Here is a 56,286-nt window from a genome sequence, read left to right on the forward strand (position 1 = left end):
CCTCCCCGCCGGATACCCGGGAACCGGGGGCTCTGTCGGTGGCCGGTCGTAGAGTGGGCGTGATCACCTGCGGGCGGTCCGGTACCGGGCGCCGGACAGGGCCTGGTCGGCCGACGCCGGCCGTCTCGGCGGCGCCCTGCGCCGCCTGCCGTATCGGACGACGGCCGCCCAGCGATTCAACGCCTGTACCTGGGGAGACGAGGGAAGCTTCGGCACGGTCTTCCTGCCCGACTCGGGTTAGGACCGAGAGACTGCGGCGGATATCACCCGAGCGGTACGGGAGGCGGTCCTGCACAAGGGGACCGCCCCGGACTCCGTCTGAGCCTGTCGGACACGGACCTCGGACATGGGCGTCCGGTACCCGACTTGATCAGCACGCTGTCTTATGACGGAGGCAGCATCAAAACAAGGCTGCGCCTGGCGCAGCAACCCCTATGGCCGCCTTGCAGGAATCCGGGGCGGCCGTAGTTGTTTCTTCATCCTGCCTACGCGGCCGGGGGGTGGGTGAGCTCCGGGACCGGTACCGGACGACCACGGGGAAGCTCACGCGGACCGTGCCGCCACCCTCGCCAGGTGCGTCATGAACACCTCCCTGGTGTCCGGGGTCAGGGTGCGCAGGGCGATCAGGGCCGTGATCACGACGTCGCACAGTTCGGACTCCACGTCCTGCCAGGTGTGGGTGACGCCCTTGCGGGGGTTCTGGCCGGTCGCGCCGATCACCGCCTGGGCGACTTCGCCGACCTCCTCGGAGAGCTTCAGCATGCGCAGGAGCAGGGCTTCTGCCGGGCCCCGGCTGTCGGGGCCGCGGTGGGTCTCCAGCCACTGCCACAGCCCGTCCACGGTGGTCCAGAGGTCGGCCGGTGCGGCCGTGGCCGCGGCGGTGCCGTCGACGTCGTCGGTGTCGCTCGGATCGGTCATGGCGGCAGCCTGCCACGGGCGGACCCGCGCCAGGCCGCGGACCGGTCAGCGGACCTCCTCGAACAAGGCCTCCTGCCTGCCCTCCCGCTCCCGTGCCAGCCGCCGGTTGCGCGTGCCCACGACGACCGCCGTCGCCGCGCCCGTCACCGCCAGCGCCGCCGGAACCATCCAGCCGCGGTCGACGACATGGCCCAGCGCGTGGTCGAGGGAGAGCCGGCCGGGGCCCGCCACGGCGAGACCGGTGGCCGCCAGGCCCAGGCTCGCCGCGTACTCGTAGCCGCCCTCCTGGGCGAAGAAGCCCCTCGGCGCGTGCACCGCCGCCGCGCCCGCCATGGCCCCCGCCGCGGCCGCACCCGCCGCCGGGGTCGCCAGGCCCAGCAGGAGCAGGGCGCCGCCGCCCGCCTCCGCCAGCCCCGCCGTCCCCGCGCTCACCCGGCCGGGCCGGTAGCCCATGGACTCCATCGCCTTGCCGGTCCCCTCGATACCGCCCCCGCCGAACCAGCCGAACAGCTTCTGCGCCCCGTGCGCCACCAGCACGCCGCCCGTCCCCAGCCGGAGCAGCAGCAGACCCAGGTCTCGTCGGTCGTGATCGGTCACCTTGACTCCCTGAGCGGACAGCGAACAGCGGACAGTGGACGGCGGCCGGCGCGGCAGCAGACTCGTCCTCAACCGTCCCACCCCGCGCCTCACCCCGCACCCCGGCCCGCCCCGCCGAGGCCGACGCCGACGCCGGTGCGGCGTATGCGCGAAAGGGCCGCTCACCGCCGGGCAACCGGCCGAGGCCGGCCGGGTACGCGAGCGGTGAGCGGCCCAGGGTGCCGCCGGGGTGCGGTCAGTAGCCCTGCGGTGCGCCGAACTGCTGGGGTACGAAGCCCTGTTGCCCGGTCGCGTAGGGCTGCTGCGGAGCGGAGTACGCCGCACCCGCGCCCACGCCCGCAGCCGCCCCCGTGCTCGCGGCCGTGCCCTGCTCGCTCAGCGTGATCCGGCCGGCCTTGATGGTGGCCAGGCGCGGGGCGCGGCGGGCGATGGACGAGTCGTGGGTGACGATGACGAAGGTCAGGCCGTACTCGTGCCACAGGCCCTCCAGCAGGCCCATGATGTCGTCGCGGGTGCCCTCGTCGAGGTTGCCCGTGGGCTCGTCGGCCAGCAGCACCTTGGGCTTCTTGACCAGGGCCCGCGCGATCGCGACGCGCTGCTGCTGGCCGCCGGACATCTCCGACGGCACATGCTTCAGCCGCTCCCCGAGGCCCACCGAACGCAGTGCCTCCGCCGCACGTTCGCGGCGCTCGGCGGGCTTGACGCCCAGCGGGACCAGGGCCGTCTCGACGTTCTCCTGCGCGGTGAGCGTCGGGATCAGGTTGAACGCCTGGAAGATGATCCCGATCTTCTCGGCACGCATCCTGGTCAGCTTGGCCTCGCTGATCGCGGCCAGGTTCACGCCGTCCAGTTCGACACTGCCCTCGGTCGGGCGGTCGAGGCCGCCGATCATCTGCAGCAGGGTCGACTTGCCGCCGCCGGTCGGGCCCTGGATGACGAGCTGGTCACCGTCCTCGATGGCCAGGTCGACGCCGCGCAGCGCCTCGATGGTCTCCTTGCCCCGCGTGTAGCGCTTGGTGACGCCGGTCAGTCTGTACATGGGTGCTCCAGAGGATGAAGGAAGAGGGGAAGCGGAGGGGAGACGGGGAGAAGCAGGGAGTGGGGCGCCGCGTCCCGGGGGGAGTGGAGGCGGCGCCCCCGATCGAGGGCCCCCGCACAAGGGATGTGCCGGACCGGGGATGTGCCGGACGGGGGACCGGGTCGTACCGGACCGGGGACCGGGTCGTTACGACACGCTGCGCAGCGCGTCCGCCGGGCGCATCCGCGACGCGCGCCAGCCGCCCATCGCCCCGGCGATCAGGCCGCCGGTGACCGCGAGGCCCACCGCCAGGGCGATCGTGGTCGCCGAGACCGGCGCGGTCAGCGCGATCTGCAGGGTGTTGGCCGCGGACTGCTGCCCGGGGCCGCCGCCGGGGCCGCCGCCCATGCCGCCACCGCCGGAGTTGCCGAGCTGCGCGGTCAGGGTCGGGCTGATCATGGTGACCGTGTAGGCGGCCGCCAGGCCCAGGGCGATGCCGAGGACGCCGCCGAGCAGACCGTTCACGATGGACTCGCCGACGACCTGACGGGTCACCTTGCGGCTCGGCCAGCCCAGCGCCTTCAGCGTGCCGAACTCACGGACCCGGCGCGACACCGCCGACGACGTCAGCAGCGCGGCCACCAGGAACGCCGCGGCCAGCACCGCGATGGACAGCCACTTGCCCACGCTGCTCGCGAGGTTGGAGGCCGTGGACAGCGAACCCGACACGGTGGACGCCAGATCGGCGGACGTGGTGACCGTCGTACCGGAGATGTTGGCCTGGATCTGCTTCTTCACGGCCGAGATCTGCTGGGAGTCGGACGCCTTGACGTAGATCGTGGTGACCTCGTTCTTCGCGTCGCCCAGCGACTGCGCCTGCTTCAGCGGCAGGTAGACGTCGGTGGTGGACTCGCTGCTGCTGGGAGTGGCGATGCCGATGACCGTGAACTTGGTGCCGGAGACCTTGAAGGTCGAACCGACCTTGTACTTCTTGGTCTTGGCGTACGACTTGCCGACCACCGCGACCTTGCTGTTCGTCTGGGACGAGGTGAAGGTCTTGCCGGAGGTGACCTCCATGGTGGACAGCGGGCCGAGGGCGAGGTTGGTGACGTCGACGCCGGCGACCGAGTAGCTGTTCACGTTGAAGTTGGCGCCGCCGCCCTGCACCTGGGGCTGGCCGGTGCTGCTGCCGCCGCCGGGAGCCTGGCCCTGGCCCTGCTGCCCGCCGGTGCCGCTGCTGCTCCCGCTTCCGCTGGAACTCTGTGCCTTGCCCTGGGTGAACGAGCCGTCGACCTTCGTGACGTTCAGCGACAGGGCGCCGACCGCGTTCGCCACGCCCTTCTGCGCGGAGACCTTCGCGACCAGCGAGGACTTCAGGACCTGACCGCCCTGCGTCATCACCCGGTCCGAGCTCTGCGACGTCTTGCTGCTCGACTTGGCGTCGAACTTGAAGTTCGGGCCCTGCGAGCTGTTGGACGTCGGGGCGGACCGGGCCTTGGTGACCGTCATGTCGGTGCCGAGGCCGTAGAGCGATTTCAGGACCTTGCCCTGAGCCTGAGTCATGCCGGCCGACACCGAGTTGACGGTGATGACCAGCGCGATACCGAGCGCCAGACCCAGTGCGATGACCAGGGCCGCCTTCTTGCGGCGGCCCAGCTCGCGCTTGAGATAGATGCCAAACATCCCGTTCCTCGAAGGTTCTTGGCGCCCGCTGTGGGCGCGGCCACAAACTATGGAGAAACCTTTGAGTCGGCCTGAGTAAAGGATGTGTCAGAGCTGAGAAAACGGGGTAGGAGATGACCTTTTCGTAAGACAGTCGATTCTTACCCTGTTGACGGCCTCCTGCCAGGAAACCCCTGTTGGATGCGGTGTACGGTCCCGGGATGCGTGATTCCTCTCCGCTCTCCCGGCGCGCCGTCCTGGGCCTCACGGCCGCCGCTCTCCCCGTCGCCTCGGCGACGGCCGTGACGGCCGTGACAGCCGTCGCCGTTCCCGCCGAGGCCGCCACCGCCTCCGTGATCGGCGGCGCCCGGCTCGCCCGCGGCGGGATCCAGGCGAGCGACACCGCCTCACTGCCCAAAAAACTCACCGCCCGCGCCTGGTTGGTCGCCGACCACGAGACCGGAGAGGTGCTCGCCGCCAGCAACGCGCACCGGCGCCTGGCCCCGGCGTCCACCCTGAAGATGCTGTTCGCCGACACGGTGCTGGGCAAGTTCGCGCGCACCGAGCGGCACACCGTCACCGACGCCGACCTCGCCGGGATCCCGGCCGGCTCCAGCCTCGTCGGCGTCAAGCCCGGCATCACCTACACCGTCGAGCAGCTGTGGCAGGGCGTGTTCCTTCGCTCCGGCAACGACGCCGTGCACGTCCTCGCGCATATGAACGGCGGCGTCGCCCACACCGTCGCCGAGATGCAGACCAAGGCCGCCGACCTCCAGGCCCTGGACACCCATGTGGTCAGTCCCGACGGCTTCGACCACGCCGGCCAGCTGTCGTCGGCGTACGACCTCACCCTCTTCGCCCGGCACGGGCTGCGCGACGACGACTTCAGGGCCTACTGCGCCACCAGGACCGCCGACTTCCCGGCCGGGAAGAAGAAGACCTTCCAGATCCAGAACACCGACCGGCTGCTGACCGGCTCCTGGGGACTGGACGTCTACGACGGGCTGATCGGCGTGAAGAACGGTTACACCAGCCACGCCGGCAACACCTTCACCGGCGCCGCCACCCGCGGCGGGCGCACCCTGCTGGTCACCGTGATGCACCCCGCCAGCGGCAGCAACGCCGTCTACGAGGAGACCGCCGCGCTGCTCGACTGGGGCTTCGGCAAGGGGAGTTCGGCACGGGCGGTGGGGACGCTGGTCACGCCGGTCAGCGAGGGCGGGGGCGCGGCGAGCCCGTCGGCCACGATGCGGGCTCCGCAGGGGGCGGCGGGAGCGGGCGCGTCCGGTGCGTCAGGCGGCGGTTCGTCCCCGGTACGGCTGCTGGCGGGGGCCGCGGGAACGGCGGCCCTGGTGGCGGGCGGCGCGTGGGCGCTGCGGAGGCGGAGGGGCGCGGGGGCGACGGGGACTGCGCGGGGCACGGCCACGGCCGACGTCGGTGAGGTGCGGGACGCGGCCGCCGGTGGCGCCGCACCGGCCCGGCAGTCCGAGTCCGGCGACGGGCGCCCGGGCCGGGGGCGGTCCACGGAGTGATGCGGGGAGTGGTGTGGCAGCCGTTCCACGTGCCGGTGCGTATCCCGCGGTCCCACGCGAGATCCACCCCCACCCGGCGCCGTGGAACGGCTGCCTCCTCCCCCCTCGGTGAGGTCTGCGGAAGCCCCGTGCTCCACCTGTGAAGCTCTGGTGCAGGAGAGTTGAGCATAAGCCCCCTATCGGGGGCAATAGCCCGGATGTTCACATTCCGTTTGTGCAGGTTGATTATTTGACGATTTCCGGCCGCGCTTCGTCCGGATACCGCACCCCGATACGCTCCCGGAGGCTGTCCAGCGTCCGCAGCACGGCCAGAGTGCCGTCGAGGGGGACGAGGGAGGACTCGGTCTCACCTGCCCGCAGCGCGCGCATGACCTCCCTCGCCTCGTGCCGGAAACTGGTGCGCGGGCCGTCGGCCGGGTCGGCGGTGAACTCCTCCGGGTCGCTGCCCGCGCGGTGCAGGACGAAGCGCTCGGGGTGGAAGAAGCCGCCCGGCAGGTCGATACGGCCGCGCGAACCGGTGACCGACGCCGTGGTCCCCGTACCGCCGGTTATGGAGCAGTGCAGGGTGGCGAGCGCGCCGCTCTCCCAGGACAGCAGCGCCCCGGTCTGGAGGTCGACGCCCTCCTCCGAGAGCACCGCCCGCGCCGTCACGTCCGCCGGTTCCCCCAGCAGCAGCTGGGCGAACGACACCGGATACACCCCCAGATCGAGCAGCGCGCCCCCGCCCTGCGCCGGGTCCCGCAGCCGGTGCGCGGGCGGGAACGGCCCCTCCAGGCCGAAGTCCGCCTGCACGGTGCGTACGTCGCCGATCGCCCCGTCCGCGACCAGCGCGGCGAGCCGCCGCACCATCGGGTTGCAGTACATCCACATCGCTTCCATCAGGAAGCTCCCGCGCTCCCGCGCCAGCGCGACCAGCTCCTCCGCCTGGCGCACGTTCAGCGTCAGCGGCTTCTCGCACAGCACGTTCCGCCCGGCCGCCAGACAGATCCCGGCCGCCGCCCGGTGCGCCGCGTGCGGCGTGGCGACGTACACGACATCGATGTCCTCGTCCGCCGCGAGGTCGTTCCAGTCGCCGTACGCCCGCCCGACCCCGAACCGGTCCGCGAACGCCCGCGCCGACGCCTCCGAACGCGACCCCACCGCCACGATCTCCGCGTCCGGCAGATCCACCAGATCCGCCGCGAACGCCGCCGCGATCCCGCCGGTCGCCAGGATCCCCCAGCGGACCTTCCGGTCGCCGGCCGGCTCAGTCAGACCCGTTCGCTCCGTCATAGCGGACCCCACCCCTTGCATCAGACCCTCGCCACTCTGTTCGAGCTGAGAGCATAGGTCCCGTGGCCGTCCGGGGCGGAACAGGAGCGGGACAGGAGAGGAGGAGGACAGCTGAGCACGCCGAGACTGCGCAACGACACGCCGGAGCGGGCCGGACTCGACCCCAAGGAGATCAGCGCACTGGTCACCGACTTCCGCGCCCTCACCGCCGGGGACCGCCCCTGGGCGGCGGGCGCCGTGGTGGTCGCCGGACGCGGACCGGTCATCGCCGTCGAGGAGGCGTCCGGGTACGCCGTCCGGTACGCGGCCTACGACGCCGAACACGACCGGGGCGTCGAACTGCCCGACGCCGAACGGGTCCCCGCGACCGTCACCACGCCCTTCGACCTCGCGTCCCTCACCAAGCTGTTCACCGCCGTCGCCGCCGTGCAGCAGATCGAACGCGGCACCCTCGGCATCGACACCCGCGTCGGCGACTGCCTGCCCGGCTTCCGCGCCGCCGCCCGGCACGGCATCACCGTACGGCAGCTGCTCACCCACACCTCCGGGCTGCGGCCCGAACTCCCGCTCCACGACTGCCCGGACGACACCGCCCGCCTCCAACTCCTGCGCACCGAACCGCCGACCGCGCCGCGCGGACGCTACCGCTACTCCGACCTCAACATGCTGCTGCTCCAGCACGTCCTGGAACGCGTCACCGGCCGCGGGCTCGACGACCTGATCCGCGACGGCATCACCCGGCCGCTCGGGATGACCGCCACCGGCTTCGGGCCGTGCGACGGGGCCGCCGCCACCGAGGACCAGCGACGGCCGTGGGCCAAGGCGGACCGCGGGATGCTGCGAGGCACCGTCCACGACGAGAACGCCTGGGCGCTGGGCGGGGTCGCCGGACACGCGGGACTGTTCGGCACCGGCCGCGACCTCGCCGTCTTCTGCCGCGCGCTGCTCGCCGGAGGCACGTACGGTCCCGCGCGCATCCTCGGCACGGACTTCGTGGGCCTGCTGCTCGCCGCGCCGGGGCTGGGGTTCGCGGTGGACCAGCCGTGGTTCATGGGGGAGCTGGCGGGGCCGCTGGCCGCGGGGCACACGGGGTTCACCGGCACGTCGGTCGTCCTCGACCGGGCCACGGACACGTTCCTGGTGCTGCTGGCCAACGTCGTGCATCCCCGGCGGCGACGACCCGACAGCGCTCCACGCGCCGCCCTGGCGACCCGGCTGGCACACGCCGTACGCGGCGCCTAGCGGCGCTTCGGCGCGTGTGACGCTGCGCGCGGTGCGTCGGCGGGCGCGGGTGCGCCGCCCGGCCGGCGGGGCTGAGAGAATCGGCGGGTGAACGTGTCCCGGGCTGCCGACGAGATGACCACCGCCACCCTGCGTGCCGCCCTGGACGGTGCGGTGGCCGGGCTGCCGGCCAGGCAGGTCGCGCAGGCGGTGGAACGGCTGATCGCCGCGTACCGGGGGGACACCCCCACCACCGCCCCCATCCTCCGCGACCGCGCCGACGTCGCCGCCTACGCCGCCTACCGGATGCCGGCCACGTTCGAGGCCGTCCGGGCCGCCCTCGCCGCGTTCGCCGCGACCGTACCCGGATGGGCACCCGCCGGCCATGTGGACGTCGGCGGCGGCACCGGCGCCGCCACCTGGGCGGTCAGCGCCACCTGGTCCGGGACCCGCCCGGTGACCGTGCTCGACTGGGCCGAGCCCGCCCTCGCCCTGGGCCGGGAACTAGCCGCCGCCCACCCCGCCCTCCGGGACGTCCGCTGGCAGCGCTCCCGCATCGGAGCCGCGCTCACCCTCGAGGACACCGACCTCGTCACGGTCTCCTACGTGCTCAACGAGCTCACCGGGCCCGACCGCGCCGCCCTCGTCGACGCCGCCGCGTCCGCCGCGCGGGCCGTCGTGATCGTCGAGGCGGGCACCCCCGCCGGATACGCCCGCGTCATCGAGGCCCGCGACCGCCTCGTCGCCGCGGGCTTCCGCGTCGCCGCGCCCTGCCCGCACAGCGCCGCCTGCCCCATCGAGCCCGGCCGGGACTGGTGCCACTTCTCGGCCCGCGTCAGCCGTTCCTCCCTGCACCGCCAGGTCAAGGGCGGCTCCCTCGGCCACGAGGACGAGAAGTTCAGCTACGTCGCCGCCACCCGCCTCCCGGCCGCCCTGACGGCTCCGGCCGCCGCCCGCGTCGTACGGCGCCCGCAGATCCGCAAGGGCCAGGTGCTGCTCGACCTGTGCGAGAGCGACGGACGGCTGGAGCGCCGCACGGTCACCAGACGCCACGGGGACCTCTACCGCACGGCACGCGACGCGGACTGGGGAGACCCCTGGGAGTGACGGGAGGCCGGGGGTTGACGGGAGGCCCGGGAACGACGGGACCGGCGTGACCGGCGGCCGACCCTGACGGCGAGACCTTCTGCCCCGTTATAAGCCGACATGACCCCTGATCCCGGCCCCCGGCCCGTCTCGCCCCACCTGCCCCGGATGTGGGCTCCGGTCACCGGGCGGGCGGGAAGGTGGGAGCATGGGGGGTGCTGTCCGTGAATCGGCGGGCGGCCACCGTGGCGATCGACGAGGCGAGGGGATAGATGAGCGCGACGTTCGGCGACCGAGGCGGCCGGCAGGGCAAGCTCTCCCAGTGGCTGCGTGGACGCCGGCCCAAAGTCGCCGCCGCCGACGACGGCGGACGGGAGGCGCTGCTGCTCGCCGTGGCCGCGGCCGGACTGCCGCTCGCCCCCGCCGCCCACCCCGAAGGCCCCCTCTGTTCCTGCGAGCGCGTCGGCTGTCCCACCCCCGCCCGGCACCCGGAGTCCTTCGCCTGGCAGACGCAGTCCACCACCGACCGCGCCCAGATCGAACGCTGGGCCCGCCACCAGCCGCAGGCCAACTTCATCACCGCGACCGGCATGACGCACGACGTCCTCGACGTACCCCTGGCCGCCGGGCACGAGGCGCTGGAGCGTCTCGAGTCCGCCGGGGTGGAGGTCGGTCCCGTCGCCGAGAGCGACGACGGACGCATGCTGTTCTTCACCCTCACCCGCGGCACCCCCGAGGACGAGGACGAGTGGTGGCCGTGCGAACTGGACTGCCATCCCGAGACCATGGAGGACCATCCCGGCCTGCGCTGGCACTGCCGGGGTTCCTACGTCCTCGTACCGCCGTCCCGGCTCCCCGGCGACGAGGGACAGGCCGTGCGCTGGGTACGCGGCCCCGAGCACGCCCTGCCCGACCCGCTGACCCTCCTGGAGACCCTCACCGACGCCTGCGCCCGCCACATCGGCGAGGAGTCCGACCAGCAGCCCGGAGCCTGGCCCCTGCGCCGCTGACGCCCGCGACGTCCACGACGTCCGCCCGTCACGACCCCTCGGCCGCCGTGAGTCCCTCGATGCGGCCCAGTACCGTCACCTTCGGGTCGGCGGCGCCCTTCGCCGGGTCCAGGGCGATCTCGTTGGAGACGAACGTCATCGTCAGCGACTGCTTGATGTCGCCCTTGGCCAGCGCCCGCACCGAGTCGCCGGGCGCGGGCACCGTGGTACCGGCCGCGGCGGTCTGCTTGGCGAAGTAACGCGTGGTGAAGAAGACGCACGCGCCGCCGTCCGCGGTGCGCAGCGCGAGGGGCGCGTAGTCGCCGTCGGTGAGCGGCTCGTCGATGTACTGCGTGGCCAGGCCCGGCCTGCTGGCGGCCTTCGCGCGCTGCGCGCGCCAGCCGTCGGTGTGCGCGCCGGACGCGAAGCCGTCGCCGCCCTGCTGCAGATACGTCGCGTAGTCCTTGCTCAGGTCCTGCGGCGGGACGGCCAGTGCCGTGGCGGCGGCGGGTACGGCCTCGGCCCAGCCGTCCTTGTCCTTCTTGAACTCGGGAACCTTGCCCGGCGCCACCAGCGTCAGATACGCCGCCTGCCAGGGCCGGTCCAGCGAGTCGCGGGTGAAGACCAGCAGCCAGCGCAGGTCGCCGCCCTTGTTGCCCTTGGCGTCGGCGAGGAACCAGCGCGGCCAGCCCGCCTTCGCGGGGATCGTGTACGTGGCGTCGGTCAGTGTGAGCGGGGTGTGCGAGGCGTTGCCGTCCGGACTGTTGAGGTGACCGGCCTTGAGGCGGGCGCCGTCGATGTCGGCGAGCGCGCCGGTGACATGAGCGGCGTCGAGCGAACTGTCGTACGCCTCATCGGCCTTGTTGTAGGCGGCGGTGAAGTCCCTCAGCGCCTGGGCGGCCTGGGCGCGGGTGGCGGCCGGAAGCACCTCGCGCTCGCCGTGCACCACCACGCAGCCGCTCGCGGTGAGCGAGAGCGCGGCGAACGAGACGGCGGCGAGGCGCGTGGTGCGGTGCGCGGCGTGGTGTGCGGTGTGGCGCGTCGTACGGCGTGCGGTGCGGCGCGTGGTGCGGCGTTGCCCGGATCCGCCGCCGAGAGCGCCGCGTTCCCTGGTGGTCATCAGGTCCTTCACCCTCCCCTTCCCGGAGGCGAACCCTACCGGGAAGAGACGGACGACAGGACCGCGGACCGGAGTTCGGGGCGCAGGGCCCGGGGCCCGGGATCCGGCCGGAGTTCAGACCTTGTCCCGCACCCCGACCGAGGGCCGCGCCGACCGGACCCCCGTGCGCCGGGCCACGAACCCGGCGGGCGCCAGGAACAGCGCCAGCGTCGGCACGAGATACGCCAGCCACACCACCGCCTGGAGCACGGTCGGGTCGGGCTGGAAGTTGAACACGCCCTTCAGTAGCGTCCCGTACCAGCTGTCCGGCGGGACGGTCCCGCTGATGTCGAAGGCGACGCTGGTCAGGCCGGGGATCCAGTCGGCCTCCTGGAGATCGTGGACGCCGTAGGCGAGGACGCCCGCCGCGACGACGACGAGCATGCCGCCGGTCCAGGTGAAGAACTTGGCGAGGTTGATCTTCAGGGCGCCCCGGTAGAACAGCCAGCCCAGGAACACGGCGGTGGCCAGGCCCAGGGCGACGCCGATCAGGGGGCGCGGGGTGCCGTCACCGGCCGCGTGGACCGACGCCCACACGAACAGCGCCGTCTCCAGGCCCTCCCGGCCGACGGCGAGGAACGCGGTGGCGACCAGGGCACCGGTGCCCATGGCGAGGGCGGCGTCGAGCTTGCCGTGCAGCTCCTTCTTCAGGTGCCGGGCGGTGCGCCGCATCCAGAACACCATCCACGTCACCAGGCCGACCGCGACGATGGACAGCGAACCGCCGAGGGCCTCCTGGGCCTGGAACGTCAGTTCCTGCGAACCGAATTCGAGGACGCAGCCGAAGACGAGGGCGATCGTCACCGCGATGGCGATGCCGATCCAGACGGGCCGCAGGGCGTCCCGGCGGCCCGTCTTGACCAGGTACGCGATGAGGATGCAGACGACCAGGCTGGCCTCGAGGCCCTCGCGCAGGCCGATCAGGTAGTTGGAGAACACGGACTACGCCTCCTCTGTCAGCAGCGTCCGGCCCCACCAGTCGTGCTGGTCGCGGACACCGGGCGGGACGGCGAAGACCGCCGAACCCACGTGCTGGATGTACTCGTTGAGCGCGTCGTGCGCCGCCAGCCTGCGCTGGAGCGGGATGAATCCCTTGCGCACGTCGCGCTGGTAGGCCAGGAAGAACAGGCCCGCGTCGAGACGGCCGAGGCCGTCGGTGCCGTCGGTGAAGGAGTAACCCCGGCGCAGGATGGTGACGCCGTCGTTGGAGTCGGGGTGCGCGAGCCGGACGTGCGCGTCGGGCTTCATCGCCTTCAGGAACGGCTCGTCGTGCTCCTTGGCCTTGCCGACGGGGGCACCCTCGCCCTTGTCGCGCCCGAACACGTCCTCCTGCTCCTGCAACGATGCGCGGTCCCAGGTCTCGACGGTCATCCGGATGCGCCGCGCGACGAGATACGACCCGCCGGCCATCCACGCCGCGCTCCCGCCGCCGTCCGACTCCCCGACCCAGACGTGCTTCTCCAGCCGGTCGGTCTCGGTGCCCGCGATGTTGCGCGTACCGTCCTTGAACCCCATGAGGTTGCGCGGGGTCTGCGCGTCGGGCGTCGTCGACGAGGTCTTGCCGAAGCCGAGCTGCGACCACCGGATGGCGACCTTGCCGAAGCCGATGCGGGCGAGGTTGCGGATCGCGTGCACGGCGACCTGCGGGTCGTCGGCGCAGGCCTGGACGCACAGGTCGCCGCCGGTACGGGTCCTGTCGAGGTTGTCGCCGGGGAAGGCGGGCAGCTCGACGAGGGCCTCGGGCCGCCGCCCGGCCAGCCCGAACTTCTCGAACAGCGACGGGCCGAACCCGATCGTCAGCGTCAGCCGCGACGGCTTCAGCCCCAGCGCCTCGCCGGTGTCGTCCGGCGGAGCCTCGGCGAGGCCGCCGTAGGCGCCCTCCCCGACCGCCAGGCCCCCGGTCATCCGGCGGGCCGCCGCCGTCCAGTCCTTCATCAGCCGCACGAACTCGGCGCGGTCGCCGGTCTTCACGTCGAACGCCGCGAAGTGCAGCCGGTCCTGCACGGGCGTGGCGATCCCGGCCTGATGGGCACCGTGGAAGGCGACCGCGCCGCCGCTCCCGTCGGCACCCGGGTCCGTACCGTCACCGGCGCGGGCCACCGCGACCGCGCCCCCGGCGGCAGCGGCCCCGAGCGCGAGCCCGGCCCCGCCCCAGCCGATCAGGGCGCGCCGGGAGGGCGCCGCGGCACGGTTCTCCGGGGCGGCCGGGGCTGTCGTGTCCGTCATCTGCCTGACGCTCCTGCCTGCTGGTTCCTGCGCTACTTCACGACCGCGGCGGCGAGCTTGGACAGCGGCTCCGCGAGGGCGTTGACGGCGTCGGAGAGGGACTTGCGGCCGTCGGCGCCGACCTTGTCGTAGGAGACGAAGTCGTACGAGGTCTTCTTCACCCGGTACGTGTCGAGCAGCGTGTCCAGCGCGGCGAACTGCTTGTCCAGCTCGGCGGTGAGCGCCGGGTCGTTCTCCTTCGCGACCGGCTTCAGCAGCTCGTAGGCCTTCTGGGCACCCTCCACGTTGGCCTTGAAGTCGACGAGGTCGGTGTGCGAGAACGTCTCCTCCTCGCCGGTGACCTTGCCGGTGGCGACCTCGTCGAGGAGTTCCTTCGCGCCGTTGGCCACGGAGGTCGGGGTGATCTCGGCCTTGCCGACCCGGCCCTCCCAGTCCTTGAGGTCGGCGACCAGCTGATCGGCGAGTGTCTTCTGCCCGGCGCCGATCTTCTTGTCCTTCCAGAGGGCCTTCTCCAGGGTGTGCCAGCCGGTCCACTTCTGCCCCGACTCGAGATCCGCCTCGCGCAGATCGACCTTCGGGTCGATGTCCCCGAACGACTCCGCGACCGGCTCGGTGCGCTCCCACCCGATCCGGGAGGGCGCGTACGCCGCCTTCGCCGCCGCCAGATCCCCGGCCTTGACCGCCTTCACGAAGGTCTCGACGGCGGGCAGCGTCCGCTCGGCCTCCGTCTCCACGTACGCCCGGTAGGCGGCGACGGCCTTGTCGAGCCGGGGATCACGCTTGGCGACACTGCCACCGGTCACCGTCAGCTTCTGCCGGATCCCGTGCCCCTTCATCCCCGGCCGGCAGGCGATCTCGTACGACCCCGCCTTCACCTCGGCGGTCAGCGTGTACTTGGTCCCGGGCCCGATGTTCTCCTTCTCGGAGACGATCCGGTCGTCCGGGAACAGGATCTCGACCTCGGTCGCCTTGGAACCGGTGTTCTCGATCTTCAGCGTGACGTGCCCGGCCGGCACGGACGCGGTGGACGTCGTGCACTTGGAGTCGGCGGCCGTGACCTGTATCGCGTCGGCGCCGGCGGCCTCGCTCTTCTGCGTGCAGCCGGTGACGGCGGTCAGAGCCACCGTGGTGACGGCGGCGGAGACGACGGTGAGTCGTGCGGCTCGCATACGGGCTCCAGAAGGGCGGTGTGGGGCGCGCGGACCTGCCTGGCGCCGATGTGGTGAGGCTTACCTAACTTATCTGAGGCTCACCTCACTGATACCCGTCCATTCCGTGATTCAGCTCTCATCTGCCGGTACACACGTCTCATCCACGGGTCCGCACGGAAGCTCGGCCCGCCACCCGTACGCGCCCCCGCACCCCCTGGCACCCCCTGTCGCTCTGGAGACCGCCCCATGGCCCCCATGGCCCCCACACCCCTCAAGTCGCGGCTGCCCTTGACCGCCGCCCGGGACGACCGGGCACCCCGGTCGATGCTTCAATGCCCCGGTGAGTGAGTACGACGTGCTGCGCGTCTTCTGCGCCCCCAACGGTGGCTACGGGAACGAACTCGGCGTGTTCCGCAACGGATCGCTGATACCCGACCCGGCCGAGCGGCAGGAACGCGCCGCGAAGCTGGGCTTCAGCGAGACCGTGTTCGTGGACGACCCGGAGCGCGGGGTCATCGACATCTACACCCCCACCGTGCGTCTCCCCTTCGCCGGCCACCCCTGCGTCGGCGCGGCATGGCTGCTGGACGTCCCGGAACTGGTCACCCCGGCCGGAGTCGTCGGGGCGCGCCTGGACGGCGAGTTCAGCTGGATAGAGGCGCTCCCGGAATGGGTCCCGCCCCGCACCCTGCGCCAGTACGCCACCCCGGCCGAGGTCGACACCCTGCCCGTCCCGCCGGCCGGCGAGTGGATCTACGCCTGGGCCTGGCAGGACGAGGCGGCGGGCCGCATCCGCGCCCGCGCCTTCCCCGGCCGCGGTGACGGCATCGAGGAGGACGAGGCCACCGGCGCGGCGGCCCTCCTCCTCACCGACCGCCTGGGCCGGGCCCTCAACATCACCCAGGGCACCGGCTCCCAACTCCTCACCGCCCCCCAGCCGCACGGGTGGGTGGAGGTCGGGGGACGGGTGTACCTGGAGCGCTGAGCCGCTCGGACGGAGGACCTCGGCCGAGAAAATCCCGTCGCGTCACGTTCATGAACCATGCCCCCTGCTCGAATCGAGGTACGGCTTACGGCCGGCCCGCTCTCCTGCCACGGCGGTGAGAACTCCACACGTGACAGCGGTCAGTCCGAGGACGGCTACCGCTGGGTTGACGTAGCCGGGCACGGACGATGAGGCGTACGCGCCTCCACTGTCGAGACGGCATTCGAAACGGATCGGTAGGTAACTGACCCGGTACCCGTCGACATGGCTCGCTTTGTCCAGTCCAGCGGCGCGGCACGGCCCCGGCGGGGAAGAATTGGTTCCCCCGTCTTCCGCCTGCATCACCGCGAGAGTGACGTGGAGCGTTCCCCACATGTACATGAAGATGGCAGCACCGCCGACGAGGAGTGCCGCCGGGCGCAACCACACCGCCCCCTCGATGCGCCCGGTTCTCCTGAACACCGCCATGAGCCCGCGAACGCCGAGGACCGCCGCGGTGATGAATCCTGCCAGCGATGCGATGAGCAGCACGAGAAACTGCATGACGACCTTCCTAGCTGCGGGAGATGGCGTTGTACTTCTCCATGGCCTGGTACACCCCCATCCGCATGCCGACGTCCGTCTCCGCCTCGGTACCGAACCCCTGGTACCTGCGGAGTACCTCGAAGATCTCAGTCTGCGTGTAGTCGACGCTCATGGACCGCAGCGGGGTTTCGTCGCGGTCCCCTCCCGGTTTGCCTTCAAAGTCCCCAGGTGAACCGAGGCCGTGGATCTACTGGGACGCCTGATCCGTGATCCCGCTGGAGGTGCGCAAGTGCCTGGACCCGGTGGGGCGGTTCGCACATGGCGCGTAGATATCTGAGCTTCTGGCGCGGTAAGTGCCCCGGCTGGGCAGGACGTGCGTCACCGCGCACGGCCGTGACGAGATCCGCCGCGTCATTGCCGTCACCGTGGGCGACCTCGACTTCCGACGTGCAGTGCAGATCGTGCGCCGCACGGCGAGGCCGGCTCGCATCGCGGACGCACCCCGGTTCTGAACGCGTTCGACTCTGGGTCCAGGCTCACCCCGAGACGGAGAAGGGGGAGCCGATGAAGATCGTGATTCCCGGGGGAACCGGACAGGTCGGCGCGGTCCTGCAGCGTGCGCTTCACGCCGTCGGCCACGAGGTCGTGATTCTGACCAGACATCCCGAGCGTGAGGGCGAGGTCCGCTGGGACGGCAAGACCCTGGGGCCATGGACGGCCTCGGTCGACGGCAGCGATGTCGTGATCAACCTGGCCGGACGCAGTGTGAGTTGCCGATACACGGCGGCCAACCTGCAGGACATGATGGACTCCCGGGACGACTCGACCCGGGGCGTGGGCGCAGCGATCGCGGGCGCTGCCCGACCGCCCCGGGTCTGGCTGCAGATGAGCACCGCCACGGTGTACGCGCACCGCTTCGACGCCCCTAACGACGAGGCCACCGGCGTGATCGGCGGCACCGAAGCGGGCGTCCCGGACTACTGGTCGTACAGCGTCGACATCGCCAAGGCATGGGAGCAGGCTCAGCAGCAGGCCGAAACGCCGGCCACCCGCAAGGTCGCCCTGCGCTCGGCCATGATGATGAGCCCGGACCCCGGCGGGGTCTTCGCCGTCCTCCTGGGACTGGCCCGCCTGGGTCTCGGCGGCCCGGTTGCCGGCGGAGCGCAGTACGTGTCGTGGATCCACGAACACGACTTCGTACGCGCGGTGGAGTTCCTGATGGGCCGGGAGGACATCACCGGGCCGGTGAACCTGGCTGCTCCCCATCCCCTGCCGCAGCGCGCGTTCATGCGCGCTCTGCGCTCCGCGTGGGGTGTGCCGGTAGGCCTCCCGGCGACCAGATGGATGGCCGAGGTCGGCGCGTTCGCTCTGCGTTCAGACACCGAACTGCTGCTGAAGAGCCGCCGCGTCGTCCCGGGCCGACTGACCCAGGCAGGCTTCGACTTTCTCTACCCCCGGTGGCCGCAGGCCGCCGGTGAACTGGTGAGCCGGGTGCGCAAACAGCCGGCTTGAAGATCGCGATCTACGGCTGGAGCACCAGGAGTCGTTGCCGACGCCCACGTTGTTGCCGAGGCCGCCCGGCGGATCCGTACGGGCCTCAGGACATGCTGCCCCGGCACACCGTTCCCGGGGCCGGGGTGCGGCCCGTGCGGAGGTAGTGGTCGACCGTCTCCGTGACACAGCGGTTCTGCGGATATGTGCCGTGACCCTCCTCCTCGGCCGTCAGGAGGACGCCGACGCCGTCGCCCAGGGCGCGGGCCATGCGGCGGGCACCGGGGTAGGGGGTGATCGGGTCGCCGGTGCCGCCGACCACCAGGACGGGGGCGGCGCCGGCAGCGTTCACCTGGAGCGTGGTGCGCTCGCCGTCGAACGGCCAGTCGTAGCAGAGGTAGACGCCGGTGGACCAGGCCGCGCCGAAGACGGGTGAGGCGGCTTCGACACGGGCCTCGTCCCGGTCGAGGCGTTCGAAGCCGGGGCGCAGGCTGGAGTCCGCGCAGGTGATCGCGATCAGGGCGGCGCGGCTGCTGTCGCGCGGGGTCGCCGCGCGGTCGGCGGAGCCGGTGTCGTCCGCGCCCTTGCTCAGCGGATGGCCGTCGTTGTGGTCGATCAGCGCGGTGAGGGCCTTGGCGAGCGGCGCCCAGCCGTCCGTGCCGCGACGGAGATGGTCGCTGACGGCGTACGCGACATCGTCGGCGTCGAGGGTCCTTCCGCCGCCGGCCGGGGCGGGCTTCTTCTTCAGCCGGTCGGCCAGGCGCGCCATGCGCCGCGCGGCCTCCTCGGGCCCGTCGCCGGTCGGGCAGCGGCGGATACGGGCCGCGCAATGTGCGGCGAACCGGTCGAACGCCGCCTGGACCGCCTTGACCTGCGACACCTGCTCCTCGTCGAGGTCCTCGGTCGGATCGACAGACGCTTCGAGGACGAGCCGTCCGACATGCGACGGGTACAGGTGGGCGTAGACCGCGCCGAGCGCCGTTCCGTACGAGACGCCGAAGTAGTGCAGCCGCTCGTCGCCGAGGAGGTAGCGCATCAGGTCGAGGTCGCGCGCGGTGTGCGAGGTGCCGACGTACGGGAGGAGCGCCCTGGAGTGCTCGGCGCAGGCATCGGCCCCGTCGTAGCCGGTGTCTTCCGCGGTCTTCCCGCATCGCACGGGGATGGTCGCGCCGACGCCGCGCGGGTCGAAGGAGACCAGGTCGTAGCGGTCGAGGAGCGGCTTGTACTGGTTGAGGCGTGCGGGCAGTCCGATCACGCCGGACACGCCGGGGCCGCCGAAGTTGAGGACGAGCGAGCCGATGCGTCGGGCGTTCGGGCCGGTGGCCTTGCGGCGGATCAGGGCGACGTCGATCGTCCTGCCGTCCGGTTTCCGGTAGTCGAGGGGGGCCTTCATGGTGGCGCAGTCGTAGCCGGTACGCGCGGTGGGCGGCGAGGTGCAACTGGACCAGTGGAGGTGCTGGCCGGTAGTGATCGCGGTGGGCAGACCGGCGGGCGGGTTGGTCGCGGTCAACTCCGTACGCGGCTCCGCACTCCGGCCGGGAGGGTCGTGCTGGAGCCAGGCACCGACGGCCCCGATCACGGCGAGGACGACCCCCGAGACGATGCGCGCGCCGACCGAGAGGCCCGGTCCACGGCTCCGTACCGGATGTGCGCCGCTCATCGAAATCCCCGCGCTCCCGCCCCTGGACGCCCGCCCCGTGCCCGCCCGCACCCGTGATCGCCCGGTCCTCGAATGCGTGCAGGATACAAGCTACCTCCGACAGCACGGCCGGACGCCGGCGTGCGAGGTCCGGGGCCGAGGTCGGAACCTCAGGAGAACCTCCTGCGACGACCGATGACGACAGAAGCCCACGGGCCCTGAACCAGTGAGCGCCGTGGGCTTCTTCAGACGCGCTGGTCGGCCGGAGGGCTGATCAGCGGGCCGACAATTTTCCACCGCGCGCGTCAGGGGAGGTTGTAGGTGACCACGGCGCGGGCCGGGAAGCGGAAGTCGTCGTCGACCGTGAGAGAGCGCTCGACCATGACGTTGACGCTGGAACCGGTGGCGCTTGTGGAGTGGTAGATCCAGACGGGGCCCCGCAGAGGGGAGCCGCACAGACCATCCGGGAGATCGATCTCATCGTCGCCGTCGGCTTTGGTGCCGTACTTCTTGTCGAACAGGGGTTCGTCATCCGGGAGGATGCCCGCGCGGTGGAGGTAGTCCGGTATCTGGCCGCTCATGAAGGTGACCTCGGCGCTGCCGTTCCGGGTGAAGTAGTGGATGTCGGAGGCGCCGGCTGGGATCGATGCGCCCCCGGCGCGGATCACGCCTGGCAACCGCATGTCGCTTCCCTCGCATGCTCGGACGTCGCCGAAGGGGTGGAACAGTTCATCCTGGAACAGCCAGACGATCCCTCCGGCCAGCACTGCCAGGACGATTACGACGACCCCCAGGCACGACACCATGCGCCACCGTCCGGTCCTGCCGTCAGGCGCACCGCTCACGTTCTCCGGAAACGGCGTCCCTTCCGACTCCTCGTCCACCCGGTCCCCGCGCCTGGTCTCTGAACCGGCTCTCCAGGAATCATTCACGAACGCCCCCTACGCCTTGATCGGCTGACCCTATGGCCACCGATCCGAGCGAGTACGACAAGGCTATGCCGATAGTGGCGGCCCATCTGGCGAAGGTCGAGCGGGCAGTCAGCCGGATCCGTTCCTCTCATGCCGGACAGTCGTACACGAAGGTTCGGCAGGCTCTCCTCGAAACACTGCAGCATGAAGACACCCAACGAGTCGTACCGCAGGTCGTTGACGAGTTCGCCCGGCGGATCTCCGAGGAGCCGGAACAACTCCCGTTCTGACATCCACACCTGGCATCAATGACGGTGGACAACAGCAGCCCCGAGCGGCCGACAACAACCTCCCATCCCGCGAGTCCCAGTGCTGTGAGACCCCGTTGATCGAACTCCTGAAGCGGGTGTCGCAGGTTCGAATCCTGCCAGGGGCACCAGGTAAAACGGCCCGGACCGACCATGGTCCGGGCCGTTTGACGGCAGCCGTCTCTCGGCCGACCGCCCCCGTCGACTACGGAATGCTGTGGCTCATCGGCCCCCCTTGCGCCGACCGCAGGCATCCTCGGTACGTTCACTCCGCCAACGGACCGGAAGCCGCACGACACAGAGCCTGGCATACTCGAAGTATGGCAACCCGGAAGATCACCATCACCCTGCCGGAAGATCTGGTCGAGTCGATCAAGGAACGCGTCGACGCCCGAGGCGTGTCCGCGTACATTGCGGCCGCTGCTGCCCACCAGGACGAGATGGACCGCCTGCGCGAACTGGCCGACCGCCTCGAGGACGAGTACGGCCCCGTGACGGACGACGAGCAGCAGGCTGCGCTGGACCGCCTCGCCGCGATCGACGACTGGCACGACGCAAGGCAGTCACGGTCGGACGAGGCCGCATGAACCATGGTCGCCGCACGACGTCGCACCGGCCGCGACAGCGTGTCTTCGTCTTCGACTGTGAAGCTCTCTCCAAGGCCGTTCACGGCGACCGCGAGATGGTCGCTCTCATAAGGACGGCTCCGCGGCTCGATATCCCGGTCATCACCTCCGCGCTCACGACCTTGGAGGCATGGGACCCGCGCGAGGGCGCGAGACAGGCGCTGTGGAACTGGACGCTGTCGCGCGTCCGCATCGTCCACACGGACGATCGAGTGATCTCCACGGCACGGGACCTGCTCAGGACCGCCGGCCTGCACGGACACAAGTACGCCATCGACGCCGTCCTCGCGGCCGTGGCCGCACGCGAAGCCGCGCAGGGGGCCCAGGCAACCGTCTTCACCTCCGACACCGACGACATGACCCAGCTCCTCGCAGGCCACTCCGTGCGCATCGAGAAGGTCTGACCGCGTCGGCCCCGGACCGTCGACGTCAAGGAAAAGAAAGGGACGCTCCGTCATGCTTGTCACGGCGGCACGGTAGCCCCGTGTGGGAGGGGAGCGGCTCCCTCGTTGCTGGGCCGTCCCTGGCCGTCCGACGCCGCTCGACAGTGGCCGATGACGACCGACGACGACCATCAGGCGCATGGGCCCACTGTCCCTCAGCAGCGAAAGCGCAGGTCACCAAGATCCCCGGCAACACCCAGGGCAAGAACACGGGTGCCGCCGCCGGGACGGTCACGGAAGTGTCAGGATGTCCGCTCCCGATTCCGTGACCGCCAGGGTGTGTTCGAACTGGGCTGTGCGTTTGCGGTCCTTGGTGACCACGGTCCAGCCGTCGTCCCACAGGTCGTACTCGTGGGTGCCCAGGGTCAGCATCGGTTCGATGGTGAAGGTCATGCCGGGCTGGATGAGTGTCGTGGCGTGGGGGCTGTCGTAGTGGGGGACGATCAGGCCCGAGTGGAAGGACGTGTTGATGCCGTGGCCGGTGAAGTCGCGGACCACGCCGTAGCCGAAGCGTTTCGCGTACGACTCGATCACCCGGCCGATGATGTTGATCTGGCGGCCGGGTCTCACCGCCTTGATCGCCCGGGCCAGGGCCTCGCGGGTGCGTTCCACCAGCAGGCGGGACTCCTCGTCGACTTCACCCACCAGGTACGTCGCGTTGTTGTCGCCGTGCACCCCGCCGATGTACGCCGTCACGTCCAGGTTGACGATGTCGCCGTCCTTCAGCACCGTCGAGTCCGGGATGCCGTGGCAGATCACCTCGTTGACGGACGTGCACAGGGACTTGGGGAAGCCCCGGTAGCCGAGGGTGGAGGGGTAGGCGCCGTGGTCGCACATATAGGCGTGCGCCACCCTGTCCAGCTCGTCCGTCGTCACGCCGGGAGCGATGATCTTCGCCGCCTCCGCCATCGCCCGCGCCGCGATCCGGCCCGCCGTCCGCATCGCCTCGATCGTCTCCGGCGTCTGCACCTCCGGGCCGGTGTACGGCGTGGGTGCGGGCTTGCCGACGTACTCGGGGCGGCGGATGTTCCCCGGTACCTGACGGATGGGGGACAGTTCCCCGGGCACGAGCAGCGACTGGCCTGACATGTCAGCGAGTCTAACCAGCGGCCGTGGGGGAACATGTCGTTGGCGAGAGGAGCTGGTCATGGCCCTGTTCAAGAAGCGGACGGCCGGGAAGCCCGGTGAGTGGTTCTACTGCCTGGAGCACAAGAAGGTCGAGGAGGGGCCGGAGTGTCCCGCCAAGGACCGCTTCGGGCCCTACGCCTCCCCCGAGGAGGCCCGGCACGCCATGGAGACCGCCCGCGAGCGCAACGTCGAGTGGGAGAACGACCCCCGGTGGCACGACACCCCTGCGGGGGGCGGCGACAGCGAGGGCTGATCAGGGGACGGGCAGAGGCCGGGGACGGGGCGGAGGCGGGGCCCGTCGGGTATCACCGTCCGCTGCCGCTCCGTGACGTGGCTCACCCGGGCGTCGCGCGCCACGGCCGTACAGTCGGCCCATGACGTCTACCGACAGCGAGAGCGCCGAAGGCGCGCAGAAGGCACCCGCCAAGGACCCCTGGGACCTGCCCGACGTCTCCGGGCTGGTCGTCGGGGTGCTCGGCGGGACGGGGCCGCAGGGCAAGGGCCTCGCCTACCGGCTCGCCCGCGCCGGACAGAAAGTGATCATCGGCTCGCGTGTCGCCGAACGCGCCCGGGCCGCCGCCGACGAGCTCGGCCACGGCATCGAGGGCCACGACAACGCCGAGACCGCGCGCCGCAGCGACCTCGTCATCGTCGCCGTGCCCTGGGACGGCCACGGCAAGACCCTTGAGGCGCTGCGCGAGGAACTCGACGGCAAGCTCGTCGTCGACTGCGTCAACCCGCTCGGCTTCGACAAGAAGGGTGCCTACGCCATCAAGCCCGACGAGGGCAGCGCCGCAGAGCAGGCCGCCGCCCTGCTGCCCGGCTCGCGCGTCACCGCCGCCTTCCACCATCTCTCCGCCGTGCTGCTCCAGGACCCGGAGATCGAGCAGATCGACACCGATGTGATGGTGCTCGGCGAGGAACGGGCCGACGTCGAGACCGTGCAGGCGCTCGCCGGGCGGATCCCCGGCATGCGCGGCGTCTTCGCGGGGCGGCTGCGCAACGCCCACCAGGTCGAGTCGCTGGTCGCCAACCTGATCTCCGTCAACCGCCGCTACAAGGCACACGCCGGGCTCCGCGTCACCGACGTATGACCCGGTGATCCGCGTCGCGGCCGCCATGGGGGACACTGGTCGGTACCGGTGTCCCCCGGCGCACTCTCCCCGACAGGAGCCGACCGTGATGCCCCGCCTCGCCCTCTACGCCCTCTCCGTCTGCCTGCTCTCCGTGGCCGCGGCGGTCGTGTCCTTCGTGCAGGGCAGCTGGCCGGTGGGCATCGTGTGGGTGCTGCTCGCCGGGGTGTCGTCCAACATGGCCTGGTACTACGCCAGGCGCGGCCGCACCGCCCGCTGACGCCCGCATTTCCGCCGGCGCCCGTACCGGGCGGGGGCTCAGCCCGCCGCCCGGCAGAACTCGTTCGTGCCCTGCCAGAAGCGGTACATCTCCTGGCCGCAGTACTGGTCGAACGCGTCGATGCCGAGCCCGCGCAGGACCGCGTCGACCACGTCGAAGAACTGCGCGTTGACCGACGGGACCCACAGCAGCGCGAACACGAACATGAGACCGAACGGCGCGAACGGCTCCACCTGCCGCTTCACCTGGTACGACAGCCACGGCTCCAGCACCCCGTACCCGTCCAGCCCCGGCACCGGCAGGAAGTTCAGGATCGCCGCCGTCACCTGGAGCAGGGCGAGGAAGGCCAGGGCGAAGCGGAAGTCCGCCGGGACGCCGTCCAGTGCGTGCAGCCAGAACGGCGCCGTGCACACCGCCGCGAACAGCACGTTCGTCAGCGGGCCCGCCGCCGAGATCAGGCTGTGCCGCCAGCGGCCCCGGATCCGGCTCCGGTCGATGAACACCGCGCCGCCGGGCAGACCGATCCCGCCCATGATCACGAACAGCAGCGGCAGCACGATGCTCAGCACCGCGTGCGTGTACTTCACCGGGTTGAGCGTGAGATAGCCCTTCGCGCCGACCGTGATGTCGCCGCTGTGCAGGGCGGTGCGCGCGTGCGCGTACTCGTGCAGACAGAGGCTGACCACCCACGCCGCCGTCACGAACAGGAACACCGCGACACCCGGCTGCGCGGCGAACCCGGTCCAGGTGGCCCAGCCCGTGACGGCGGTGACGGCCAGGATGCCCAGGAAGACGGGGCTGATCCGCCGGTCGCTGTGGCGGGAGGCTGCGGTGACCATGCGAGGGGCTCCTGGGGTTACGGGGATCCGTGCGTTCCGGGGGATACTGAGGTCCGGCCGGGGCCGACGACCCCGACCGTACAGGGCCTACGAGAACAACGTCCCGTGACCTGCCCCCGGTTCCGCAGGCCCGTCCCGGCCCCGCGCCGCCCCGCCGGCCGCCCGGCACGCCCGTCGGCGCAACCCCGTGACCGGCCGTGACGTCAACGGAGACAATGGATCCCGTGCGCTACCGCATCCTCGGCACCACCCAGGCACTCCGTCCCGACGGCACCTCCGTCCCGGTCGGCGGCGCGCGGCTGCGCGCCCTGCTGACCGTCCTCGCCCTCCGCCCCGGCCGTACGCTGCCGGTGAGCGTGCTGGTCGACGAGGTGTGGGACGGCGATCCGCCCGCCGACGCCACCGGTGCCCTCCAGGCCCTGGTGGGACGGCTGCGCCGGACCCTCGGCGCGCACGCCGTCACCTCCTCCGCGGGCGGCTACGGCCTCGCCGCCGCCCCCGACGACATCGACCTGCACCGTTTCGAGCGGCTCACCGCGGAGGGCCGGCGCGCGCTGGCCGACGGCGACCCCGCCAAGGCGGCCGTGGTCCTCGACGACGCCCTCGGCCTGTGGACCGGGCCCGCCCTCACCGACCTGCCCGACCGCAGCGCACAGGCCGTCCGCTGGGAGACCCGGTACCTGGACGCCCGGCGCGCCCGGCTCGCCGCCGCGCTCGCCCTCGGCGAGGCCGAGCAGGCGCTGCCCGACCTCACCGCGCTGTGCGACGGCCACCCCCTCGACGAGCCCCTCCAGGCCCTGCGGTTGCGTGCCCTGCGCGACGCCGGGCGCGGCGCGGAGGCGCTGGCCGCCTACGAGGACGTACGCCGGCTCCTCGCCGATCGCCTCGGCTCCGACCCGGGACCCGAACTCCGTTCTCTGCAAACGGAGTTGCTCCTCGGCTGTGACGGCGGACCGGCCGATGACAGGCCGGTCGGCAACGGCCCGACCGGCGACCCTGCCAACGGCCCGACCGGCGGCGGTCCGACCGGCGGCGGACCGGCCGACGGCGTCACCGCCGCTCCTGCTGCCGCCCCCGCCGCCCCCGCCGCGCCCCGCCTCCCCGGCAACCTCCGCGCCCGCCTCACCTCCTTCGTCGGCCGGGGCGCCGACATCGACGCCATCCGCGCCGACCTCGCCGGCGCCCGGCTGGTCACCCTGCTCGGTCCCGGCGGCGCCGGGAAGACCCGGCTGTCCCAGGAGGCCGCCGAGCGCGCCGGTGACGTGGCCCCGGACGGGGTGTGGCTGGCCGAACTGGCCCCCGTGGACGACCCCGCCGCCGTACCGGAGGCCGTGCTCACCGCCCTCGGCGCCCGGGAGACCGTGCTGCGGGGCGCCGGGGCCGAGGAGATCCGGGCGGCGGTCGCCGACCGGCACGACGAGCCCCTCGACCGGCTCGTCGAGCACTGCGCCCGGCGCCGGATGCTGATCATCCTGGACAACTGCGAGCACGTCGTCGATGCCGCCGCCCGCCTCGTGGCCTCCCTCCTGGAACGCTGCCCCGGCCTCACCGTGCTCGCCACCAGCCGCGAACCCCTCGGCGTCCCGGGCGAGTTGCTGCGCCCCGTGGAACCGCTGCCCCAGCCGTACGCGCTGCGGCTGCTCACCGACCGGGGCTCCGCCGCGCGGCCGGGGTTCCGTGCCGAGGACGACCCGGAGGCGTGCGCGGAGATCTGCCGCCGCCTCGACGGGCTGCCCCTCGCCATCGAACTCGCCGCCGCCCGGCTGCGGATGCTCACACCACGCCAGATAGCCGACCGGCTCGACGACCGCTTCCGCCTCCTCACCTCCGGCAGCCGCACCGTGCTGCCCCGCCAGCAGACCCTGCGCGCCGTCGTCGACTGGTCCTGGGAACTGCTCGACGAGGACGAACGGGACGTGCTGCGGCGGCTCTCGGTGTTCGCCGGCGGCTGCGACCTGGCCGCCGCCGAGGCCGTCTGCGGCCCCGCCGCCCTCGACCTGCTCGGCTCGCTCGTCGACAAGTCCCTGGTGGTGGCCGCCCCTTCGGGCGACGACGAGATGCGCTACCGGCTGCTGGAGACCGTCGCCGAGTACGCCTCCGAACGGCTCGACGAGGCCGGGCTGCGCGCCGGGACCCAGCGCGCCCATCTGACGTACTACCGAGAACTCGCCCGCACCACCGACCCGTTGCTGCGTAGCGCCGGACAGCGCGCCGCCACGCGGCGGTTCGAGCAGGAGTACGAGAACCTGCGCACCGCCCTGCGGTACGCCGTCGCCGAACGCGACGAGCAGGAGGCCGTCTGCCTGGTCCTGTCGCTCTCCTGGTACTGGCAGATGCGCGACCTGCGCCTGGAGGCCCGCAACTGGTGCAGCGAGGCGATGGCGCTCGGCCCGGACCCGTTCACCGCGCCGGCCCGCCGCGCCGAGCCGGTGTGGGAGGCCCTCACCGCCACCCCGCCGCCGCTGAGCGGTGCGCTTCTCACCGAGGCCAGGCGTGGTGTCCATCTCGCGCATCTCGCCTGTATGGACACGGACTTCGCGGCGTGGCAGTCGCCCGAGGCACAGGAGAAACTCCGCGTCATCGCCGAGACCTACGAGCCCGGGATGCCCCAGGTCTGCCGCAGCCCCGGCATGGTCTGGTTCTTCGCGGTGATGCTGACCGGCGGCGCGGAACGGGTGATCGACGTCATCGAGGCCAACGTCCGCACCTGCCGGGCCACCCCCGGATTCGAGTGGGAACTCGCCAACGCCCTCCAGTGGCGCGGCAACATGCGGGCCAACCACAGCGAACAGGCGGTCGAGGCGGCCCGCGACGCCGACGAGTCGCTGGAGATCTTCACCCGGTTCGGTGATGCCTGGGGCATGGCGGAGGCACTGTCCGCGCGCGCCGAGGCGCACGAACGCATGGGCGCGTGGGAGCTCGCCGCCGCCGACTACCGGGCGGCGATGGACCACGTCGACCACCTCGGCGCCCACGCCCAGCGGATCATGCTCGGGGCCCGGCTCGGCAGTGCCCTGGTGGAGGGCGGTGACACCGAGTGCGGCGAGCGGATCCTGCGGGAGGCGATCGACACCGACGACGGCATCGCCCGGGAGGCACGGCCCGCCGCTCGCATGTTCCTCGTCAACTGGCTCGGCCTGACGGGCCGTACGGTGGAGGCGCGCGAGCAGCTCGAACGGCTGCGCGAGGAGTTCGCGGCGGTCCGGTTCGCGGTCTTCGACGGTTTCGTGCTCAGCGCGGACGCCTGGGTGGACGCGGTGGACGAGCGGTGGGACTCGGCCCTCGTCAAGGTCCGGGGAGCGCTGGAGCGGTCCGGTGACCCGCTGGCGAGGACGCTGGCCCCGCACATGCCGGCCCTCTGTCTCGCCCTGGCCGCCCTGGTCCTCACCGGTCTCGACGACGGGCGCCGCGCCCGGGACGCCGCCCGCTGTCTGGGCGCCTCGGAGGTGCTGCTGCCGGACGGCCATGTCCAGGTGGTGTTGGAGCGCGCGTGCCGGTCGCGGGCCGAGCGGCGGGCCCGGGAACTGCTGGGCGACGAGGAGTTCGAGGCGGCGCACGCCGAGGGCGGCGGCCTCTCCGCGGAGGAGGCCACCGCCCTGGTCTGAGTCGTACCGGCGGGTGCCGGGCATCGGCGGCCGGCTCAGCTCTTGGTGCGGAACTTGTACACGGCGATCGGCGCCATGATCGCCGTGAGCCCGATCGACCAGGCCAGCGTGATCCACAGGGAGTGGGCCACCGGGCCGCCGATCATCAGCCCGCGCGCGGTGTCCGCCAGCGCGGACAGCGGGTTGTACTTGGTGAACGTCTGGAGCCAGCCCGGCATCGTGCCCGTCGGGGTGAAGATCGACGAGCCGAACTGGAGCGGCATCAGCACCAGGAAGCCCATGGCCTGCACGGACTGCGCGCTCTTCATGACCACGCCGAGGGTGAGGAACACCCACATCAGGGACGAGCCGAAGATCACGGAGAGCCCCACGGCCTCCAGCAGCCCGGCCCAGTGGGTGATGTCGAAGCCCACCAGCAGCGCCACGACCATCAGCACACACGTGGCGAACAGCATCCGCATCAGCTCTACGGCGATCTTGGCGAACAGCACCGATCCGCGTCCGATCGGCAGGGACCGGAAGCGGTCCATGACACCGGAGTTGAAGTCCGTGTTGAACCCGGTGCCGACGCCCTGGGCCATGTTCATGCCCATCATGGCCATCAGGCCCGGGATGACGTACTGGACGTAGGCGTCCTGTCCGCCGCCCATCGCCTTGCCGATGGAGCCGCCGAAGACGTACACGAACAGCAGGGTGAAGATCACCGGGAAGAGCAGGGCGTCGAACATCGACTCCGGGTCCTGGCGGATCCACAGCAGATTGCGGCGGACCAGTGCCCCGGTGTGGCGCAGATGGGCGCGCAGCGGGATCGGCGCGTCGTCGAGCTTGCCGGTGGGGGCGGGGGAGCCGGGGGTGAGGGTGGCGGTGGTCATGCGGCGACCTCCTCGCGGTCGGTGGAGCGGGCGGTGGTGGGGGCGGTGGCCGGCGCGGCGTCGGCGCGGTGGCCGGTGAGGGAGAGGAACACCTCGTCGAGACTGGGCAGTTCGGTGGTGATCGAGGCGACGGTGACACCGCGTGCGGTGACGGCGCCGACCACGGCGGTGAGCTGTTCGTCGCTGAGCACGGGCACGCGTACGGTGCCGGTCTGCGGGTCCACGGCGGTGGCGGCGAGGCCGGTGATGCCGAGTTCGTCCAGGTAGGCGGCGAGCGGGCGCAGTTGCAGCGGGTCGACCGGCCGTACGGCCAGGGTCCGGCCGCCCACCCGGGCCTTCAGCTCGTCGATGGCGCCGCCGGCGATGACCTTGCCGTGGTCGATCACGGTCAGCTCGGAGGCGAGCTGCTCGGCCTCCTCCATGTACTGGGTGGTGAGCAGCACGGTGACGCCGTCCCCGACCATCGACCGGACCTCGTTCCACACCTCCTTGCGGGTGCGCGGGTCGAGACCGGTGGTGGGCTCGTCCAGGTAGAGCACGGCGGGGCGGCCGATCATGGAGGCGGCGAGGTCGAGGCGCCGCCGCATACCGCCGGAGTAGGTGCTCGCGGGGCGCCGGGCCGCCTCGGTCAGGGAGAAGCGCTCCAGGAGTTCGTCGGCGCGGGCGCGGGAGTCCTTGCGGGACAGGTCCAGCAGGCGCCCGATCATGTAGAGGTTCTCCCAGCCGGGGAGCTTCTCGTCGACCGAGGCGTACTGCCCGGTCAGGCCGATCACCCGGCGCAGCAGGCGGGGCTGCCGTACGACGTCGTAACCGGCCACGACGGCGTGGCCCGCGTCGGGGGCGAGCAGGGTGGACAGGATCCGTACCAGGGTGGTCTTGCCGGCCCCGTTCGGGCCCAGGACCCCCATCACGGTGCCCTCGCGCACCTCCAGGTCCACCCCGTCGAGGGCCTTGGTCGTGCCGAAGTGCTTGGCCAGTCCGCGTACGGTGACGGCGGTGCCGCCGCCTGCGGTGTGCATCTCGATTCGCGTCATGACGATGAAGGTGCCAGCCGCCACCGACAGACGCCCGACAGCCCGCCTACATCGACCGACAGTTCACCGATAGGTCGCTGACAATCGCCGACAGGTCATCGATGGGGCGCCGATACCTGTGCCGACGGCGCGGACCCAGGGGGAGCGGGCGGCCCGGAGAGCGGGCGGCCCGGAAAGCAGGCGGCCCCGGAAAGCGGGCAGCCCGCCGACGGGGGATGATCGGCGGGCTGCCCGTGGTGCCGTGGTGGTCTCTGCGGTGCCGTCACGCTCCGGCCGACCGGCGCGGTGCGTTCCGGTCACGGCACTAGTGGACGGAGTTCTCCTCCGCCGGGAAGGTGCCGCCGACGACGTCCTCCGCGAACCCGCGGACCGCGTCGGTCATGACCTCGCGCAGGGCGGCGTACTTCTTGACGAACTTCGGGACCCGTCCCGTGGTCAGCCCGAGCATGTCGGTCCACACCAGGACCTGCGCGTCGGTGTCCGGACCCGCGCCGATGCCGACCGTCGGGATGTGCAGCACCCGTGTCACCTCGGCCGCCAGCTCCGCCGGGACCAGCTCCAGCACGACCGCGAACGCGCCCGCGTCCTGCACGGCCTTCGCGTCGCGCAGCAGCTGCTGGGCCGCCTCCTCGCCGCGGCCCTGGACCCGGTAGCCCATGGCGTTGACGGACTGCGGGGTCAGGCCGATGTGGGCCATCACGGGGATGCCGGACTCCACCAGCAGCTCGATCTGCCGGTGCGAGCGCTCGCCGCCCTCCAGCTTGACCGCGCCCACCCCGGCGTCCTTGACCAGCCGGGTCGCCGAGCGCAGGGCCTGTACCGGGCCCTCCTGGTAGGAGCCGAACGGCAGGTCGCCGACGATGAGGGCGCGGCTGGTGCCCCGGACCACGGCGGCCGACAGCATCGTCATCTCGTCCAGCGTGACGGGCACGGTCGTCTCGTACCCGAGGTGGCAGTTGCCCGCCGAGTCGCCGACCAGCAGGACCGGGATGCCGGCCTCGTCGAAGACGGACGCGGTCATCGCGTCGTAGGCGGTGAGCATGGGCCACTTCTCGCCGCGCTCCTTGGCGAGGGCGATGTCCCGGACGGTGACGCGGCGGGTGCTCTTGCCCCCGTACAGCGCCTTGCCGCCGTCGGCGGACTGCGTCCGGGCAGCAGAAAGCTGCGTCATGGCTACGGCTCCTTCAGTCATCTCGAGGCACCCTGACGGCGTCCCCGGATCCCCTCCATGGTGGCACCTCGTGTCGGGGAGGGCCAGAGGCCGGCCAGGGCAACGCGTTCGTAAAGGATTTCCGATACGAGACGGTTCCGTATCGGAAGGCTTCTATGCTGTACGGCATGACTACTCCTGCCGACAGCCCCGCGCGCGGCCCCCGTATACCGGAGGCGGTGCACAGGCGCCGCTGGGCGATCCTCGGCGTGCTGATGCTGAGCCTGCTGATCGTGGTGCTCGACAACTCCATCCTGAACGTGGCGATCAAGACGATCTCCACGCCCGCCCCGACAGGCCTCGGCGCCACCCAGAGCGAGCTGGAGTGGGCGATCAACGCCTACACGCTCGTCTTCGCGGGTCTCCTCTTCACCGCGGGTCTCCTGGGCGACCGGATCGGCCGGAAGAAGACCCTGCTGGGCGGCCTCGTCGTGTTCGGCGTCGGCTCCGCGCTCGCCGCCGAGTCCGGCTCGCCCACCCAGCTGATCGCCTTCCGCGCCGTGATGGCCCTCGGCGCCGCGTTCGTCATGCCGGCCACCCTCGCCGTCCTCATGAACGTCTTCGAGCGCGACGAGCAGCCCAAGGCCATCGGCATCTGGGCGGGCGGTGTGGGTCTCGCCATCGCCATCGGTCCGATCACCGGCGGTGTGCTCCTCGACCACTTCTGGTGGGGCTCGGTCTTCCTCGTCAACGTGCCGATCGTGCTGCTCGCGCTCGCCCTGATGGTGTGGCTGGTGCCCGACTCCCGCGACCCGCGCCCCGGCCGCCTGGACCCCGTCGGCGTCGTGCTGTCCGTGGTCGGCCTGGTCCTGCTGGTCTACGGCATCATCAAGGGCGGCGAACTCGCGGACTTCACCAACGGCACCGTCCTCGCGACCATCGTCGCCGGTCTTGCCGTGCTGACCGCGTTCATCGTCTTCGAGAAGCGCAGCGACCACCCGTCGCTCGATGTCAGCTACTTCAAGAACAAGGTCTTCTCGGCAGCCATGAGCGCCATAGCGCTGGTGTTCTTCGCGCTGATGGGCGTCACGTTCTTCAGCGTCTTCTACATCCAGAGCGTGCGCGGCTACTCACCGCTGCAGGCAGGTCTGCTGATGCTGCCGCTCGCCGCCGCGCAGCTGATCTTCGCGCCGCGCGCCCGGCTGGTCGTCGACCGGTTCGGCAACAAGGCGACCACCACAGCGGGCCTGGTCCTGCTCGCCGCGATGCTCGCCGCCTTCGCGACCCTGGAGGCCGACACCCCGCTCTGGCTGCTCGAAGTGGTCTTCTTCCTGATGGGTACCGGCATGGCGCACGTCATGACGCCGACCAGCGTGGTCATCATGCAGGCCCTGCCCCGCGAGAAGGCCGGTTCCGCGTCCGCGCTCAGCAACACCTTCCGCCAGGTCGGCGGCGCCCTCGGCATCGCGGTCCTCGGCTCGGTGCTCTCCGCGGCGTACCGCAACGGCATCGACGGCAAGCTCGGTCTGCTGCCGCCGGGGCTGCGCGACACCGCCGGTGAGTCCATCGAGGCCACCCTCGGCGTCGCCGCCAAGCTCGGCCCCAAGGGCCAGGCCCTGGTCGGCCCCGCCAACGACGCCTTCCTGCACGCCATGCACGTCACCGCGCTCTGTGGCAGCGTGATCGCCCTGCTCAGTGCCGTGGTGGTCGCCGCCTTCCTGCCCGGCAAGCCCCCCGCGGGTCAGCAGGGCGAGGAGGAGCAGGAGTTGGTGGCCGCGGTGGAATAGCACGTCAGGAGCAGGAGAGACTGCACGGAACTCCCGTGCGAGAAGGGACGGACCCGACGTGAACCTTGCCGACCCCGCCGATACCGGTGCCGAGAACCCGGTACGGCCCCACTGCCCCGTGCGCGGACGCCCGCGCAGCGAGGCGGTGGAACGCGCCATCGTCGAGGGCGTGATGAAGCTCCTCGACGAGGGCGTGCCGCTCGCGGACCTGTCCATCGAGCGCATAGCCCGCACCGCGGGCGTCGGCAAGGCCACCATCTACCGCCGCTGGAGCGACAAGGAGGCACTCTTCGTCGACGTCGTCCGCACCGCGGAGCCCCCCGACCCCGAACTCCCCGGCACGTCCATGCGCGACGACCTGGTCGCCCTCCTGGAGACCCTGCGCAGGCGCGGCGTGGCCAGCCGGTCCTCCGCGCTGCTGCACAACGTCTTCTCGGAGATGAAACGCAGCCCCAAGATCTGGGCCGCCTACGACAAGAACGTCGTCGTCCCCCGGCGCAGGCTCGGCGTCGAGGTCATCCGGCGCGGCCAGCGCAACGGTGAACTCCGGCCCGACATCGACCCCGAGTTCGCCCAGGACCTGTTCGTCGGCCCCATGCTGCTGCGCTCGATCATGCGCCCGGACGGCGAGATACCCGAGGGCCTGTCGGAACGGATCGTCGACGCGGTGCTCGCCGGGCTACGGCCCGTCAGTTCCCCGGCGGACGCCGGTTCCCCGGCGGAGCGGGGCGGAGAAGTGCCCCCGGGCCGGACGGCGGCCTGAGAATGTGCGCGTTTCGTCACAGAGCGCGCCCGTCGGCCCCTTGACCGCAACTCCCGCGGCCGAAAGCCACGTCCTCGTGCCCGTACGGCCGTCATGGTGCGGCGGGAACGGTGCCGATCATCCCCTAGGGTCGTAACCCGGGGGCGGATCGGTGTGCACGGCAGGGCAGTGAGGCGACGAATGGCGCAGCAGGCGTACGCGGCGGAGACCGGCAACGGAGGTACGGGACCCGGGCGCCGGGGGGACCGGCTCCGGCGGCTCGCGCACCGGGCGCTGTCCGGCTGGCGCGGCGATCCCGGGATCTGGCGCCGCGGCATCGTCCTCGCCGTCCTCGCCGTGCTGACGGCCCTGGTGATGCTGATGCACTCGCGCATCCCCAACCGCATCGGCAACCTCGGCAGCCTCACCGAGACCTTCCTGCCCTGGTGCGGACTGCTCATCCCGGTCCTGCTGGTGGCCGGCCTGGTGCGCAGGTCGGCGACCGCGCTGATCGCGGTGCTGCTGCCCGGCGCGGTCTGGCTGAACCTCTTCGGCGGCCTGCTCACCGACAAGACCGACGGCGGCGGGGCGGGCGACCTCACGGTGGCCACCCACAACGTCAACGCCGACAACCCCGACCCGTCCGGCACCGCCCGCGACGTGGCGGGATCGGGCGCGGACGTCGTGGCGCTGGAGGAGCTGAAGGCGTCGGCGGTGCCGGTCTACGAGAACGCGCTCGCGCCGGCGTACCCGTACCACTCGGTGCAGGGCACCGTCGGGCTGTGGAGCAAGTACCCGATGAGCGGCGTGAAAGCCGTCGACATCAAACTGGGCTGGACCCGTGCCATGCGGGCCACGGTGACCGCCCCCGAGGGGCAGGTCGCGGTCTACGTCGCCCATCTCCCGTCCGTGCGCGTCAAGATGAAGGCCGGGTTCACCGCCCACCAGCGGGACAAGAGCGCCAACGCGCTCGGTGAGGCCATCGCCGACGAGCCCCTCGGCCGGGTCGTGCTGCTCGGCGACCTCAACGGCACCATGAACGACCGCGCGCTCAACGCCGTGACCTCCCAGATGCGTTCCACCCAGGGCGCGGCGGGCAGCGGCTTCGGCTTCAGCTGGCCGGCGTCGTTCCCGATGGCGCGGATCGACCAGATCATGGTGAGGGGAGTGGAACCGGTGACCTCCTGGACCCTGCCCGAGACCGGCAGCGACCACCTCCCGGTGGCGGCACGGGTGAAGTTCCCGGCCACGGGGTCCTGAGCGGGGGCGGCACCGGAACCGGGTCCGGTTGCACCCTCCTGCCGAGCAGGCTTCGAGGTGTCGGCCGGCGCCGCCGCAGCCCGCGGCGGACGGACCAGGACCGCGGTGACGGTCTCGCGCCAGCCGTTGGTGATCGGCAGACGGCGGTCCTTGCCGAAGCCCTTGGCGGAGATCTTGGTGCCCGGCGGGTACTGGCGCCGCTTGTACTCGGCCGTGTCGACCATCCGCAGCGTCTTCGTCACCAGGGCCCGGTCGAAGCCCGCCGCGACGATCGCGTCGGCACCCTGGTCCCGGTCGACGTACAGCTCGAGGATCGCGTCCAGCACCGGGTAGTCCGGCAGCGAGTCCGTGTCCACCTGACCGGGGCGCAGCTCGGCGCTCGGCGGCTTGCTGATCGACGCCTCCGGGATCGGCGGGGTCTCGCCCCGCTCCAGCGCCGCCCGGTTGCGCCACTCGGCGAGCTTGAAGACCGACGTCTTGTAGACGTCCTTGATCGGGCCGTACGCGCCCACCGAGTCGCCGTAGAGGGTCGAATAGCCCACCGCCAGCTCGGACTTGTTGCCGGGGGCGAGGACGATGTGGCCCTCCTGGTTGGAGATCGCCATCAGCAGCGTGCCGCGCAGCCGGGACTGGAGGTTCTCCTCGGCCAGACCCGTCAGCTCGGTCGCGCCCATGTACGCGTCGAACATCGGCTCGATGGAGACGGTACGGAAGTTCAGCCCCGTACGGCGGGCCAGCTCGGCGGCGTCGCCCCTGGAGTGGTCGGAGGAGTACTTCGACGGCATGGACACGCCGTAGACATGCTCGGCGCCCAGCGCGTCGCACGCGAGCGACGCGACGAGCGCGGAGTCGATCCCGCCGGAGAGGCCGATGAGGACGGAGGTGAAACCGTTCTTCCGTACATAGGCGCGCAGACCGGTGACGAGGGCCGAGTAGATCTCCTCGTCGTCGTCGAGGCGGTCGGCGTAGGTGCCGGCCAGCTCGGGCCCGTAGGCGGGGACGGGGTCCTCGGAGAGGATCACCCGGTCGATGCGCAGGCCGTCGGCCACGACACCGGTGGGGGCGTCGGGGACGGCGGCGGGCAGGTCCAGGTCGAGGACGAAGCAGCCCTCGGAGAACTGCGGGGCCCGCGCGACGACCTCGCCGTCGCGGTCGACGACGATCGAGTCGCCGTCGAAGACCAGCTCGTCCTGGCCGCCCATCATCGCGAGGTACGCCGTGGTGCAGCCCGCCTCCTGGGCGCGCTTGCGGACCAGCTCCAGACGGGTGTCGTCCTTGTCGCGCTCGTACGGCGAGGCGTTCACCGACAGCAGCAGCCCGGCCGCGGCCGCGCGGGCCGCCGGCACCCGGCCGCCGTCCTGCCACAGGTCCTCGCAGATCGCCAGCGCCACGTCGACGCCGTGCACGCGGACCACCGGCATCGTGTCACCGGGCACGAAGTAGCGGAACTCGTCGAAGACTCCGTAGTTCGGGAGGTGGTGCTTGGCGAAGGCCAGGGCCACCTCGCCGCGGTGCAGCACGGCGGCGGCGTTCTGCGGGGCGCCGGCGGGCTGGCCGTACCGGGGCTGCGCCCGCTCGCTGCGGTCGAGGTAGCCGACGATCACCGGGAGCTCGCCGAAGCCCTCCTCCGCGAGGCGGGCGGCGAGGGTGCGGAGCGCCTGCCGGGACGCCTCCACGAAGGACGAGCGCAGGGCCAGGTCCTCGACGGGATAGCCGGTCAGCGCCATCTCCGGGAACGCCACGAGGTGCGCTCCCTGTGCGGCGGAGTGCCGGGCCCAGCGGAGGATCGTCTCCGTGTTCCCGGCGAGGTCACCGACGCGCGCGTCGATCTGATTCAGGGCGAGTCGAAGTTGAGGCACGGGGTCAGTGTAATCGTCAGTCCGACGCGATGGCCTCCGGCGGAGTGTGGGGCGGACCACGGCGGGCTGCCGCCAAGGGTGCCGGTTCCGGTGCCGGGGTGTGTTGTGGGGTGCGCGGGGCTGCGGTGGGCGGGGGTGGGTGCGCAGCCCGGCGATTGCGGGGTGCCTCCCCCAGAGGGGGGACCCCCAGCGCCCACCCGTGCCGTCCTGGGGTCCCCCCTGCTCGAAGAGCTTGGGGGAGGCACGACTGCCCGCGGCGGGGGGTGGGGGAGCTGTGCAGCTGGCGTGAGCTGCAACCCCCTAGGGGCGCGGGGAACTGCGCGACTGGCCACAACGCACCCGCACCCAAAAACCGCTCGCGCCTCGCAGGGAAGGGGCACGGGGCCCGCCCTCCGGCCTCGGCCGGGGGGCGGGCCCCGTCAGACAGCCACCGGGAACGTCAGCGGCGGCGCAGCGTCCGGTACGACTCCACATAGCCGGAGGCCGGCGTGCCGACGCCCGTCACCGGGTCGTAGCCCTTGACCGCGAGCAGGGAGCTGTCCTTGCCGAGACTCCGCACCGACGTGACGAGGCCGTCCGTCGCGTCGTAACCGTTGGCGAAGTCGACGCGGGCCACGGCGAGTTCCTTGCCCGTGGGCGTGTCGGTCACGTCGTGGTACGCCTTCGACCCGTACTTGGCGTAGATCACCGGGTTGGCGAAGCCGATGGCCTTGCCGCCCCGGGCCTCCTGGGCCAGCGCCTGGACCGCCGCGATGACCGGCGCCGCCAGCGAGGTGCCGCCGATGCGGTACTCGCTGTACTGCTCCGACCCGTCGGGGAAGGTCTGGGTCTGGCCGACCTTGAAGCCGGTGTTCGGGTCGGCGATCGCCGAGATGTCGGGCACGACACGGTTGCCGGAGGCGTTGTTCGCCTTGGCGAGCGCGTTCGGGACGACACCCTTCTGGTACGCCGGCTCGGCCACCGTGGCGCTGGTGCCGCCGCCCGCACCGGAGGTGAAGGCGCCGGGGAAGTTCGTCCAGCTGGTGCCGTCGGCCGACAGCACGGCCTTCTCGGTGCCCCAGCCGGTCTCCCACAGGTACTTGTCACCCTTGCCGACCGCCAGCGAGGTACCGCCGACCGCCGTCACCCAGGCCGAGTTGGCCGGGGTGTCGACCTGCTTCGTCCCGGTGTTGGCGACCTCGTCGCCGTTGTCGCCGGAGGAGAAGTAGAAGCCGATGCCCTCGACCGCGCCGAACTGGAACACCTGGTCGTAGGCCGCGGCGAGGTCAGGAGTCTGGTTCGCCTCGATGTCGCCCCAGGAGTTGGAGACGATGTCGGCCAGGTGGTTGTCGACGATCTTGCTGAGCGAGTCGAGCAGGTCGTCGTCGTAGCAGGACGCGGCACCCACGTAGGTGACGTCCGCGTTCGGCGCGACGGCGTGCACGGCCTCGACGTCGAGGGTCTCCTCGCCGTACCAGCCCGCGGCCCCGCACTCCTCGGTCTTGGTGTAGTTCTTCGGCAGCACCTGGCGCAGCTGCCCGGTGCTCCAGGCGGCGTCACCGTGCTTGGCCGCGTAGGTCGCCGCGTCGTAGGCGATCGTCGGCGAGGCGTACGCGTCCGTGATGGCCACCCGGACGCCCTTGCCCGTGCGGCTGCCGGCACCGTACGCCGCCCGCAGCTGCTTGCCGGTGTACCCCTTGACCGCGTACGGGATCTTGGTGCCGTACGCGTCCGGCAGGGTGGTCGCGATGTTCGAGCCGAAGTACGAGGAATACGGCCCGGAGTTCTTGAACACCGAGTCCGGCGGGGGCAGCTGGTCGTCGTGGTTCGCCTTGTGCGGCGCGTTGTCCAGGCCGGTGACCGTCAGGACGGCACCGTTCAGGGACCCCGGGGCCGACGCCGTGTGCTGCGGGGCGCGGTAGGTCTTGGCGCCCTTGGCGTAGTTGTGCAGCTGCGTGCCGAACGCCTTCTCGGCGGCGGACACGTCGCCGGTGACGGCGATGTAGTGCTGGGTGACGGACGTGATCTTCAGGCCCGCCGACTTCAGCCACGACTTCACCGCGGCCACCTGCGCCGCGGTCGCGCCGAAGCGCGCCTGCGCCTCCTTGGCGCTCAGGTACTTGCCGTACCGGGGCGAGGACGGGTCGGACACGGCCTTGGCGTAGGCGGCGAGTCCGGCGGCGTTCCGGCCGGCGAGGTAGACCCGGGCGGACACCTGGGCGCCGTTCGAGGTGGCTCCCTTGTCCGCCTTGGCCGTGGCCCATGCGGGCTTGGTGCCCGCGAGCGTGTCACGGCCCGGGTTGTCCGCGGCGTGTGCCGCGGGAATGCCGAGCGCCAGCGCCCCGGCGAGCATGGGCAGCGTCGCTGCCATGCTCACCCCGGCGCGTACCTTGGCGCGGTTGGATCTCATAGAACCCCCTGCTATGCGGTTCGTCGCATGGGCGTCGGTCGTCGCGGATCCGCGGCGGTATCCCCGGAGCCGAACATGTCCGGGAATGGATCACACGATGGACGCCACTCTTTCGATGAACCGTTCACGCCAGGGGAATGGACAGGCCAAGAGAAACCCAAGGAACCGTCAGATGGGGTCGTTCTGGCCGTATTTCACCCGACTGCCGACCGTCCGGCCCGGAACCTTCCCCCGGCTCCACCTGGAACCACCCGGCCGGAACCACCCGGCCGGAACCACCAGGACTAGGAACGCGGCTTCGCGCCCCGTTCCTTCAGCATGTCCGCCATCAGCTGGATCTCCGACCGCTGCGCCGTCACCATGCCCTGCGCCAGCCGCTTCTCCACGCCCACCGTGCACTCGGCCGCGCACCCCTCGGCCATGTGCACGCCGCCCTTGTGATGGTCCGTCATCAGCTGGAGGTAGAAGATCTCGGCCTGCTTGCCGCTGAGCTTCTGCAGCTTCGCCAGCTCGGTGTTGGTCGCCATGCCCGGCATCAGCGCGCCGTCCTTGCCGGAGGCCATGTCACCCATGCCCATCCAGGTCATCGGCGGATCCGCGGACACCTTCGGCAGCCCCCACAGGTCCAGCCAGCCCAGCATCATGCCGCGCTGGTTGGACTGGGTCTGCGCGATGTCGTAGGCGAGGCGCCGTACCTCCTCGTTCTTCGTGCGGTCGCGCACGATGTACGACATCTCGACGGCCTGCTGGTGGTGCACCGCCATGTCCCGCGCGAAGCCCGCGTCCGCGGAGTCGGCCGCCGGGACCTTCAGGGACGGTGCGGCGGAGCCGTCCTCGGCGAGTGCGTAGGTCGCCGCGCCCGCCGCGACCAGCACGGCCGCCGCGGCCCCCGCGACCCAGCCGATGTGCAGCCGCCTCACTTCATCGTCCCGCCGGTGCACGAGGCGCCCGGCTCGGGTGTCTGCTTCCCCTGCACGTAGGTGGAGAAGAACGTGTTCACCGCCGGGTCGCTCGCGCTCTTCACGGTGAGCTGGTGTCCCCAGGCCGTCAGCTCGATCGCGCCCGACTGGTTCGTGTACGGGCTCATCAGCGAGTACGGCGTCTGCTTGACCTTCGCCGCGAGCGTCGCCACGTCGGCCTTCGACGCCTTGGCGGTGTACGTCACCCAGACCGCGCCGTGCTCCAGCGCGTGCACCGCGTTCTCGTCCTTCACCGGCGAGGTGTAGACGTCGCCGTTGCAGTTGAGCCACACCGGGTTGTGGTTGCCGCCGACCGGCGGGTGCATCGGGTAGTTCACGGTGGTGGAGACGTGGTTGCGGGACAGGTTCCCCGACCAGACCCGCACGCCGTCCTTGCCGGTGGTGAAGTGGCCCGAGTCCCCGGCGGAGCCCTTGGCGTCGCTCGCGCTGTCCTTCTTGCCGGAGCCGTCGGACTGCGACCGCACCAGGACGACCCCGCCCACCACCAGGGCGGTGACCACGGCCACGCTCGCGCCGATGGTCAGGATCCGGTTGCGGCGCTCGCGGGCGGCCTCCGCGCGCCGCATCTCCTCTATGCGCGCCTTGCGCGCGGCATTGGTGTTCTTCTTCGCGGAACCCATGGGAAGCGTCCTTCTGCGGGAAAGGGTGGGGATGGCAGGGGCCCGCCGATCGTAAGGGGGAGGGTGGGGCGCGAGAGTGGGCGGGGCGGGAGAACGGCCGGATCGATACGTACCCGACAGGTTCGGTGAGACGGACAAAGGACGAACAGAGATGTGACGATTGTCTCCGAAACCAGTCAGAAAGGGACCTTCGGACCGATCGATGAGGGCTCATTTCCGGTCACGCAATGTTGAACCGGGGATGCGTATTACCTACGCTTCCCGCATGCGGCTCCTGCGCTCCACCGACCTGGCCCTACGGGTCCTCATGAGGCTTGCCGTGACCACCCGGCCCAACCCGACGACCCGCGAGGTCGCCGCAGACATGGGCGTCCCGTACACCCACACCGCGAAAGTGGTGGCCGAACTCCAGCACATGGGCCTGGTCGACGCCCGCCGCGGCCGGGGCGGCGGGCTCGGGCTCTCCGAGCGGGGCCGCGGCGCGTCGGTCGGCCGGGTGGTGCGTGCCTTCGAGGGCGACGGCGAGATCGTGGAGTGCGAGGGCGAGACGCCCTGCCCGCTGAACTCCGAGTGCCGGCTGCGCGGTGCGCTGCGCCGGGCCCAGGAGGCGTTCTACGCCTCGCTGGACCCGATCACCGTCGCCGACATGGTCGCCACACCGACGGGCCCGCTGCTGCTGGAGATCTCGCGGGCCCCTTCCTGAACCGTCCGGCGGACGTGAGCCGGCCGACCCCGCCGAGCCCTCAGCGGTCCCGGCCGGGTCCTCGGTGGTCCTGACCTGGGCCTCAGTCCTGGGCGAGCCAGAGGTCGGGGCCGAAGACCTCGTAGTGGATGTCGGCCGGGGCGACGCCCTTCTCGATCAGCTGGCCGCGCACCAGGCGCATGAAGGGCAGCGGACCGCACAGGTAGGCGCGGGTGCCCGGCGCCACCTCGAGGTCCGTGAGGTCGACGAAGCCGGTGCCGGCGCCCTCCGGCGCGTCCTGCTCGTACCAGAAGTGCGTGGACGCCCCGGCCAGCTTGCCCGTGTACGCCTCGTGCTCGGCGCGCAGCGCGTGGTGCGCGGGGGAGCGGTCGCCGTGCACCACGGTGACCGGGGCGCGGTGGTCGGCCTCGGCGAGCTGGGCCAGCATCGCGATGATCGGCGTGACGCCGATGCCGGCGGAGGCCAGCAGCAGCGGGGTGCCGGCGGTCTCCTCCAGGACGAGGTCGCCGTAGGCCTCGGAGAGCTCCAGGACGCCGCCCTCGGTCAGGTGGGCGTGCAGGTGGTTGGAGACCTCGCCCTCGGGCGCGCCGCCCTCGCCGCTCACCCGCTTGACGCTGATCTGCCGCTCCGTGGTGCTCGGGGCGCCGGTGAGGCTGTACTGGCGGATCTGCCGGGCGCCGTCCGGCAGGGCGACGCGGACGCTGACGTACTGCCCGGCGCGGAACGGGGCCACCGGGCCGCCGTCCACCGGGCGCAGCCGGAAGGTGGTGACGTCGACGGTCTCGACGATCCGCTCGGTGATCTCCCACTGCCGCCAGGACGGGCCGCCGTTCTCGTCGTACAGGCGCTTCTCGGCGGCGATGAGGGCGTTGGCCATCAGCCAGTAGACCTCGTCCCAGGCGGCCGCGACCTCGGGCGTGACGGCCTCGCCGAGGACCTCGACGATCGCGGCGAACAGGTGCTCGTGGACGATCGCGTACTGGTCGGCGGTGATGCCCAGGGAGACGTGCTTGTGGGCTATTCGGCTGAGTATCGCGTCGGGGCGCCGTTCCGGCTGTTCCACGAGGTACGTGGCGAACGCGGCGATCGAGCCCGCGAGGGCCTGGCGCTGGGTGCCGGCGGCCTGGTTGCCGCGGTTGAACAGGTCGCGCAGCAGTTCCGGGCGGGCGGCGAACATCCGCGGGTAGAAGCGGCCGGTGATGTCGCCGATGGCCGCCCCTACGACGGGGAGGGTGGCACGGACGGTGGCGGCGGACTGCTCGGACAGCATGGGAGCTCCTCGGAACTCGTGGGTTCGATGGCAGGCACCATTAAAACTGGTATCTCGGATTCAAATTAAGGCGGGGTACGGGTGGCGCTCCCGGCCGTTACGGATGCCGCCGCGAGCAGGCAAGATGGGCGGTGGAGCAGTACACCCGAGGGACATGAGCCGTTCAGGCCGGGTACCGCCGCACGATCACGGTCGGCAACGCGCGTGAAATGCTGATGTGGTGGGATGCTCAGGTGCCCGACCGCCTGCGCCCGGCACCCGGGGGAAGGCGGCCTGACCAGCAAGGATGGGGAAGCGGAAGATGGACAAGCAGCAGGAGTTCGTGCTCCGGACACTGGAGGAGCGCGACATCCGGTTCGTACGCCTGTGGTTCACGGACGTGCTGGGCTTCCTGAAGTCCGTCGCCGTGGCACCCGCCGAGCTGGAGGGCGCGTTCGACGAGGGCATCGGGTTCGACGGCTCCGCGATCGAGGGCTTCGCCCGGGTCTACGAGTCCGACATGATCGCCAAGCCGGATCCGTCGACCTTCCAGGTGCTCCCGTGGCGTGCGGAGGCGCCCGGCACGGCCCGGATGTTCTGCGACATCCTGATGCCGGACGGCTCGCCGTCCTTCGCGGACCCGCGCTACGTGCTCAAGCGTGCCCTGGCCCGCGCCTCCGACCTGGGCTTCACGTTCTACACGCACCCGGAGATCGAGTTCTTCCTCCTCAAGGACCGCCCCCTGGACGGCTCGCGGCCCACCCCCGCGGACAACTCGGGTTACTTCGATCACACCCCGACGGGTGTGGGCATGGACTTCCGCCGCCAGGCGATCACCATGCTGGAGTCGATGGGCATCTCCGTGGAGTACTCCCACCACGAGGGCGCCCCCGGCCAGCAGGAGATCGACCTGCGCTACGCGGACGCGCTGTCCACCGCCGACAACATCATGACGTTCCGGCTGGTCATGAAGCAGGTCGCGCTGGAGCAGGGCGTGCAGGCCACGTTCATGCCGAAGCCGTTCTCCGAGCACCCCGGCTCGGGCATGCACACCCACCTCTCCCTCTTCGAGGGCGACCGCAACGCGTTCTACGAGTCCGGCTCCGAGTACCAGCTCTCCAAGGTCGGCCGCTCCTTCATCGCGGGCCTGCTGCGGCACGCCGCGGAGACCGCCGCCGTCACCAACCAGTGGGTCAACTCCTACAAGCGCATCTGGGGCGGCGCGGCCCGGACCGCGGGCGCGGGCGGCGAGGCCCCCTCGTACATCTGCTGGGGCCACAACAACCGCTCGGCCCTGGTCCGCGTCCCGATGTACAAGCCCGGCAAGACCGGCTCCGCGCGCGTGGAGGTCCGCTCCCTGGACTCGGGCGCCAACCCGTACCTCGCCTACGCCGCCCTCCTCGCCGCCGGCCTCAAGGGCATCGAGCAGGGCTACGAACTCCCCCCGGGCGCCGAGGACGACGTCTGGGCCCTCTCCGACGCCGAGCGCCGCGCGATGGGCATCGAGCCCCTGCCGCAGAACCTCGGCGAGGCCCTCACCCTGATGGAACGCAGCGACCTCGTCGCCGAGACCCTCGGCGAACACGTCTTCGACTTCGTCCTCCGCAACAAGCGCTCGGAATGGGAGGAGTACCGCTCGGAGGTCACCGCCTTCGAACTCCGCAAGAACCTGCCGGTGCTGTAGGGGCGGCTCGGAGAGGACTCTGCACCGGCCCGACACCCGACGCCGGGGGCCGACGGCTGACGACCGTCGGTCCCTTCGCACGTCGGGGGGATCGGTCGCAGGAAGTAGGCCCCTCGCCTCATGCGCGCTCTGAGCGCGCTGGCTAGGGTCGGTACTCATGCAGAACTCGGGGATCGTTCGCCGCCGGGCGGTGGAGCGCAGGCGCGACACCCTGGAACGGCTCCACGTCGAGCGGGATGTGTGGGTGTCGACAGCCCATCCTGATCACGGTCCGCACCAGGTGCCGCTGTGGTTCCTGTGGGACGGGCGCGCGGTGTGGATGTGCACCGGTGCCGCTTCCGCGACCGCGCGGAACGTCCGCGAGGAGCCGCGCGTGCGCCTGGCGCTGCCGGACACCTCCGACGTGGTGCTTCTCCAGGGTGCGGCGGAATGCTTCCCGGACCAGGACGTGCCCGCAGACGCGGCGGAGGCCTTCGCCGCCAAGTTCGGGTGGGACCCCCGTGCGGAGGAGGGTTCCTTCATGTACATCCGCGTGGTGCCGAAGACTGTGCGCGCATGGCGCGGCGAGCCGGAACTGCGCGGCAGACTCATCATGCGCGACGGGACGTGGCTGGAAGACGGCGGCCGTCCCTGACCGACGCCGCTCTTCCTGCCGGTAAGGCCACGACCTGCGGTCGGAGCACCGAGCGCCGGACCGGCCCCGGATACTCCTCTGCCCTGTGACGCTTCTGAGCCACAGGGCATGGCAGCGAAGCGGCGACTCAGCCGAGCCGGTTGACGGCGAACCCGAGGAACGCGGTCCACGCCGTCGATCCCACAGCCAGATCAGGACGGTTTGTGTCCTTGGAGTCCCGTACCTGAACGGTGTGCGGGTGCATGGCGACCTCTATGCACTGTCCGCCGTCCCCTGCGCTGTAACTGCTCTTGAACCAGGCGAGAATTTCGACGTTCCGTCCGGTCACGTCTCTGCTCATCCCGCTTCCAATGTCGTCCTGACCAATGCCCGTGACTCGGCCGGGGTGAGCGCCTGAGCGCGAAGGATCCCGTAGGCCGCCTCCAGCTCCCGTACCTTAGAGCGTTCGGTATGAACCCGGCTGTCGCCCTGTACCTCCGTGTAGGCGATCCTGCGCTCATCCTTGGTTTTCACCAAGGTGAACGGCCCGGCAAGGCCGGCATGTTCCCAGCGGTCCAGGGCATGACCTGAATCTCGACGTTCCGCATCTCGCTGACGAGGAGCAGATGCTCCAGTTGCCGACGCTGGACGTCGGGCCCGCCAAGAGGACGACGCACGGCTGCTTCCTCCATCACGAAGGTCAAGCGTGGAGCAGGACGCCGGGTGAAGATCTTCTGCCGCGCCCGTGGAGACGACGCAGGGGCGGCAACCGATGAGGCCGCCGGCAGCCACTGGAGCGTGGTGAAGTTCGTGGGCCACGACGCGGACGGCCGTTACATCCCTACCCGGCAGGGCAACAGTGCGTTCGGCTGGGTCCACTTCTCCGGGCCCCACAACATCCACAGCAGCAAGGTCATCAAGGTGGCGGTGAGTGAACACCCCGAGAAGGGGAGCACGAAGACCCGGAAGCTGTACGGCGCTGTGCTGTACGACCGTCTCGGCATCATTGTCGCTCGTGTGAAGGTCGTCGCGCAGTACCACTGGGAGACTGCCAACCACAAGTACAAACTCGCCGACCACGATGACAAGATCGGCGTGATCACGGCCTACTGCCAGGGTGTCAAGAAGTGTCCTGACGCGTTGAACCACGTGTGACGGGTCGATCGATGATGTGGGACGAGGCGGGTCTGTCCGGTCTGCAGGCGCAGCTGGCAGATGAAATGCTGGGCATGGTCACCGTGTTCGCGTTCGGGCGGGGAGTCCGGCTCGTGCGGGGTGTCGTGCATGCTCCCGATCGGCGCGGTGTCGGCCGGGTTGTTCTGTGGGACGGACAGCAATTCGACACATCGGTTGCCTTTGACGTGCCGCTCACGGACACACACGGAGCGAACATCCCCGCAGAGGATCTCGCGGCCGCCCTGCGCAGCGCATGGGCCGACTGCTCCGACAGCGAGGTCGAGGAGGCGCCGCGCGATGTCTTCGGAATCCCGGTGGTCGACGCCACCGCCGCTGTTCACGGTTTCGTCGAGCGTCCGCGGTTCCATCTCTCGGACGCGCTGCGGGCCGCGGCGGCGGCCTTCTCCGTTCCGGCAGAGCCCGATGAGCCCGCGGAACTGCGCCTGCGGGGTTTTCTGCTTCTCGACCAGGGAACGTGTCGTCTCTACCTGGACACCCCCACCTCCCAGGACGCTCCGTCCTTCGGTGTCGACCTTCCCCTTCGGGGCGAGGACGGCTCTGTCGTCGCCGATGTGACAGGAGCGCACGCCGTGCTTCCGGTCCTCTTGGAGACAGGGGAGCTGGAGCGCCTGCGGAAGGACACCCACGATCCCTACTGCCGCGTGGTCTACGACCTGGTGGACTGGCTCACGGGCCGCTGACCGGGCGTTCCGGCCGGGATTGGTCGGCCTGCCAGGCCCGATCGTGCAGAGGCGCCCCTCAGCCGTGCATGCCGCCAAGCTGCGGGCTTCCTCCGTTCAGTTCTCACCCGACGCCGAGACCGGTGAGAGTTCAAACTCGGAGTTCCACCGTGAAAGCTGCAAGAGAGGACTGAGTAGAGAAGTACGTAACGCGATTTTCGACGCACTCCTGGCGATCCGGACGAGGTTTTTCCGGGGGAGACGCCCGGTCTCCGTCCGGCTCGGGGCGAAGGGAAGGGTGCCGTCCTTCCGCTGGCGCCCCTCCCTGTGCACAGCGCCGTCAGGGCGTCCAGATGCCCGTGATGTCCTTACCGGAGGATGCCGCGCCCGCGTGGGTGGTGAGGCCCTGGGTGTCCTCCAGGGTGCGCAGGACGTCGTAGTGGGTGTACGTCGTCGAGGAGGACGAGCCCGGGGTGACCTGCTGGCCGTAGAGGACCGTCGGGATGCGGTTGCCGGTCAGGCCGTTGTCCTCGTCGAAGGTGACGACGAGCAGGCTGTTGTGGGTCTTAGCCCAGGTGGCGTACGCGCCGAGGTTGGTCTTGAGCCAGGTGTCGCCGGTGGCCACCGAGCAGTCGTGCATGTCGCTGCACAGGTTCGGGATCACGTACGACATCTGCGGCAGCGTCGTGTAGTCGGTGGGGAACTGGGCGAAGGTCTTCGCCGAGGAGGTGGGGACGTTGCTGAAGCCGAACCAGGGGTTGTGCTTCTGGGCGTAGGTGCCGCTGGTGCAGGTCGTGGAGCCCTGGCTCGGGAGTGACTCGTTGTAGCTGGCCCAGGTGCGGCCGGCGGCAAGGACCTCGGAGGCCAGGTTCGCGGCCGAGGAGAAGCCCGGCGTGACGCAGGCGTCGCCGGTGAGGCCCTGGGTGGAGCCGGAGAACATGGCGTAGTAGTTCGGCTGGCTCGGGTGGGTCACCCCGTACGCCTGGGTGAGGTCGGCGCCGCCGGACTTGAGGGAGTTGATGTAGGGGGCGCTGGAGGAGCCGATCACCTGGCTGTAGCCGTGGTTCTCGAAGACCACGACGACCACGTGGTCCGGGGCCGGTACGGCGGACGCCGCCGCGTGGGCGGGGCCGGCTCCGGTGAGGGCGCCGACGGCGGTCGCGGCGGCCGCCAGCGTGGCTGCCAGGGCGGCGCGGACACGGCGGTGCGCGGAGCGGGAGCGGGGACCTGCTGAAGTGCCGGGCACATCGACCTCCGGTGGGGGAAGCGCGGGTGGTGTGGTGCGGCGGTGCGGACTGAGCATGCTCACGCCAATCTTTCCCGGTTCCACGGCATCCAGCCCGTGGGATGAAGACCTGATGAACGCTACTCCGCCTGCTCCGCCCAGGGCTTCCCGGCGGCTCTGCGGATAGGCTCAGGGCCGTAGCACCTTGATCGGGCGGGCAGGACGGGCGGGCAGGACGGGCGTACCCGCACGACGCGGACAGCAGGAGGCCGGGATGACGGCGCCGGGGCGCAGGAGCAGTACCTTCACTCGGCTGCTGCGGCACGGTTTCACCGATCCGGCCGCCGCCGAGCGGCTGCTCGACAGCGCCGAGCTGATGCCCGTCCGCAGCGATCCCATCCTGCTGGAGGCCCTCGCCGCCACCGCCGACCCCGACCTCGCCCTGCGGGGCCTCGTACGGCTGCTGGAGGCCCAGCCCGGCCCCACCGACCGGCACGAACTGCTCGACACCCTCACCGCCGCCAAACCCCTGCGCGACCGGCTGCTCGGGGTGCTCGGCGCCTCCACCGCCCTCGCCGACCACCTCACCCGGCACTCCGGCGACTGGCGCGTCCTCGTCACCTACGAGCCGCGCGACCTGCACCCCGGCGTGGAGGAGTTCGAACGCGGGCTCGCCGAGGCCGGCGACCCCGTCGCCCTGCGTGTCGCCTACCGCCGCTGCCTGCTGTCCATCGCCGCCCGCGACGTGTGCGGCACCACCGACGTCGCCCAGTCCGCCGCCGAACTCGCCGACCTCGCCACCGCCACCCTGCGCGCCGCCCTCGCCATCGCCCGCGCCGACGCCCCCGACGCCGCCGAGATCTGCCGGCTCGCGGTCATCGCCATGGGCAAGTGCGGCGGCCACGAGCTGAACTACGTCTCCGACGTGGACGTCATCTTCGTCAGCGAGGCCGTCGAGGGCGCCGACGAGCGCAAGGCGCTGCACGCCGCCACCCGGCTCGCCGCCCACATGATGCGGATCTGCTCCGAGACCACCGTCGAGGGCACCATCTGGCCCGTCGACGCCAACCTCCGGCCCGAGGGCCGCAACGGACCCCTCGTACGCACCCTCTCCAGCCACCTCGCCTACTACCAGCGCTGGGCCAAGACCTGGGAGTTCCAGGCCCTCCTCAAGGCCCGCCCCGTCGCCGGAGACCTCGAACTCGGCGAGGAGTACGTCGCCGCCGTCGGCCCCCTCGTCTGGCAGGCCGCCGAACGCGAGAACTTCGTCACCGACGTGCAGAAGATGCGCCGCCGCGTCGTCGAGAACATCCCCGCCGCCGAGGTCGAGCGCGAACTCAAACTCGGGCCCGGCGGGCTGCGGGACGTCGAGTTCGCCGTCCAGCTGCTCCAGCTCGTGCACGGCCGCGCCGACGCCGGACTGCGCAGCGGCACCACCCTCGACGCCCTCCAGGCCCTCGCCGCCGGCGGCTACGTCGGCCGCGCCGACGCCGTCCAGCTCGACGACGCCTACCGCTTCCTGCGCTCCATGGAGCACCGCATCCAGCTCTACCGGCTGCGCCGCACCCACCTCGTCCCCGAGGACCAGGCCGACCTGCGCCGCCTCGGCCGCTCCCTCGGCCTGCGCACCGACCCCGTCGCCGAGCTGCAGCGCGAATGGCGCCGGCACAGCAGCGCCGTACGCCGGCTGCACGAGAAGCTCTTCTACCGCCCCCTCCTCGACGCCGTCGCCCAGCTCGCCCCCGGCGAGGCCCGCCTCAGCCCCGAGGCCGCCCGCGCCCGCCTCGTCGCCCTCGGCTACGCCGACCCCGCCGCCGCCCTGCGCCACATCGAGGCCCTCGCCTCCGGCGTCAGCCGCCGCGCCGCCATCCAGCGCACCCTGCTGCCCGTCCTGCTCGGCTGGTTCGCGGACTCCGCCGACCCCGACGCCGGACTCCTCAACTTCCGCAAGGTCTCCGACGCCCTCGGCAAGACCCCCTGGTACCTGCGCCTGCTGCGCGACGAGGGCGTCGCCGCCGAGAACCTCGCCCGCGTACTGTCCGCCGGACGCCTCGCCCCCGACCTCCTGCTGCGCGCCCCCGAGGCGGTCTCCCTGCTCGGCGACGGCGACGGCGGCGGCCTCGAACCGCGCGGCCGCGCCCAGCTGGAGCAGGAGATCGTCGCCGCCGTCGGCCGCGCCGGGAACGCCGGGCAGGCCGTCACCGCCGCACGCGGCGTCCGGCGGCGCGAGCTGTTCCGCACCGCCGCCGGCGACATCGTCGACTCCTACGGCACCGAGACCAAACCCGCCGAACCCGACCCGGGCGCCCTCGTCGACCGCGTCGGCGCCGCCGTCTCCGACCTCACCGCCGCCACCCTCGCCGGCACCCTGCGCGCCGTCGTCCAGGACGGCTGGGGGGAGGAGCTGCCCACCCGCTTCGCCGTCATCGGCATGGGCCGCTTCGGCGGCCACGAACTGGGCTACGGGTCCGACGCCGACGTCGTCTTCGTGCACGAACCCCGCGACGGCGTCGAGGAACGGGAGGCCGCCGAGGCCGCCAACAAGGTCGTCGCCGAGATGCGCCGCCTGCTCCAGGTGCCCAGCGCCGACCCGCCGCTGCTCATCGACGCCGATCTGCGGCCCGAGGGCAAGTCGGGGCCGATGGTCAGGACCCTCACGTCGTACGAGGCGTACTACCGCCGGTGGTCCCTGGTGTGGGAGTCGCACGCCCTGCTGCGCGCCGAGCCGGTCGGCGGGGACGAGGACCTGGGACGCCGGTTCGTCGAGCTCATCGACCCGCTGCGGTACCCGGCCCGGGGGCTCGGCGACGACGCGGTGCGGGAGATCCGGCGGCTGAAGGCCCGTATGGAGTCCGAGCGGCTGCCGCGCGGGGCCGACCCCAAACTGCACACCAAACTCGGACCCGGCGGGCTCTCCGACGTGGAGTGGACCGTGCAGCTGATGCAGCTGCGGCACGGGTGGGAGGTGCCGGGGCTGCGCACCACGCGGACGCGGGACGCGCTGCGGGCGGCGTGCGCGGCGGGGCTCGTGTCCGGCGAGGACGCGGAGGTGCTGGACGAGGCGTGGGTGCTCGCCACCCGGGTGCGCAACGCCGTGATGCTGGTCCGGGGGCGGGCGGGCGACACGTTTCCCTCCGACAGCCGGGAGCTCACGGCGGTGGGGCGGTACCTGGGGTACGAGGCGGGGCACGTGGGCGACATGCTGGACGCCTACCGGCGGGTCACACGGCGCGCGCGAGGGGTTGTGGAGGAGCGGTTCTACTCGGCGTAGTGCCCTGCGGGCGGCTCGGCCGTGTTCACGGTGCGGCGCCGTGGGGGCTGGTCGCGCCCCGCGGCGGAGCCGCATGTCGGCAGAGCCCCGCGCCCCTGGGGGTGGCTGGGGTGCGTGGTTCGGTGCGGCGCCGTCGCGGCCCCGTTACGTGGGCCTCACGGAGTCGGTCTGTCGCGTTCGGTCGAGGTGCCCGAGGTTCGGGGCTCCGGGTCGGGTGACTTCCAGGGGCGCGGGGAACTGCGCGACCAGCCCCCACGGCGCCGCAGCCGAAGTGCGAGCGACCCGTCCGGGGACGCACCGCGCCGCAGCCGAAGTGCGAGCGACCCGTCCGGGGACGCACCGCGCCGCAGCCGAAGTGCGAGCGACCCGTCCGGGGACGCACCGTGCCGCAGCCGGAGTCCGGGCGTCCCGTCGGGAGACACCCCGGTCGGGACTGCTCTCGGCAAGGCGTACGGGGTGGCCCCGTACCAGAGCCTCGCCACCGTGAAACCGAAGGTCAGGCAGAGGATGCCGCCCACCGCGTCCAGCCAGAAGTGGTTGGCCGTGGCCACGATGACGAGGAGGGTCGCCGCCGGGTAGAGGAGGCCCAGGACACGCGCCCAGGGGGCTTTCGCCAGGGCGAAGACGGTCAGGCCGCACCACAGGGACCAGCCGATGTGCATCGACGGCATCGCCGCGTACTGGTTCGAGACGTGTTTCAGGTCGCCGGAGGCCATCGAGCCCCAGGTCTGGTGGACCATCACCGTGTCGATGAAACGGGTGCCGGTCATCAGGCGGGGCGGGGCGAGCGGATACAGGTAGTAGCCGACGAGCGCCACGCCCGTCGTCGCGAACAGCACCGTGCGGGTGGCCGCGTAACGGCCCGGATGGCTGCGGTAGAGCCACGTCAGGACACCCAGCGTGATCACGAAGTGCAGTGTCGCGTAGTAGTAGTTCATGCCGACGATCAGCCAGGTCGCCGAGTTCACGGTGTGGTTGACCGACAGCTCCACGGCGATGCCGAGGTGGTGCTCGACGCTCCAGATCCAGTCCGCGTTGCGCAGCGCCTCGCCGCGCTGCTCGGGCACCGCGTTGCGGACGAGGGAGTACGTCCAGTAACTGACCGCGATCAGAAGGACCTCGAACCACAGCCGGGGGCGGCTCGGGCTGCGCAGCCGGGTGAGGAGCGAGGGCGGTGCGGACGGTTGCGGCGCACGCGCCGACATGGCCGCGGGGGGCTGTGGAACGGCCTCGTCACGGCCTTCCTGCGGCGGCGTCACGGTCGTTTTCCCCATGGGCACAAAGTCTGCCAGAAAAGCCCTCTCCCCCCGATCATCCCCTGGTCGGGTTCCGGTCGCACGTCCTACGGCGCAGGGAGGGTGCCGGGGTGCCGCCGTCCTCCTTGTGGACGACCCGGGGCGGCGCTGCGGGTCCCGTGCGCCTCACGCGCCCTTCGGCGCCGATGCCGTGGAACCCCGTACCACCAGTTCCGGCATGAACACGAACTCGCTGTGCGGGGCCGGCGTACCGCCGATCTCCTCCAGCAGCGTGCGCACCGCGGCCTGTCCCATCGCCGGGACCGGCTTGCGGACCGTCGTCAGGGGCGGGTCCGTGAACGCGATCAGCGGGGAGTCGTCGAAGCCCACCACGGAGAAGTCCCGCGGCACCTGGAGACCCCGCTGCCGGGCCGCGCGTATCGCGCCCAGCGCCATCATGTCGCTCGCGCACACCACCGCCGTGCAGGCCCGCTCGATGAGCGCCAGGGCGGCCGCCTGACCGCCTTCCAGGGTGTACAGCGAGTGCTGCACCAGACGCGACTCGACGTCGTCCGCCGACAGGCCCAGCTGGTCCTGCACCGCCCGGACGAACCCCTCGATCTTGCGCTGCACGGGCACGAACCGCTTCGGTCCGAGCGCCAGGCCGATCCGGGTGTGGCCCAGCGACACCAGATGCGTCACCGCCAGGGTCATCGCGGCCCGGTCGTCGGGGGAGATGAACGGCGCCTGCACCTTCGGCGAGAACCCGTCCACCAGGACGAACGGCACGCCCTGAGCCCGCAGCCGCTCGTAGCGCGTCATGTCGGCGGTGGTGTCGGCGTGCAGACCGGACACGTAGATGATGCCGGCGACCCCGCGGTCGACCAGCATCTCGGTCAGCTCGTCCTCGGTGGAGCCGCCCGGGGTCTGGGTGGCCAGCACCGGCGTGTAGCCCTGGCGGGTGAGCGCCTGCCCGATGACCTGCGCCAGGGCCGGGAATATCGGGTTCTCCAGCTCCGGGGTGATCAGGCCGACCAGACCCTCGCTGCGCTGGCGCAGCCGTACCGGACGCTCGTAGCCGAGCACGTCCAGCGCGGCCAGCACGGACTGGCGGGTGGTGGAGGCGACGCCCGGTTTGCCGTTCAGGACACGGCTGACGGTCGCTTCGCTCACCCCCGCCTGGGCGGCGATGTCCGCAAGCCGGATGGTCACAGAAGTGGACTGTACCGGCCGTGTCTCGCCCTGCCCACCGACCGGGCGCCGTGCGCGCCCGCGCGAACGGCCTGCTGAGGGTTGCTGCGTCATCGCGCTCCCTGGTCCTTCCGGTCGGAGTGGGCCACGCCTCGCAAGGGGATGGTCCTGTGCCTGAAACGTTCGGCAAGAGCTTGCAGAGTCTTGCACAAGTGTCCCACGGGCTGTCGGACAGCGGGGAATTCAGGTCACGCGGGGGTGGGGCGCAGGTCACGGCCGGGTAACTCTCACGTTTTCTTGCACTTTTTTGCTGCAAGACCTTTCGCGCCGCTTACATCGCTGTTACGTTCTCGTCGCCCGGCGGCGGCAACGGCGCGGTCGGCAAGTCAGCGGGAGCAGCGGACGGGGCTGCCTCCCGCAGCTACACGGGCTTTCACCCTCAAGGAGAGATCATGCGGCGTGGCATAGCGGCCGGTGCGGTTGTGGTGTCCCTCGCCCTCGCGGCGACGGCCTGCGGCGGAAGCGGCGACGACAGCGGCAAGGCCGACGGCCCGGTGACCATCACCTGGTGGGACACCTCCAACGCCACCAACGAGGCACCGACGTACAAGGCCCTCGTCAAGGAGTTCGAGGCCGCCCACAAGAACATCAAGGTCAAGTACGTCAACGTGCCCTTCGACCAGGCGCAGAACAAGTTCGACACGGCCGCCGGCTCCCAGGGCGCCCCGGACCTGCTGCGCTCCGAGGTCGGCTGGACCCCCGCGTTCGCCAAGAAGAGCTACTTCCTGCCGCTCGACGGCACCGAGGCACTCAAGGACAAGTCGCAGTTCAAGGCGAACCTGATCACGCAGGCCCAGTACGAGGGCAAGACCTACGGCGTCCCGCTGGTCACCGACACCCTCGCGCTGGTCTACAACAAGGCCCTGTTCAAGAAGGCCGGCATCACCGAGGCGCCCAAGACCTGGGACGAACTGAAGAGCGACGCCGCCAAGGTCAAGGCCAAGACCGGCGCCGACGGCTACTGGGGCTCCACCCAGGCGTACTACGCGCAGTGCTTCCTCTACGGCGAGGGCACCGACACCGTCGACGCCTCCGCGAAGAAGATCACCGTGAACTCCGACGCCGCCAAGAAGGCCTACGGCACCTGGCTCGGCACGTTCTCCGGCAAGGGCCTGCACAAGGCCGACACCACCGCCGACGCCTACGCCCACATCCAGGACGCGTTCGTCAACGGCAAGGTCGCCGCGATCATCCAGGGCCCGTGGGAGATCACCAACTTCTACAAGGGCTCGGCGTTCAGCGACAAGTCGAACCTTGGCATCGCCACCGTCCCGGCCGGCTCCACCGGCAAGGCGGGCGCCCCGACCGGCGGCCACAACCTCTCCGTCTACGCCGGCTCGGACAAGGCCCACCAGGCCGCTGCGCTGACGTTCGTCAACTTCATGACCTCCGCGAAGTCCCAGGCGACCATCGCGCTGAAGAACTCCACGCTGCCCACCCGTGACGACGCGTACACCGCCGAGGTCAAGGCCGACCCGGGCATCGCCGGCTACCAGGGCGTGCTCGCCGCCGCCCAGCCCCGCCCGGCCCTGCCCGAGTACAGCTCCCTGTGGGGTCCGCTCGACACCGAACTGCCGAAGGTCGCCGGCGGCAAGGAGTCCCTGGACCAGGGTCTGAGCAACGCCGAGGTCGCCATCCAGAAGCTGGTCCCCGACTTCAGCAAGTGAGCCCCGACGGTGGCCGCCGGATCTCCGCTTCGTGGGGGGAGAGATCCGGCGGCCACCGCCCGTGGCCACCCGGCTGCGGCCACCGCCCGTGGCCGGTGCCCGGCCCCTTCCCACCACCCCAGACCTCCGAGAAGGTTGTCGAACCATGACAGTCG

General features: G+C 71.4%; 48 protein-coding genes and 4 pseudogenes (1 of these 52 only partly in view). 24 read left to right on the plus strand and 28 right to left on the minus strand.

Going from position 1 to position 56,286, the window contains the following annotated elements:
• Positions 1–543: 543 nt before the first annotated feature.
• The 4 genes and pseudogenes from ABZ862_RS30775 to ABZ862_RS30790 all read right to left on the minus strand — a co-directional run bounded on the left by ABZ862_RS30775 (position 544) and on the right by ABZ862_RS30790 (position 4,216).
• Positions 544–918 (minus strand): MazG-like family protein, encoded by a 375-nt coding sequence (locus ABZ862_RS30775; protein WP_360965151.1) that lies wholly within the window; start codon positions 916–918, stop codon positions 544–546.
• 45 nt (positions 919–963) lie between these two features.
• Positions 964–1,515 carry a DoxX family membrane protein gene (locus ABZ862_RS30780; protein WP_360965154.1) on the minus strand — a complete coding sequence of 184 codons (552 nt, stop codon included), beginning with the start codon at positions 1,513–1,515 and terminating at the stop codon, positions 964–966.
• A gap of 367 nt (positions 1,516–1,882) precedes the next feature.
• Positions 1,883–2,554 (minus strand): annotated as a pseudogene (locus tag ABZ862_RS30785) (ABC transporter ATP-binding protein); the annotation flags it as partial.
• Positions 2,555–2,740: 186 nt separating this feature from the next.
• Positions 2,741–4,216 (minus strand): ABC transporter permease, encoded by a 1,476-nt coding sequence (locus ABZ862_RS30790; RefSeq protein ID WP_360965157.1) that lies wholly within the window; start codon positions 4,214–4,216, stop codon positions 2,741–2,743.
• A gap of 200 nt (positions 4,217–4,416) precedes the next feature.
• On the opposite strand from ABZ862_RS30790, the gene ABZ862_RS30795 reads away from it, so the two are divergent.
• The gene (locus tag ABZ862_RS30795; RefSeq protein ID WP_360965160.1) at positions 4,417–5,727 is read left to right on the plus strand and encodes a D-alanyl-D-alanine carboxypeptidase; all 1,311 of its coding nucleotides are present in this window, start codon (positions 4,417–4,419) and stop codon (positions 5,725–5,727) included.
• Between the two features lie 225 nt (positions 5,728–5,952).
• Here the strand turns inward: ABZ862_RS30795 and ABZ862_RS30800 are convergent, their stop codons facing one another.
• Positions 5,953–6,999 carry a Gfo/Idh/MocA family oxidoreductase gene (locus ABZ862_RS30800; protein WP_360965163.1) on the minus strand — a complete coding sequence of 349 codons (1,047 nt, stop codon included), beginning with the start codon at positions 6,997–6,999 and terminating at the stop codon, positions 5,953–5,955.
• 111 nt (positions 7,000–7,110) lie between these two features.
• Between ABZ862_RS30800 and ABZ862_RS30805 the strand changes: the two genes are divergently transcribed.
• From ABZ862_RS30805 to ABZ862_RS30815, 3 genes are all read left to right on the plus strand, one after another.
• Complete coding sequence (locus ABZ862_RS30805) at positions 7,111–8,241, plus strand: serine hydrolase domain-containing protein (protein WP_360965372.1); 1,131 nt, start codon at positions 7,111–7,113, stop codon at positions 8,239–8,241.
• Between the two features lie 114 nt (positions 8,242–8,355).
• On the plus strand, positions 8,356–9,327 hold the full coding sequence (locus ABZ862_RS30810) for a small ribosomal subunit Rsm22 family protein (protein WP_360965375.1): 972 nt from the start codon (positions 8,356–8,358) through the stop codon (positions 9,325–9,327).
• Between the two features lie 251 nt (positions 9,328–9,578).
• A complete protein-coding gene (locus tag ABZ862_RS30815) occupies positions 9,579–10,316 on the plus strand; it encodes a bifunctional DNA primase/polymerase (RefSeq protein ID WP_360965166.1) in 738 nt (245 codons plus the stop codon).
• A gap of 28 nt (positions 10,317–10,344) precedes the next feature.
• Here ABZ862_RS30815 and ABZ862_RS30820 read toward each other — a convergent pair whose 3' ends face one another.
• From ABZ862_RS30820 to efeO, 4 genes are all read right to left on the minus strand, one after another.
• The gene (locus ABZ862_RS30820; protein WP_360965169.1) at positions 10,345–11,415 is read right to left on the minus strand and encodes a hypothetical protein; all 1,071 of its coding nucleotides are present in this window, start codon (positions 11,413–11,415) and stop codon (positions 10,345–10,347) included.
• 114 nt (positions 11,416–11,529) lie between these two features.
• A complete protein-coding gene (efeU, locus tag ABZ862_RS30825; protein WP_360965172.1) occupies positions 11,530–12,393 on the minus strand; it encodes an iron uptake transporter permease EfeU in 864 nt (287 codons plus the stop codon).
• 3 nt (positions 12,394–12,396) lie between these two features.
• Positions 12,397–13,680, minus strand: a complete 1,284-nt coding sequence (gene efeB / locus ABZ862_RS30830; protein WP_360965175.1) for an iron uptake transporter deferrochelatase/peroxidase subunit — start codon at positions 13,678–13,680, stop codon at positions 12,397–12,399.
• Positions 13,681–13,712: 32 nt separating this feature from the next.
• The gene (gene efeO / locus ABZ862_RS30835; protein WP_360965178.1) at positions 13,713–14,849 is read right to left on the minus strand and encodes an iron uptake system protein EfeO; all 1,137 of its coding nucleotides are present in this window, start codon (positions 14,847–14,849) and stop codon (positions 13,713–13,715) included.
• Positions 14,850–15,171: 322 nt separating this feature from the next.
• On the opposite strand from efeO, the gene ABZ862_RS30840 reads away from it, so the two are divergent.
• Entirely contained in the window at positions 15,172–15,816 is a 645-nt protein-coding gene (locus ABZ862_RS30840) for a PhzF family phenazine biosynthesis protein (protein ID WP_360965181.1), read from the plus strand.
• Positions 15,817–15,864: 48 nt separating this feature from the next.
• On the opposite strand, the gene ABZ862_RS30845 is transcribed toward ABZ862_RS30840, so the two are convergent.
• Both ABZ862_RS30845 and ABZ862_RS30850 read right to left on the minus strand, forming a co-directional pair.
• Positions 15,865–16,359, minus strand: coding sequence for a hypothetical protein (locus tag ABZ862_RS30845; RefSeq protein WP_360965184.1), 495 nt, complete (start codon positions 16,357–16,359; stop codon positions 15,865–15,867).
• A 10-nt stretch (positions 16,360–16,369) separates the two neighbouring features.
• Complete coding sequence (locus ABZ862_RS30850; RefSeq protein WP_360965187.1) at positions 16,370–16,513, minus strand: hypothetical protein; 144 nt, start codon at positions 16,511–16,513, stop codon at positions 16,370–16,372.
• A gap of 392 nt (positions 16,514–16,905) precedes the next feature.
• Between ABZ862_RS30850 and ABZ862_RS30855 the strand changes: the two genes are divergently transcribed.
• On the plus strand, positions 16,906–17,853 hold the full coding sequence (locus tag ABZ862_RS30855; protein WP_360965190.1) for a TIGR01777 family oxidoreductase: 948 nt from the start codon (positions 16,906–16,908) through the stop codon (positions 17,851–17,853).
• An 85-nt stretch (positions 17,854–17,938) separates the two neighbouring features.
• Here ABZ862_RS30855 and ABZ862_RS30860 read toward each other — a convergent pair whose 3' ends face one another.
• Complete coding sequence (locus tag ABZ862_RS30860) at positions 17,939–19,492, minus strand: alpha/beta hydrolase (RefSeq protein WP_360965193.1); 1,554 nt, start codon at positions 19,490–19,492, stop codon at positions 17,939–17,941.
• Positions 19,493–19,776: 284 nt separating this feature from the next.
• The gene (locus tag ABZ862_RS30865) at positions 19,777–20,355 is read right to left on the minus strand and encodes a hypothetical protein (RefSeq protein ID WP_360965196.1); all 579 of its coding nucleotides are present in this window, start codon (positions 20,353–20,355) and stop codon (positions 19,777–19,779) included.
• Between the two features lie 80 nt (positions 20,356–20,435).
• Between ABZ862_RS30865 and ABZ862_RS30870 the strand changes: the two genes are divergently transcribed.
• The 3 genes from ABZ862_RS30870 to ABZ862_RS30880 all read left to right on the plus strand — a co-directional run bounded on the left by ABZ862_RS30870 (position 20,436) and on the right by ABZ862_RS30880 (position 21,720).
• Positions 20,436–20,672: a hypothetical protein gene (locus ABZ862_RS30870; RefSeq protein WP_360965199.1), complete on the plus strand. Its 237-nt coding sequence runs from the start codon at positions 20,436–20,438 to the stop codon at positions 20,670–20,672.
• 338 nt (positions 20,673–21,010) lie between these two features.
• Positions 21,011–21,277, plus strand: a complete 267-nt coding sequence (locus ABZ862_RS30875) for a hypothetical protein (protein ID WP_360965202.1) — start codon at positions 21,011–21,013, stop codon at positions 21,275–21,277.
• Complete coding sequence (locus tag ABZ862_RS30880) at positions 21,274–21,720, plus strand: hypothetical protein (protein WP_360965205.1); 447 nt, start codon at positions 21,274–21,276, stop codon at positions 21,718–21,720. The genes ABZ862_RS30875 and ABZ862_RS30880 overlap by 4 nt, the downstream gene beginning before the upstream one ends.
• A gap of 270 nt (positions 21,721–21,990) precedes the next feature.
• Here ABZ862_RS30880 and map read toward each other — a convergent pair whose 3' ends face one another.
• Complete coding sequence (gene map, locus ABZ862_RS30885; protein WP_360965208.1) at positions 21,991–22,848, minus strand: type I methionyl aminopeptidase; 858 nt, start codon at positions 22,846–22,848, stop codon at positions 21,991–21,993.
• 58 nt (positions 22,849–22,906) lie between these two features.
• Between map and ABZ862_RS30890 the strand changes: the two genes are divergently transcribed.
• From ABZ862_RS30890 to ABZ862_RS30900, 3 genes are all read left to right on the plus strand, one after another.
• A complete protein-coding gene (locus tag ABZ862_RS30890; protein WP_360965211.1) occupies positions 22,907–23,140 on the plus strand; it encodes a hypothetical protein in 234 nt (77 codons plus the stop codon).
• Between the two features lie 121 nt (positions 23,141–23,261).
• On the plus strand, positions 23,262–23,981 hold the full coding sequence (gene npdG, locus ABZ862_RS30895) for an NADPH-dependent F420 reductase (protein ID WP_360965214.1): 720 nt from the start codon (positions 23,262–23,264) through the stop codon (positions 23,979–23,981).
• A 25-nt stretch (positions 23,982–24,006) separates the two neighbouring features.
• The gene (locus tag ABZ862_RS30900; protein ID WP_360965217.1) at positions 24,007–24,240 is read left to right on the plus strand and encodes a hypothetical protein; all 234 of its coding nucleotides are present in this window, start codon (positions 24,007–24,009) and stop codon (positions 24,238–24,240) included.
• Between the two features lie 38 nt (positions 24,241–24,278).
• Here ABZ862_RS30900 and ABZ862_RS30905 read toward each other — a convergent pair whose 3' ends face one another.
• Positions 24,279–25,079 (minus strand): site-2 protease family protein, encoded by an 801-nt coding sequence (locus tag ABZ862_RS30905; RefSeq protein ID WP_360965220.1) that lies wholly within the window; start codon positions 25,077–25,079, stop codon positions 24,279–24,281.
• A gap of 215 nt (positions 25,080–25,294) precedes the next feature.
• Here ABZ862_RS30905 and ABZ862_RS30910 point away from each other — a divergent pair, with 215 nt between their 5' ends.
• Positions 25,295–28,684: a BTAD domain-containing putative transcriptional regulator gene (locus ABZ862_RS30910; RefSeq protein ID WP_360965223.1), complete on the plus strand. Its 3,390-nt coding sequence runs from the start codon at positions 25,295–25,297 to the stop codon at positions 28,682–28,684.
• A gap of 35 nt (positions 28,685–28,719) precedes the next feature.
• On the opposite strand, the gene ABZ862_RS30915 is transcribed toward ABZ862_RS30910, so the two are convergent.
• The 3 genes from ABZ862_RS30915 to panB form a co-directional block, all read right to left on the minus strand.
• Positions 28,720–29,556: an ABC transporter permease gene (locus tag ABZ862_RS30915; protein ID WP_360965226.1), complete on the minus strand. Its 837-nt coding sequence runs from the start codon at positions 29,554–29,556 to the stop codon at positions 28,720–28,722.
• The gene (locus tag ABZ862_RS30920) at positions 29,553–30,590 is read right to left on the minus strand and encodes an ATP-binding cassette domain-containing protein (RefSeq protein ID WP_360965229.1); all 1,038 of its coding nucleotides are present in this window, start codon (positions 30,588–30,590) and stop codon (positions 29,553–29,555) included. The genes ABZ862_RS30915 and ABZ862_RS30920 overlap by 4 nt, the downstream gene beginning before the upstream one ends.
• A gap of 304 nt (positions 30,591–30,894) precedes the next feature.
• Positions 30,895–31,761: a 3-methyl-2-oxobutanoate hydroxymethyltransferase gene (gene panB, locus ABZ862_RS30925; protein WP_360965232.1), complete on the minus strand. Its 867-nt coding sequence runs from the start codon at positions 31,759–31,761 to the stop codon at positions 30,895–30,897.
• A 167-nt stretch (positions 31,762–31,928) separates the two neighbouring features.
• Between panB and ABZ862_RS30930 the strand changes: the two genes are divergently transcribed.
• From ABZ862_RS30930 to ABZ862_RS30940, 3 genes are all read left to right on the plus strand, one after another.
• Positions 31,929–33,527, plus strand: coding sequence for an MFS transporter (locus tag ABZ862_RS30930; protein ID WP_360965235.1), 1,599 nt, complete (start codon positions 31,929–31,931; stop codon positions 33,525–33,527).
• A gap of 118 nt (positions 33,528–33,645) precedes the next feature.
• A complete protein-coding gene (locus ABZ862_RS30935) occupies positions 33,646–34,290 on the plus strand; it encodes a TetR/AcrR family transcriptional regulator (protein ID WP_360965378.1) in 645 nt (214 codons plus the stop codon).
• 180 nt (positions 34,291–34,470) lie between these two features.
• Positions 34,471–35,529 (plus strand): endonuclease/exonuclease/phosphatase family protein, encoded by a 1,059-nt coding sequence (locus tag ABZ862_RS30940; RefSeq protein ID WP_360965238.1) that lies wholly within the window; start codon positions 34,471–34,473, stop codon positions 35,527–35,529.
• Positions 35,530–35,636: 107 nt separating this feature from the next.
• On the opposite strand, the pseudogene ABZ862_RS30945 reads toward ABZ862_RS30940, so the two are convergent.
• The 4 genes and pseudogenes from ABZ862_RS30945 to ABZ862_RS30960 form a co-directional block, all read right to left on the minus strand.
• Positions 35,637–37,388, minus strand: a pseudogene (locus tag ABZ862_RS30945) (NAD+ synthase); the annotation flags it as partial.
• A 439-nt stretch (positions 37,389–37,827) separates the two neighbouring features.
• Positions 37,828–39,777 carry a S53 family peptidase gene (locus ABZ862_RS30950; RefSeq protein ID WP_360965241.1) on the minus strand — a complete coding sequence of 650 codons (1,950 nt, stop codon included), beginning with the start codon at positions 39,775–39,777 and terminating at the stop codon, positions 37,828–37,830.
• A 284-nt stretch (positions 39,778–40,061) separates the two neighbouring features.
• Positions 40,062–40,697, minus strand: a complete 636-nt coding sequence (locus ABZ862_RS30955; protein ID WP_360965244.1) for a DUF305 domain-containing protein — start codon at positions 40,695–40,697, stop codon at positions 40,062–40,064.
• Positions 40,694–41,377, minus strand: coding sequence for a DUF3105 domain-containing protein (locus ABZ862_RS30960; protein WP_360965246.1), 684 nt, complete (start codon positions 41,375–41,377; stop codon positions 40,694–40,696). The genes ABZ862_RS30955 and ABZ862_RS30960 overlap by 4 nt, the downstream gene beginning before the upstream one ends.
• A gap of 265 nt (positions 41,378–41,642) precedes the next feature.
• On the opposite strand from ABZ862_RS30960, the gene ABZ862_RS30965 reads away from it, so the two are divergent.
• Positions 41,643–42,080, plus strand: a complete 438-nt coding sequence (locus tag ABZ862_RS30965) for an Rrf2 family transcriptional regulator (RefSeq protein ID WP_360965248.1) — start codon at positions 41,643–41,645, stop codon at positions 42,078–42,080.
• Between the two features lie 82 nt (positions 42,081–42,162).
• Here the strand turns inward: ABZ862_RS30965 and ABZ862_RS30970 are convergent, their stop codons facing one another.
• The gene (locus tag ABZ862_RS30970; protein WP_360965251.1) at positions 42,163–43,350 is read right to left on the minus strand and encodes a globin domain-containing protein; all 1,188 of its coding nucleotides are present in this window, start codon (positions 43,348–43,350) and stop codon (positions 42,163–42,165) included.
• A gap of 301 nt (positions 43,351–43,651) precedes the next feature.
• On the opposite strand from ABZ862_RS30970, the gene glnA reads away from it, so the two are divergent.
• Positions 43,652–45,013 (plus strand): type I glutamate--ammonia ligase, encoded by a 1,362-nt coding sequence (gene glnA, locus ABZ862_RS30975; protein ID WP_360965254.1) that lies wholly within the window; start codon positions 43,652–43,654, stop codon positions 45,011–45,013.
• A gap of 157 nt (positions 45,014–45,170) precedes the next feature.
• Positions 45,171–45,647, plus strand: a complete 477-nt coding sequence (locus ABZ862_RS30980) for a pyridoxamine 5'-phosphate oxidase family protein (protein WP_360965257.1) — start codon at positions 45,171–45,173, stop codon at positions 45,645–45,647.
• A gap of 127 nt (positions 45,648–45,774) precedes the next feature.
• Here the strand turns inward: ABZ862_RS30980 and ABZ862_RS30985 are convergent, their stop codons facing one another.
• Both ABZ862_RS30985 and ABZ862_RS30990 read right to left on the minus strand, forming a co-directional pair.
• The gene (locus ABZ862_RS30985; protein WP_360965260.1) at positions 45,775–45,987 is read right to left on the minus strand and encodes a DUF397 domain-containing protein; all 213 of its coding nucleotides are present in this window, start codon (positions 45,985–45,987) and stop codon (positions 45,775–45,777) included.
• Positions 45,984–46,318: pseudogene (locus ABZ862_RS30990) on the minus strand (DUF5753 domain-containing protein). Before ABZ862_RS30990 ends, ABZ862_RS30985 begins: the two are co-directional and overlap by 4 nt.
• Positions 46,319–46,349: 31 nt before the next feature.
• Between ABZ862_RS30990 and ABZ862_RS30995 the strand changes: the two are divergent.
• Together ABZ862_RS30995 and ABZ862_RS31000 are read left to right on the plus strand one after the other, a co-directional pair.
• Positions 46,350–46,781: a hypothetical protein gene (locus ABZ862_RS30995; RefSeq protein WP_360965263.1), complete on the plus strand. Its 432-nt coding sequence runs from the start codon at positions 46,350–46,352 to the stop codon at positions 46,779–46,781.
• 11 nt (positions 46,782–46,792) lie between these two features.
• Positions 46,793–47,503 (plus strand): hypothetical protein, encoded by a 711-nt coding sequence (locus ABZ862_RS31000; RefSeq protein WP_360965266.1) that lies wholly within the window; start codon positions 46,793–46,795, stop codon positions 47,501–47,503.
• A gap of 319 nt (positions 47,504–47,822) precedes the next feature.
• Here the strand turns inward: ABZ862_RS31000 and ABZ862_RS31005 are convergent, their stop codons facing one another.
• Positions 47,823–48,785 (minus strand): alkaline phosphatase family protein, encoded by a 963-nt coding sequence (locus tag ABZ862_RS31005; RefSeq protein ID WP_360965381.1) that lies wholly within the window; start codon positions 48,783–48,785, stop codon positions 47,823–47,825.
• A gap of 196 nt (positions 48,786–48,981) precedes the next feature.
• Between ABZ862_RS31005 and ABZ862_RS31010 the strand changes: the two genes are divergently transcribed.
• The gene (locus ABZ862_RS31010) at positions 48,982–51,978 is read left to right on the plus strand and encodes a bifunctional [glutamine synthetase] adenylyltransferase/[glutamine synthetase]-adenylyl-L-tyrosine phosphorylase (protein WP_360965269.1); all 2,997 of its coding nucleotides are present in this window, start codon (positions 48,982–48,984) and stop codon (positions 51,976–51,978) included.
• A gap of 431 nt (positions 51,979–52,409) precedes the next feature.
• Here the strand turns inward: ABZ862_RS31010 and ABZ862_RS31015 are convergent.
• Together ABZ862_RS31015 and ABZ862_RS31020 are read right to left on the minus strand one after the other, a co-directional pair.
• Positions 52,410–53,252: pseudogene (locus ABZ862_RS31015) on the minus strand (phosphatase PAP2 family protein); the annotation flags it as partial.
• A 147-nt stretch (positions 53,253–53,399) separates the two neighbouring features.
• Positions 53,400–54,425, minus strand: coding sequence for a LacI family DNA-binding transcriptional regulator (locus tag ABZ862_RS31020; RefSeq protein ID WP_360965272.1), 1,026 nt, complete (start codon positions 54,423–54,425; stop codon positions 53,400–53,402).
• Positions 54,426–54,856: 431 nt separating this feature from the next.
• Here ABZ862_RS31020 and ABZ862_RS31025 point away from each other — a divergent pair, with 431 nt between their 5' ends.
• The gene (locus tag ABZ862_RS31025) at positions 54,857–56,131 is read left to right on the plus strand and encodes an extracellular solute-binding protein (RefSeq protein WP_360965275.1); all 1,275 of its coding nucleotides are present in this window, start codon (positions 54,857–54,859) and stop codon (positions 56,129–56,131) included.
• Between the two features lie 145 nt (positions 56,132–56,276).
• A protein-coding gene (locus ABZ862_RS31030) for a sugar ABC transporter permease (RefSeq protein WP_360965278.1) crosses the window boundary here: on the plus strand, positions 56,277–56,286 show its start. It continues 998 nt past the right edge of the window; only the first 10 of its 1,008 coding nucleotides appear in the window; it begins with the start codon at positions 56,277–56,279; the stop codon falls past the right edge of the window.

Origin of the sequence: Streptomyces sp. NPDC047000, assembly GCF_040644295.1 — a bacterium.
Classification (GTDB): Bacteria; Actinomycetota; Actinomycetes; order Streptomycetales; family Streptomycetaceae; genus Streptomyces.

Bases quoted from the DNA above. Each gene is read 5' to 3' on its own strand.
- ABZ862_RS30775 (WP_360965151.1), bottom strand. From the start codon at position 918: ATGACCGATCCGAGCGACACCGACGACGTCGACGGCACCGCCGCGGCC.
- ABZ862_RS30790 (WP_360965157.1), bottom strand. From the start codon at position 4,216: ATGTTTGGCATCTATCTCAAGCGCGAGCTGGGCCGCCGCAAGAAGGCG.
- ABZ862_RS30795 (WP_360965160.1), top strand. From the start codon at position 4,417: ATGCGTGATTCCTCTCCGCTCTCCCGGCGCGCCGTCCTGGGCCTCACG.
- ABZ862_RS30800 (WP_360965163.1), bottom strand. From the start codon at position 6,999: ATGACGGAGCGAACGGGTCTGACTGAGCCGGCCGGCGACCGGAAGGTC.
- ABZ862_RS30810 (WP_360965375.1), top strand. From the start codon at position 8,356: ATGACCACCGCCACCCTGCGTGCCGCCCTGGACGGTGCGGTGGCCGGG.
- ABZ862_RS30815 (WP_360965166.1), top strand. From the start codon at position 9,579: ATGAGCGCGACGTTCGGCGACCGAGGCGGCCGGCAGGGCAAGCTCTCC.
- ABZ862_RS30820 (WP_360965169.1), bottom strand. From the start codon at position 11,415: ATGACCACCAGGGAACGCGGCGCTCTCGGCGGCGGATCCGGGCAACGC.
- efeB (WP_360965175.1), bottom strand. From the start codon at position 13,680: ATGACGGACACGACAGCCCCGGCCGCCCCGGAGAACCGTGCCGCGGCG.
- efeO (WP_360965178.1), bottom strand. From the start codon at position 14,849: ATGCGAGCCGCACGACTCACCGTCGTCTCCGCCGCCGTCACCACGGTG.
- ABZ862_RS30845 (WP_360965184.1), bottom strand. From the start codon at position 16,359: ATGCAGTTTCTCGTGCTGCTCATCGCATCGCTGGCAGGATTCATCACC.
- ABZ862_RS30850 (WP_360965187.1), bottom strand. From the start codon at position 16,513: ATGAGCGTCGACTACACGCAGACTGAGATCTTCGAGGTACTCCGCAGG.
- ABZ862_RS30855 (WP_360965190.1), top strand. From the start codon at position 16,906: ATGAAGATCGTGATTCCCGGGGGAACCGGACAGGTCGGCGCGGTCCTG.
- ABZ862_RS30860 (WP_360965193.1), bottom strand. From the start codon at position 19,492: ATGAGCGGCGCACATCCGGTACGGAGCCGTGGACCGGGCCTCTCGGTC.
- ABZ862_RS30870 (WP_360965199.1), top strand. From the start codon at position 20,436: ATGGCCACCGATCCGAGCGAGTACGACAAGGCTATGCCGATAGTGGCG.
- ABZ862_RS30875 (WP_360965202.1), top strand. From the start codon at position 21,011: ATGGCAACCCGGAAGATCACCATCACCCTGCCGGAAGATCTGGTCGAG.
- ABZ862_RS30880 (WP_360965205.1), top strand. From the start codon at position 21,274: ATGAACCATGGTCGCCGCACGACGTCGCACCGGCCGCGACAGCGTGTC.
- map (WP_360965208.1), bottom strand. From the start codon at position 22,848: ATGTCAGGCCAGTCGCTGCTCGTGCCCGGGGAACTGTCCCCCATCCGT.
- ABZ862_RS30890 (WP_360965211.1), top strand. From the start codon at position 22,907: ATGGCCCTGTTCAAGAAGCGGACGGCCGGGAAGCCCGGTGAGTGGTTC.
- npdG (WP_360965214.1), top strand. From the start codon at position 23,262: ATGACGTCTACCGACAGCGAGAGCGCCGAAGGCGCGCAGAAGGCACCC.
- ABZ862_RS30900 (WP_360965217.1), top strand. From the start codon at position 24,007: ATGGGGGACACTGGTCGGTACCGGTGTCCCCCGGCGCACTCTCCCCGA.
- ABZ862_RS30905 (WP_360965220.1), bottom strand. From the start codon at position 25,079: ATGGTCACCGCAGCCTCCCGCCACAGCGACCGGCGGATCAGCCCCGTC.
- ABZ862_RS30910 (WP_360965223.1), top strand. From the start codon at position 25,295: ATGGATCCCGTGCGCTACCGCATCCTCGGCACCACCCAGGCACTCCGT.
- ABZ862_RS30915 (WP_360965226.1), bottom strand. From the start codon at position 29,556: ATGACCACCGCCACCCTCACCCCCGGCTCCCCCGCCCCCACCGGCAAG.
- ABZ862_RS30920 (WP_360965229.1), bottom strand. From the start codon at position 30,590: ATGACGCGAATCGAGATGCACACCGCAGGCGGCGGCACCGCCGTCACC.
- panB (WP_360965232.1), bottom strand. From the start codon at position 31,761: ATGACGCAGCTTTCTGCTGCCCGGACGCAGTCCGCCGACGGCGGCAAG.
- ABZ862_RS30930 (WP_360965235.1), top strand. From the start codon at position 31,929: ATGACTACTCCTGCCGACAGCCCCGCGCGCGGCCCCCGTATACCGGAG.
- ABZ862_RS30940 (WP_360965238.1), top strand. From the start codon at position 34,471: ATGGCGCAGCAGGCGTACGCGGCGGAGACCGGCAACGGAGGTACGGGA.
- ABZ862_RS30950 (WP_360965241.1), bottom strand. From the start codon at position 39,777: ATGAGATCCAACCGCGCCAAGGTACGCGCCGGGGTGAGCATGGCAGCG.
- ABZ862_RS30960 (WP_360965246.1), bottom strand. From the start codon at position 41,377: ATGGGTTCCGCGAAGAAGAACACCAATGCCGCGCGCAAGGCGCGCATA.
- ABZ862_RS30965 (WP_360965248.1), top strand. From the start codon at position 41,643: ATGCGGCTCCTGCGCTCCACCGACCTGGCCCTACGGGTCCTCATGAGG.
- ABZ862_RS30970 (WP_360965251.1), bottom strand. From the start codon at position 43,350: ATGCTGTCCGAGCAGTCCGCCGCCACCGTCCGTGCCACCCTCCCCGTC.
- glnA (WP_360965254.1), top strand. From the start codon at position 43,652: ATGGACAAGCAGCAGGAGTTCGTGCTCCGGACACTGGAGGAGCGCGAC.
- ABZ862_RS30980 (WP_360965257.1), top strand. From the start codon at position 45,171: ATGCAGAACTCGGGGATCGTTCGCCGCCGGGCGGTGGAGCGCAGGCGC.
- ABZ862_RS30985 (WP_360965260.1), bottom strand. From the start codon at position 45,987: ATGAGCAGAGACGTGACCGGACGGAACGTCGAAATTCTCGCCTGGTTC.
- ABZ862_RS31000 (WP_360965266.1), top strand. From the start codon at position 46,793: ATGATGTGGGACGAGGCGGGTCTGTCCGGTCTGCAGGCGCAGCTGGCA.
- ABZ862_RS31005 (WP_360965381.1), bottom strand. From the start codon at position 48,785: ATGCTCAGTCCGCACCGCCGCACCACACCACCCGCGCTTCCCCCACCG.
- ABZ862_RS31010 (WP_360965269.1), top strand. From the start codon at position 48,982: ATGACGGCGCCGGGGCGCAGGAGCAGTACCTTCACTCGGCTGCTGCGG.
- ABZ862_RS31025 (WP_360965275.1), top strand. From the start codon at position 54,857: ATGCGGCGTGGCATAGCGGCCGGTGCGGTTGTGGTGTCCCTCGCCCTC.